Origin of the sequence: Janthinobacterium saanense, from assembly GCF_014200675.1 — a bacterium.
Lineage (GTDB): Bacteria > Pseudomonadota > Gammaproteobacteria > Burkholderiales > Burkholderiaceae_D > Janthinobacterium.
On record NZ_JACHCI010000006.1, the window covers coordinates 1 to 57,671 of the forward strand.

Here is a 57,671-nt window from a genome sequence, read left to right on the forward strand (position 1 = left end):
CCCGCAGTTGCGCTTCACTTCGCTCACTGTGGTCAGCTCGCGGCGGGACTTGCACCCGCAGGAGTGCGCCCATGCTGGGCGCACCAAAAAAACGGGGCCGGCATCACTGCCGGCCCCGCTTGCTCCATTACTGGCTGTCTGCTTTTACTTCTTCGCTGCGCCCGCCGAAGGACCGCCCTTGAAGTACTTGAAGAATTCCGAGCTTGGATCCATGACCATGATGTCGTTCGGCCCCTTGAACGTGGCGCGGTAAGCTTCCAGGCTACGGTAAAACTTGTAGAACTCCGGATTCCTGCCAAACGCTTCGGCATAGACCTGCGATGCCTTGGCGTCGCCTTCACCGCGGATATTCTCGGCCTTGCTATACGCTTCGGCCAGGATCACGGTGCGCTGCTTGTCGGCGTCGGCGCGGATTTTTTCCGAATCAGCCGAACCGGTCGAACGCAGCTCATTGGCCACGCGCACACGCTCGGACTTCATGCGTTCATACACCGAGTTATTGATCTGCTCGACGTAATCGACGCGTTTCAGGCGCACGTCGACGATGCCCACGCCGATGGCCTCGGCCTCGGCCGCCACCTTGACCTTGATCGCCTGCATCACCTTGCCGCGCTCGCCAGAGATCACTTCGCGCACGGTGCGCTTGGTGATTTCATCGTTCAGGGCGGCCTTGACGATTTGCGACATGCGGTTGCGGGCACGGCTTTCATCGCCGCCGAAGCTGCGGAAATATGTCCTCGGATTGACGATGCGCCACTTCACATACGCGTCGACGAGGATATTCTTCTTCTCGGCCGTGATGAAGCGTTCCGGCTCCGGCGTGTCAAGCGTCAGGACCCGCCTGTCCAGGTAGATGACGTTCTGGAACGGCGGCGGCAGCTTGAAGTACAAGCCTGGCTCGCTAATGACGTCCTTGAGCTCGCCGAGGGCGAAGACCACGGCGTACTTGCGCTGATCGACGACGAACACGGTCGAAGACAACAGCATGATCGCGATAAAGCCCGCGATCAGGGCGGCGACGATACGGTTCATTAGCGGCTCTCCCGTTCACGCGAAGAACGGCCGTCACGGCGCGAATTGACTTCGACTGTCTGCATGGTTTCCTGTGGCAAAACGGTGGTGGTGGCAGGCGAGGCAGCTGCGCGCGCCACCGCAGCGGTGGCGTCCGACGCTGCCGTCTGGGCAATCAGCTTGTCCAGTGGCAGGTACAGCAGATTGCTGCCCGTCTTCGCGTCGACCATGACCTTGCTGGTACTGGAGAACACTTGCTGCATCGTTTCCAGATACATGCGGTCACGCGTCACGGCAGGCGCCTTCTGGTACTCGACCAGCACCTGCTTGAAGCGCGAGGCGTTACCGGTGGCGTTTTCCGTCACCATGGCGCGGTAGGCTTCGGCCTCCTGGATCAGACGGAAGGCCGCGCCGTGCGCTTTTGGAATCACGTCGTTGGCATAGGCTTCGCCTTCATTCTTCTGGCGTTCGCGGTCTTGCCCTGCTTTCACGGCATCGTCGAAAGCGGCTTGCACCTGCTCCGGCGGCTGCACGGCCTGCATCGTGACATTGTTGATCAACACGCCGACCTTGTAATCATCAAGAATCTGCTGCATCAATTTCTGCGTGTCAAAGGCCACTTTTTCGCGGCCTTCATACAGCACGAAGTCCATCTTGCTGCGGCCGACCACTTCGCGGATCGCCGTTTCGGCGACCTGGCGCAAGGTGTCTTCCTGGTCGCGCACGTTGAACAGCCATTCGACGGGATCTTTCAGGGTGTACTGCACCGCAAACTGAATGTCGATGATGTTTTCATCGTCGGTCAGCATCAGCGATTCGCTGGCCTGCTTGTTGTTCAGCGAAGTGCGGTAACCGACTTCCACGGTACGCACCTGCGACACATTGACGGTTTCGTCGGTCTGGAACGGGTACGGCCAGCGCCAGTTGAAACCGGCCGGCGTGGTGCGCGTGACGTGGCCAAAGGTCAGCACGACGCCGCTCTGACCCTCTTGCACGATGAAGGCGCCGCTGGCAAGCCAGATTAGCACCGCGATCACGCCGACCACGCCGGCAGTGATGCCTGCGCCCTTCATGTCCGGGCGAGGGCCATTGCCGCCGCCACCATTGCCGCCATTATCGGGACGGTTATTCTTTTGTCCGAAAAAGGCGTTCAGGCGCTGATTGAAATCACGCCACAATTGATCCAGGTCCGGCGGACCTTCACCGGGCTTTTTGCCTTCTTGGGCTTTCTTGCCGTCGTCCTTGCGATTGCCCCAGCGGGGATCATTCAGGGATAACTTCAAGCCTGTTTTTTTGAGTAGGGAGACAAGCATAACTATCGTGTTCCGACTTGAGAGTGGGTGGAAAACCTATCATCCTGGTCTGGCTCTTCGGCCTGATCCGGGGCGGCGCCATCGTGCTGCTGGTCGTGCTCGTGCTGACTGTGCTGGTCTTGCTGTTCCGCTTCGCCATCCCGATAGCGATGGGCCGAAGCTGGCGCATTCTTTGCCATCTCGACGATCGCCTCGCGCAGCAGGTCAAGACCGCTACCTTTTTGCGCACTGACGAAGACGCGACTGATCGTAGCATATTCATCACGCTCTATCGACGGTTCCAGTCCGGCCGCATCGATCTTGTTCCACACGAGGATTTGCGGAATATGATCGGCGCCGATCTCTTTCAAGACCAGGTTGACCTGTTCGATCTGCTCCATGCGCACCGGCGACGAAGCGTCGACGACGTGCAGCAGCAAATCGGCATGGATGGTTTCTTCGAGCGTGGCGCGGAAAGCGGCCACCAGCTGATGCGGCAATTCGCGCACGAAGCCGACCGTGTCGGAGATCACCACATTGCCCACTTCCTGGCCCAGGTAAACCCGGCGCGAAGTAGTGTCCAGGGTGGCGAACAACTGGTCGGCGACATACACGCCAGCCTTGGTCACGGCGTTGAACAGGGTCGACTTGCCGGCATTGGTATAGCCGACCAGGGACACCGAAAACGTGTGATTGCGGCCGCGCGCACGGCGCTGGGTTTCGCGCTGCTTGTGCAGCTTTTCCAGGCGAGCCCGGAGTGCCTTGACACGGTCGCCGATCAGCCGGCGGTCGGTCTCGAGCTGCGTCTCGCCGGGACCGCGCAAGCCGATACCGCCCTTTTGCCGCTCAAGGTGAGTCCAGCCGCGTATCAGACGTGTGGCCAGATGCTGCAACTGGGCCAGCTCGACCTGCAGCTTGCCCTCGTGGCTCTTGGCGCGCTGCGCAAAGATATCGAGGATCAGGCTGGTACGGTCGAGCACCCGCACATTCAGGCGCTTTTCCAGATTGCGCTGCTGTGCCGGCGAGAGGGCGTGATTGAAGATGACGATTTCCAGCTGGTCATTGACGACCACGTCGCCTATCTCGTCGGCCTTGCCGCTACCGACAAAATAGGCGGAATCGGGACTGGAACGCTTGGCCGTCATGGTGGAAATCGGATCCGCACCAGCTGAACGCGACAACAGCATCAATTCCTCCATGCTGGCGGCAAAGTCGCTGTGACCGAAGTCAACCCCGACTAGTGCCGCGCGCATGATGGAAACGAATAAGTTGCAGCGAACAGTGACGCCGATGCAAATGCATCAGCGCCGCTGGCGCGGACGATGGCGTGGGAGGGTGAAAGGCGCTGGGCCGTCAAGCTCAACGCTTTACTCCGCTTCAGATTCAATATTGAGATTGACGGCACGGGCCGGCACCACTGTCGAGATGGCATGCTTGTACACCATCTGCGTGACCGTATTGCGCAGCAATACGACATATTGATCAAACGATTCGATATGACCTTGCAATTTAATACCATTGACCAGGTAAATCGAGACAGGAACATGCTCTTTGCGTAATGCATTGAGGAATGGGTCTTGTAACAGTTGCCCTTTGTTGCTCATAACAGCTCCGTTGTTTATGTTGTTGTGTAGAAATTGGAGGCGACTCGCTTGATTTCAAGTGCTCACTCAGCATTCTCTTGCGGAGAATAATGCATCGCAGCTACTGTAACCTGTTTTCGCGATCGCTGTCGCGCATGCACATGGCCCAGGAAATATTACCGTCACCACGTCCAGTTTATTTAAAATCGGCACCGCATTTTCCATGCGGCGCCTTAATGTAAACTTAATTACTAACCATTTAAGCAATCAACCGTATTTTTACAATTTCAATACAGTTTATTTCGGCGTTCTGGCAAACGGATTTTTACCGGTCCGCAATTCAATCCGCAATGGCGTACCGACCAACGAGAAAGTATCGCGGAAATGTTTTTCCAAATAACGCTTATACGGATCGCCCACGGCATCGAGTGCATTACCGTGAATGACGATCACCGGCGGGTTCATGCCGCCCTGGTGAGCATAACGCAATTTCGGACGGATCGAGCCCTTGCGGCGCGGTTCCTGCTTCTCTACCGCCTCGATCAGGGCGCGCGTCAGCTTCGGCGTCGACAGGTCGCACATGGCGGCCGCATACGCAGCGTTGAGCGACTTCATCAATGGACCGATGCCGCTGCCTTTCAGCGCCGAAATAAAGTGCATATTGGCAAAAGACAGGAAATCGAGCTTGCGGTCGAGATCGATCTTGATTTCATCGCGTTCGTGCGATTGCAAGCCATCCCATTTATTCACGGCCACCACCAGCGCGCGGCCCGATTCCAGAATAAAGCCGGCGATATGCGCGTCTTGTTCGGAAATATCTTGCTGCGCGTCGAGCAGCAGCACCACCACGTTGGCCTCGGAAATCGATTGCAGCGTCTTGACGACCGAGAATTTCTCGATCGCTTCAAACACCTTGCCACGGCGGCGGATACCGGCCGTGTCGATCAGCGTGTATTGCTGGCCATCGCGCTCGAACGGAATCTCGATCGAATCGCGGGTCGTGCCCGGCATGTCGAAGGCGATTACGCGCTCTTCGCCCAGCAGGGTGTTGACCAGGGTGGACTTGCCCACGTTCGGGCGGCCGACCAGGGCGATCTTGATGCCACGGTCAGTCTTTTCCAGCTCTTCAGGCTCTTCCGGACGCTGCGCAAAGGCCGTGTCGAGCATGACTTCGACCAGGTCGTTGACGCCGTCGCCGTGCGCGGACGAGATCGCATACGGATCGCCCATGCCCAGTTCGTAGAACTCGGACACGACGGCCGTATAGCGCATGCCCTCGCTCTTGTTGACCACCAGCAAGACCGGACGGCCGCTCTTGCGCAGGAAGTCAACGATGGTCTTGTCATGCGGCGTCAGGCCTTGACGGCCGTCCACGATGAACACCACCACGTCGGCCTCGGCCACGGCCTGCTTGGTCTGCAGTGCCATCTGGTGCATGATGCCTTCCTTGGCGACGGGTTCGAAACCACCCGTATCGATGACCAGGAAGGGACGTTCGCCGACACGGCCTTCGCCATAGTGACGATCGCGCGTCAACCCAGGCAAATCCGCCACCAGCGCATCGCGCGAGCGGGTCAGACGATTGAATAAAGTCGATTTCCCAACATTGGGTCGACCTACTAGTGCTATTACCGGCTTCATTGTATTACTCGACCGCGAGAGCGGTCACTGTCCCTGATTGGGTTTGAAAAATCAAATTCGAACCGGCGATGACGGGAGCCGAAACAATCGGGCTGCCGTCGGTGCTGACCCGACCTATAAATGCGCCATCTTCCCGTGACAGGAAGTGGATGTAACCTTGATAATCACCAACAGCTACGCTGCGGCCAAACGAGGCCGGCGTCGACACGCGGCGGCGTGCCAGCCCGTCATTCTTCCAGGCGCTCTGCCCTGCCTCACGGCTGAACGCCGTGACGGCGCCCTGCTCATCGACAGCAAACACGAAACGCTGGTCGACCGCCACGCCCACGTCGGACGAGTACGGCTTGGTCCAGCGCGGCACGCCGGTGGCTGCATCGAAGCAGCCGGCCTTGCCCTGGTAAGTCACGGTGCACACTTCGCTTTCAAACACCACCGGCGTACCGGCGATGTCTGACACACGTTCAAGTTCGGTGGCGCCGCGTGGTTCGCTGACGACGTTTTCCCAGCGTACCACACCGGTCGCCGCCGTCAGCGCCATCAGTTTGCCGCCCGGCTGGGCCACGTAGAGATTGGCGCCGCCCAGCACCATGCCCGGCGCATTGCGCAAGGTCAATGCTGGCGTGGCGCGCTGCACCACCCATTTGCGCTCACCCGTCTTGGCGTCGAGGCCGACGATGCGGTTATCCACGCTGCGTATCGCGACGATACCCTGGCTGACGACAGGCGCCGTCAACACTTCGCTCGAGGCCTGATACGTCCACAATGGCTTGCCATCGGCATCAAAAGCCAGCACAGTGCCCTTGGCGGCGCCCACCGCCACGATGCTGCCGTCGGTGCCGGCGCTGGAGGTAATGTCGCTACCGGCCTTGACGCGCCAGGTTTCACGGCCGGTGGCGGCATCGAGACGCGCCAGGGCGCCATCGGCACTGACCACATACAGGCTGCTGCCGGACAAGGCAGGCGTGAAGGCATACACGCCCGACTTGCCGATGGAATACTTCCATGCATCGCGCACGGCGAGGCTAGACTTTAACTCGACCAATGGAGCTGGCTCGACTTTCGGATCTTTTTTGGCAAACGGATTCAAGGACGAGCAACCCGCCACCAGGACCAAGAGGCTTGCAGCTACCAGCTTTTCAGTGACACGCATAAGTGTTATCCAACCTTCTTCTTGTACTTGTAAGGGTCGAGCCGCCGGCGTGAGTGCCGCGCAGCAGAACCGCTAGTTTTCTTATCAAGCAGCAACTCAGGCAGCAGCTTGATCTGCCTTGGCCGTGTCTTCCGGCACCGTTCCGCCGATGGCTTCCAGTTTGATCTGGATCAACTGACGGCCTGGATTATCCTTGGCAGTCGCGGCCAGCGCCGCCAGGTAAGCGGTACGGGCATCGGCCAGCTTGTTTTGCGCCACCAGGATATCGCCCTTGCGGTCGGCCACGGCGCCGGCAAATTGCGGCACGTTGGCGGACGCCAGCACTTTCAGCGCTTCGTCATACGACTTTTCATCCATCAGCACGCCAGCCAGGCGCAGCTGCGCGATGACCTTGTATTCTTCGGCGCCATGGTCCGCTACCCATTGCAGCTGGGTCTTGGCGGCTTTCAGGTCATTGGCATCGAAAGCCGTCTTGGCCGCTGCCAGCGAGGCCATCTGCGCGTAAGCCGTACGGCTGAAACGCGACTGCATGTCGGACGCCGCGCGCTGCACCTTGGCATTGTCCTTGGCGACGATGGCGTTTTGCAATTCATCGTACAACTGGCCCGCTTGCGCCGCCTGGGTGCGCTGGTAGTACTGCCAGCCCGCCCAGCCACTGTAGGCGGCCAGCGCCACGATCAAGACCCAGGAGGTCAGGTTGCCGTTGCGCTGCCACCAGGCTTTGAGGGTTGCCAGTTGTTCTTGTTCTTCGTGATCGTATGCCATGAGTCGTCAGTTTTAATGAATAGTTAATCGAAGTTAGCGAAGGGTAGAACGGTATTTTTCAGCTTAATGATGGTGATGCACGTGGCCATCCGCACCATGGTCGTGGCCGCAATCGTGGCCGCCGATGATCTGGTCCACCAGGTAATCGACGACGTCGTCAAACGGCACCGTGTTTTGCTGCGATCCGGCTTCCGCTTCACGCATGGCTTTCACCGTGGCGACATGGTTGGCGATTTCATCGTCGCCCAGGATCACGGCAAACGCCGCACCGCTGGCGTCGGCCTTTTTCATCTGGTTCTTGAACGCGCCGCCGCCATTGCTCGCTGCGCAATGTAGCACAACGTCCAGGCCCGCATCGCGTATCCGCTCTGCCAGCACGAAGGCCTGCAAGCCCGCTGCTTCGCCCTGATGCACCAGATAGACGTCGCACAGGGCTGGCTGTTCCGGCTCGGCAGCGTCTTTCATCAGCAACACCAGGCGCTCGACACCCATGCCGAAACCGACCGCTGGCGTCGATTTGCCGCCAAACATTTCCACCATGCCGTCGTAGCGGCCACCGGCGCAGACCGTGCCTTGTGCGCCCAGCTTGTCGCTGACCCACTCGAACACGGTGCGGTTGTAATAGTCCAGGCCGCGCACCAGGCGTGGATTGATGGTGAAGGGAATATTGTTGTGGTTCAGAATCTTTTGCACGCCGGCAAAGTGCGCCAGCGATTCTTCGCCCAGATAATCCAGCAGCTTGGGCGCGCCGTTGACCAGGTCCTGCATGGCAGGGTTCTTGGTATCGAGGATGCGCAGCGGATTGCTGTGCAGGCGGCGCTTGGCTTCTTCGTCGAGCAGCTCGCTGTGGCCTTCCAGGTAGGCGATCAGATCAAAGCGGTGGCGCAGGCGCTCCGCCGCATCGCCAATCGAATTGAGTTCCAGGCGGATGCCGTCCAGGCCCAGGTCATCCCACAGGCGGCGGGTCATCATGATCAGCTCGGCATCGATATCGGGACCGGTAAAGCCGATCGCTTCCGCGCCAAACTGGTGGAACTGGCGATAACGGCCTTTTTGCGGACGCTCGTGGCGGAACATCTGGCCCTTGTACCACAGGCGTTTCGGGCCTTCGTAGACCAGGTTGTGCTCGACCACCGCGCGCACCACGCCCGCCGTGCCTTCAGGGCGCAGGGTCAGGTTGTCGCCGTTCATCGAATCGATGAACGAGTACATTTCCTTTTCCACAATATCGGTCACGGCGCCGATGGCGCGCGCGAACAACTTGGTTTCTTCGACGATAGGCGTGCGGATTTGCTGGAAGCCATAGCTTTGCAGCACGGACTGCGCCGTGTTTTCAAACAATTCCCACAGGGCGGCATCGGCTGGCAGCACATCGTTCATGCCCTTCACCGCGGTGATTTTATCGAATTTTTTATTATCAGACATAGTGTTCTTCTTTACTGTTTTTACCGGTATATGCTCAGGCAGCTACTTTGCCGTAGTGGCTCTTCACATAATTCAAGACGATGTCCTGGAATTCTTCCACGATGCGTTCGCCGCGCAGGGTGACGAACTTTTCGCCATCGACAAACACCGGCGCGGCTGGCGATTCGCCGGTGCCGGGCAAGCTGATGCCGATGTTGGCGTGTTTCGATTCGCCTGGACCGTTGACGATGCAGCCCATCACGGCCACATTCATCGCTTCCACGCCCGGATAGGCTTTTTTCCACTCCGGCATCTGCTCGCGCAGATAGGTCTGGATATTGTCCGCCAGTTCCTGGAAGGTGGTCGAGGTGGTGCGGCCGCAACCCGGGCAGGCAATCACCATCGGCGCGAACTTGCGCAGTCCCATGGTTTGCAAGATTTCCTGGCCGACGATCACTTCACGCGTACGGTCGCCGCCCGGTTCAGGCGTGAGCGAAATGCGGATGGTGTCGCCGATGCCTTCTTGCAGCAGCACCGACAGCGCCGCCGTCGAGGCCACGATACCCTTGCTGCCCATGCCCGCTTCCGTCAGGCCCAGGTGCAGCGGATAATCGCAGCGTCTGGACAATTCGCGGTAGACGGCGATCAGATCCTGCACGCCAGAAACCTTGCACGACAGAATGATCTTGTCGCGGCCCAGGCCCAGTTCTTCGGCGCGCACGGCGTTTTCTATCGCCGACGTCACCAGCGCTTCATACATGACTGCTTGTGCCGGCCATGGTTCGGCGCGGCCCGCGTTTTCATCCATGATGCGTGCGAGCAAGGCTTGATCCAGGCTGCCCCAGTTCACGCCGATACGCACCGGCTTGTCATACTTGCAGGCCGCTTCGATCATTTGCGCAAATTGCGTATCGCGCTTGGCGCCCTTGCCCACGTTGCCGGGGTTGATGCGGTATTTCGACAGCGCGCGCGCGCAATCGGGGTAATCGTTCAGCAAGGTATGGCCGTTGTAATGGAAATCGCCCACCAGCGGCACGTCGATGCCCATCTTGTCGAGCTGATCGCGGATGTAGGGCACGGCCGCGGCCGATTCCGGCCGGTCCACCGTCAGGCGCACCAGTTCGGAGCCGGCACGCGCCAGTTCCTTGATCTGGATCGCCGTGCCGATCGCATCGGCCGTATCCGTATTGGTCATCGACTGCACCACCACAGGGGCGTCGCCGCCCACCCAGATCTGGCGCTGGCCGTGCGCGACCAGCACTTTGCGGCTGTCGCGGCGGCCTGAAGGACCGGAAGCTATCGCTGTATTCGAGGTAGCCATATGTTTCGTCTTGTGAGTTATTTATTGCAATTGTGACTATTTATTCGATGTTGACACGTGCAATCGTACCACCCTGCACGGTCGGCAAGTCCAGTTTGCTGCCGCGCAGGGTCGCTTGCACGGCGCCTGGCTTGCCGACCACCAGGGTTGCCGGGCCGGTGAGATTGAACGTTTCCGTGCTGCCAGCACGCATCATGCGCGAGACCAGCGGCGTCGTGCCACGGCGGCGAATTTCTACCCAGGAATCTTGCTCCAGCTTCAGCACCAGCACATTCGCGCCTGCAGCGGCAGCAGCCGGCGGCGTGACAGCGGCCGCTTCAGCGACAGGGGCAGGCACTGGCGCAGCAGGCACGGCGACAGCCGGCGCCGGCGTTGGCGTCGCGGCTGCAGCCGAGGCAGCCGTTCCCGTCTGCGTATCATTTGCCGGCGGCGGCACGGAGATCAAGGGCACGGACGGCGTTTGCACGGGCGTCAAATCCTGGCCTGGCTTGATCAGGGTAGTTTCCACCGGACCGGACATGGCCGGATGATCGGCTTCCTTTTCCTTGGTATCCACATGGGCCAGCAAGGCAGCCGGCACATAGCCAAGCTTGTAAGCGCCAAAAGCGGCAACCGCCACCACGACCACGGCGCCAACGATCCAGACCACCGGCGAACTGGACGAACGCTGCGTCATCGATGGAAAACGCGACTCTGAAAACGTGGCGGAAATTTCACGCCGCACCGGGGCGACCGGATCTTGCGTCGGCGCTGCCGCCACTTCGATCAGGGCCACCAGCGGCGCCGCATCGAGCCTGACCACCTTGGCGTAGGCGCGCACGAAACCGCGCACCACGGCCACGTTCGGCAAAGCCGCCGTATCGCCCGCTTCCAGTGCGATCACCTGGCGCGGCGCCAGCTTGAGCTGGTCCGCCACCTGCTCCACCGGCCAGCCCAAAGCCTCGCGCTGCGCCTTCAATTGCGCGCCTGCCGAGGCCAGACCGCCACCGCGGGGCTGCTGCTGAGGCGTTTCTGCCTGCTCTGAATTCATTGGTATCCCTGTCTCACTCATCAAACGCCCCATTTTGATAAGCAGCATATTCGGGGGAGGCGGAATGGTGGTGACGCAATTGCGCCGCCAGGCCAGCCTCCGCGCTCACATCCCCGAGCTGATGCTGCACCTTGATCCCGAGCCACAGCACATCGGCTGTTTGACTCTCCATAGTCGCTACTGTACCGAGCCGCGCAAGATAATACGCGGCTTGCCGGTAGTCTTGCTGTTCGTAATATACGCGCACCAGACCGGCGTTGGTCTCTGCCACGTCCGGCGCAATCTGCAGCGCCCGCAGCCAATACGCCCCGGCGCGCTGATATTGTTTCAGACTCGCACTGCAGACGCCCGCATTATGCAGCGCCTTGCCGGGCGAAACATAGCTGGCATCCTGCAGTGCAGCGTCAAAATAAGCCAGCGATTGCGCCGCGCGTCCTGTCTGGCATAAAAACAGGCCGTAATTATTGCTCAACTCAGGATTGTGGGGCGCAAGGCGCAAGGCGTAAAGGAAATCTTTCTCAGCAGGCAAAATTTGCTGCCGGCCCGCCTGTATCAGTGCGCGCATGCCATAGGCCTGGGCGTCGTTCGGCGCCAGCGACAAAGCCTGCGTCACCTCTTCCAAAGCCACGTCCAGCTGGCCCTGGCCATAATAGGCGCTGGCCAGTTGCAAACGCAGGCTGGCGCGCTGCTGGGCCGAACTGGCGGCAGTGGCGGCCATCGCCTTGTCATCGTGCGCAGCGGAAGCACAGCCGACCAGCAGCACAGCCAGGCTGACAAAGGCCACAGCGAGCGAGCGATGGTAAGCCATGCTTTCCCCCATCAGGAGCGGATCTCCACGATTTTTCCGAAATTGGCGCCAAACTTCTGCTGGTATTCCGTCATCTTTTCCATGCGCTCCTGCACCCGCGTGCGGTCCTTGACTTCGCCGGCCAGCTGGCCGCAGGCAGCATCGATATCATCGCCGCGCGTCTTGCGCACGGTGGTGATGATGCCGCCATCCATCAGCACCTGGGCAAACGCCTTGATGCGCGGATTTTTCGAACGGAACAGGCCCGATTCCGGGAAGGGGTTGAACGGGATCAGGTTGAACTTGCAGTTCACGCCGAACTCGCGGTCTTGCACCAGCGCCAGCAGTTCGCGCGCGTGCTCGTCGCTGTCGTTGACGCCGTCCAGCATGCAGTACTCAAAGGTAATGAAATCGCGTGGGGCGAATTCCAGGTAGCGCTTGCAGGCCGCCATCAATTCCTTCAGCGGATATTTCTTGTTCAGTGGAATCAGCCCGTCGCGCAGCTTGTCGTTCGAGGCGTGCAGCGAGACGGCCATGGCCACCGGCACTTCCTGCGACAATTTATCCATCATCGGCACCACGCCCGAGGTCGACAAGGTCACGCGGCGGCGCGACAGGCCGTAGGCGTTATCGTCGAGCATCAATTTGAGAGCGGTGACGGTCGGCTCAAAGTTCAGCAGGGGCTCGCCCATGCCCATCATCACCACGTTGGTGATCTGGCGCTCGCCTTTCGGGCCCGGTTCGATACCCTTGGTGCGGCGCAATTCAAATTCTGCCATCCACAACTGGCCGATGATTTCACCGACGGTCAGGTTGCGGTTGAAGCCTTGCTTGCCGGTCGAGCAGAAACGGCAATTGACGGCACAGCCGGCCTGGGTCGAGATGCACAGGGTACCGCGGTTTTCTTCCGGAATGAACACGGTTTCCACGGCATTGCCATTGCCCACGTCGACCAGCCATTTGCGCGTGCCGTCCGTCGAGGTATGGTCGCTGATGATGGCCGGGGCGCGCACTTCGGCGCGCGTGGCCAGCTTGTCGCGCAGCGACTTGGCCAGGTCCGTCATGGCGTCGAAGTCGGAGGCGCCAAACTGGTGTATCCAGCGTTGCAATTGTTTCGCACGAAACGGTTTCTCTCCCAACTCGGCGCAGTAGGCGATGAGTTGCGCGGGATCGAGGTCCAGCAAGTTGGTGAGTGTCGTCGTATTCATGATCATGTCTATTCTAAAAATCCGTCCCCGCGCGCGCAGAAAAAAAACAGGCGCAGCGGGAACAGGGGGTGATAAAGTTATTTCACAGATAACGCCAGGAAATAACGTTATCTAAGGCAATTAAGCCTTCAGTTCTGGGAAGAAGTAAGCGATTTCTACTTGGCCAGCTTCGACAGCGTCGGAACCGTGTACTGCGTTAGCGTCGATCGAATCAGCGAAATCGGCGCGGATCGTGCCTTTTTCTGCTTTCTTCGGATCGGTTGCGCCCATCAGGTCGCGGTGGGCCAGAACGGCGTTTTCGCCTTCCAGAGCCTGGATCATGACTGGGCCGGAAACCATGAAGTCCACCAGGTCTTTGAAGAAGCCGCGCTCTTTGTGCGCTGCGTAGAAGCCTTCAGCTTGTTCGCGCGACAGTTGGGTCATGCGGGCTGCAACGATTTTCAAGCCAGCGTTTTCGAAACGGCTGTAGATTTGGCCGATTACATTTTTTGCAACTGCGTCTGGTTTGATGATCGACAGGGTGCGTTCGATTGCCATGTGTGAAAACTCCAATAAAAAGAAAGGTTTAAAACGTAAATTGAGAACTCAATCAACCTTTGATTTTACCATACTACGCCCCATATCTCCCAGACAAGCAGGCCACATCTTCCAGCCCCAGCTGACTTTAATGCAATCTTAAGCTGTTTTTTTTGCAAAAAGCGGGGTCCATGCTATCCTTGGCCGCAGTAGCAATTTGAATCGATCACACGGAGGCACTATGAATCAGAACATGCAACGCACTTTTGACCTGTCGGGAGGCATGCAGCAAGTACGCCACCAGGTCTTGCGCAACACTTACTGGCTGCTGGCGCTGTCCATGATACCGACCGTGATGGGCGCTTTCGTCGGCGTACAACTGCATCTGCCGATGCTGCATGGCGGCATGGGCTTCATCATCTTCATGGCAGTCGCCTTCGGCTTCATGTTTGCGATTGAAAAAACCAAGAACTCGGGCCTGGGCGTCGCCGTCCTGCTGGGCTTCACCTTCTTCATGGGCCTGATGCTCACGCCTATCCTGACCCGCACGCTCGGCTATTCGAACGGCGGCACCCTGATCATGACGGCGTTTGGCGGCACGGCCACCATCCTGGCCGTGATGGCAACCATCGCCACGGTCTCGAAACGCGATTTCTCGGCCATGGGCAAATGGCTGTTCGCCGGCGTGATCGTGCTGATCCTGGCATCGGTAGCGAACATCTTCCTGGGCCTGTCGGCACTGTCGATCGTGATCTCGCTGGTCGCCATCGCCATCTTCTCGGCTTACATCCTGTATGACGTGCAGCAAATCATCAACGGCGGCGAGACCAACTACATCTCGGCCACCCTGCGCATCTACCTGGACGTGTACAACATCTTCACCAGCCTGCTCTCTTTGCTGGGCCTCGCAGGCGGCAGCCGCGACTAAGGTTTAAGGCTGGAAAATCAAAAGCCGACCTGCGGGTCGGCTTTTTTACGTCTGCAGCATCCACTTTTACATCGTTTTCCACCGCTCGGCCACCGCGCGCAAACAGGCACGGGCGCGGTCCAGGGTGGGATTGTCGCGCTGGGCCGCATACACGGCGTAGGCCGAATGCGAGAATTCGGGTGCGCCATGCACGCGGAACAGCTGGCCCGCATCAAGATACGGGCGCGCCATGCCGACCCGAAAATAACTGGCGCCGCCCACTTCGCGCAAATACATCAGCGCCAGCGGCCCCAGCGAAATCGAGACGGGCGGGCTGCTCAGCTCGGGAAACGCAGCCTGGTGATTGGCGGCAAAGCTGGGCCCCCAGTCGACATACACATAGGCATCGGCATGCATCTGCCCATCGGGGCGGGTGGTCAGCATCACCAGTTTTTCCTCGGCCAGCAATTCACTGACGAGCCCCGGGCGCTGCGGCGGGTTGTACAGCACGGCCAGGTCCAGCGAGCCGTCATGCACCGCGTCGAGCAGGCGCGCCGGGCTATCGACCTCTGCCCGCAAGGCGATCCTGGGGCAATCGCGGTTCATGCCGATCAGCCATTCGCCCAGCATGGGCTGCCACAGGCTCAGTTCGCAGCCGATGCTGATGCCATCTTCACGCCCCGGCGGCAAGGCCACCTGATGGCGCGCCCGCTCCCACACTTGCACCATGGTCGCCGCGTGGCGCATGAAACGCTCGCCGGCGGGCGTCAGGCGCGCGCCAGCCTTGTTGCGCACGAAGAGCTGGCGGCCCAGCTGCTGCTCCAGGGTGCGGATGCGGGCGCTGACCGCCGTTTGCGTGACATGCATGCGCTCGGCCGCCATGATGAAACTGCCGCAGGAAGCCACTTCCAGAAAGGTACGCGCTTGATTGATATCCATCAGAAGATGATAGCAGTTACGCCCTGTTTGATTGTGGCCATCAGCTGACCCGCTGGTAGCCGCCCAGCACACCCTGCTTGGACAGCACCCACTGCCACAATTGCAGGTCGCGCGCGCGGAAGGCGCCGGCGCAGGACAGCAGATAATACGACCACATGCGGCGGAAGCGTTCTCCCAGTTGATCGGCGAAACGGGGCCAGGCTTGCTCGAAGTTGGCATGCCAGGCCATCAGGGTCTTGTCGTAGTCGGCGCCAAAGTTATGCATGTCTTCGGCCACGAACAAATCATCCATGGCGTCGCCGATCTGGCCTACCGATGGCAAGTCGCCATTCGGGAAAATGTATTTGTCTATCCACGGATCGCTGGTCGACTGGCGCTTGTTCTTGCCGATGGTATGCAGCAGGAACAGGCCATCGTCCTCCAGGCAGCGGTGCGCCACCTCCATATAGGTGCGGTGGTTCTTGTGGCCCACGTGCTCGAACATGCCGATGCTGACGATGCGGTCGAAACGTTCGTGCATGTCGCGGTAATCCTGCAGGCGGAAATCGAGGTTTTCACCACCCGGCAAGCCGCGTGCATAGTCGGCCTGCTCTGTCGAAATCGTCACGCCCACGCATTGCACGCCGTATTTTTCTGCCGCATACCGCATGAAACTGCCCCAGCCGCAGCCGATGTCGAGCACGCGCATGCCCGGCTCCAGGCGCAGCTTGCGGCAGACCAGGTCCAGCTTGGCTTCCTGCGCCTCGGCCAGGCTGCTGGCGTCTTTCCAGTAGCCACAGGTGTAGGTCATGCGCGGATCGAGCATGGCGGCATAAAATTCATTGCCCAGGTCGTAGTGCTCCTTGCCCACCATCCAGGCGCGGCGCTCGCTTTGCAGATTGAACAATCGCGCCGTCAGCGCATGAAACGCCAGGCGCACCGGCTTGACTTCATCGCCCAGGCGCGCGCGCAGCAAGTGGGCAAAAAATTCGTCGAGCTGGCCCGCATCCCAGTCGCCATCCATATACGCTTCACCCAGGCCCAGGTTGCCGCTGGCGAAAGCCCGCTCGGGCACGCCCGGTTTGCGCAGCTGCATGTCCCAGGCAGCGTCGCCATTCAAATGGATGTCGGCCCTGGCCAGCAAGTCGGCCGCCGCGCGGTACAGCCGCGAGTCCGTGTTGACTGCCGGCTGTAACTGTTGTGTCGTGTGTTGCATATTCATGCCCTACTGCCTCCACTAGTCATGCCTGCGCCCGCCGGCAAGTTGGGACAAGGTGCCTGGCAGCGCAAGAGCAACAAAATTATCCGCCCGCCATCGTCATCTGGATAATGAAAGATGATGGCGATTCACAGCAAAATAATTGCACTGAAATGACTTGAATCCATCATTTAAGACTCGCACCGGCAGCATGAAGCGTGCTGAAGAATAAAAAAGCCGCCTGTTCGGCGGCTGTTGTCAGCGTGTTCGCGTCATGGACGGCAATAATCAAAAGTCGTGATTCTTGGGATACTTGCTGTAAAAATCGTTTTCCCATTTGAAGTTGGTGAAGGCAACCGTCAGCGAGATATCGAGCGCCTCGACAAAATGCCAGCAGCCGACCGGCAAAAACAGGATCTCGCCCGGTTCCAATATGCATTCGCGTACCTGCACGTCGCCCATCAGGGGATGGCGCTGCAGATCGATGTCGCGCCCGTCGACCGGCGTAAAACAGTGGCGCTGGTTGTACACGCGCGCCACTTCGCAGGCCGCCATGAGGCGCACGCGCTTGCGCCCCGCTACCTGGGCCATGAAATTATTCGTCAGATCGTGATGGAAGGGCGTGACGGTGCCGGCCGGGCCAAACCACAGAAAGCCCGTGCGCTCGCCCTGCACCAGATATTCGGGCAACTGGCCGATATCGTCCCACAACTCGCGCAGGGCTTGCCGGTTTTGCGAACTGTTATTGGCCGTCATGTAGAAATCGTTGGTCTGGCCGCTGTTTTCCACCAGGCTGGCGTACTCGCCAAAGGCCATCTTGCGCTTGTGGGCCAGGCTATTCATTTCATACTGCGCATCGGCTTCGCGGCCAAACTGCACCTCTACTACACGCTCGGCATAACGCTCGCGAAAATAGGCGGGACTCCATTTGCTGCGCGCCGGCCAGCCATCCATCATGCCGGTGATGATCACAGGCTGGTTCAGGCTATAAAACTCATCGAGGAAGGCTTGCGCCGACAGCTGGTGGCGACGCGGAATCTCAGGCGCGCGCAGCTGGTTCAGCCGGCGCTGGATATCGATCACCCAGTCGCGCTTGGCCAGCCGGTTCGACAGGCGCACGGCGCCCGCCAGATACGGGCTTTGCAGCGCCAGCTCCACTTCGCGGCGCGCCAGGTTTTCAGCGATGCCCGCCTGCTGCAGCACCGGCATCAGGCTGGAGGGATGGCTGCCCAGCATGAGGTTTTCCGCGATCCAGCTGCGCCACTCGCGGCTCAGCTCCTCGATACCCTGACCACCGTGCTGCCCAGCCATTGTCGCTACCGCCGCCATCTCCGCCTCCCGTTTATCTTGTACCAGTATTAGCGGCCGGGCAGCATATGCTGGCCGGCCGCGTTCTACATTATCACCGTCTTAGCGCACTTTCCACACCTCGTTCGCCAGCACGCCATTCGCGTCGCCATCGAGCGACCATGAGAAGGCGCCGCGCAGGTTCTGGTCCTTGACGTATTGCATCTTGGTGGCGATCACGGTCGGATCGTCATAGCTCCACCACTGTCCGCCAGCACCCGTGTACAGATACAGCTGCTTGGTGATCGGATGGTAGTAGCGCGTACCGGACTTGGCGACCAGCAGCTTGTAGTCCTCGATCCCTGCTTCATAAGAGCCAGGCGCCGCGCCCGTCGCCGTCTGATACAGGCCGTTGCCATTCGGTCCTGGCGCCACGCCGGTCCAGCCACGGCCATAGAACGGAATACCCAGCAACAGTTTGCTGCGCGGCACGCCGGCATTGATCATGTACTGGATCGCCCTGTCTGCCGTGTATTCGCGGATCACGCCGACCGATGGATCGGCCGGATCGGCAAACAGATGGGCATTGAAGTTGGTATTGTTTTCCCAACCACCATGGAAGTCGTAGGTCATCAGATTGATCCAGTCCAGCGACTGCGCATACTGGGCAGGCTCCGTATTGTCGATCTTGTCCTTGCCGGCGCCGACTGCCGCCGTCAACAAGTAGCGCTTGCCGGTGGTGGCGCCCAGCGCATCGAGCTGGCGGCGGAATTCCGCCAGCAGCAAGGTGAAGTTCTGCTTGTCGGCCGGGCTGGCCGTGTTGTATGGCTGGCCGCCACCCATCGGGTATTCCCAATCGATGTCGATGCCGTCAAACACGTTGACTGCCGCTGCTGCTCCACCACGGCCGCCCTGCACTGGCAGGTTGCCCTTGATGTAGATGTCGATGCAGGAGCTGACCATCTGCTTGCGCAGCGCATCGGTGGCCGAACCGGCCGAGAAGAACTTCGACCAGCTCCAGCCGCCCAGGGAAATGAAGACCTTGAGGTTGGGATTGGCCGCCTTCAGCTTTTTGAGCTGCAGGAAGTTGCCCGACAACGGCGCATCCCACGGTATGGCCTGGCCATCGACGGTGCGTACCGGCGTGCGGATGTAGTCGGCCTCGGCATCGCCGCCCGTGCCTGCATCCGATGCATTCGGATTCGTCGCGCCCGGCTCGGCCTTGGTGATCATGTCGCACACATAGCCGCCGTTCTTGGCGTAGATATTACCGAAGGCGTAGTTAATGAAGGTCAGCTTGCTGGCCGTGCCGCTGCTCTGGATATTGGCCACTTCATAACCGCGCTGATACACGCCCCACTGCGCAAAATAGGCGCCGACTTCGCGGCCATTTGGCGTCGGTGTCGGGGTTGGTGTTGGAGTCGGTGTTGGAGTCGGCGTCGGTGTCGGCGTAGGAGTTGGGGTAGGCGTCGGGGTGGGAGTTGGCGTCGGCGTGGTGCTGCAGTTGTCGACGATGGTCCATTGCTTGCCGGTGCCAGGGCCGCCATTATTGGTGGCCGGATTATCGCCTTGCGTCCAGTAGTTGGCGCGGTAATTGACGCCGTTATAGCTGACGGTGGCGCCGCCGCTGTAGGCCGTGGTGGCAACCCAGGCCAGGGCGCAGGCGCTGGCGGCCGCCGCGTCAGCCGTGGGCCCAGGCGCGGCGGCCTGGGCAGGCGCTGGCGTCGGGGCAGGCGTGGGTGCCGGCGACTGCGTGGGCGTCGGGGTCGTGTCGGCGCCGCAAATGCCGCCGGAGCTCCACAGGCTAGGCGAGGCAACCGGATTCCAGCCGGAACCGGCGTAATCGGTCTGCGCTACCAGCGCAGTGTAGGTGCCGCCCTGGTAAGTGACCACTGCGCCAGCCGCATACGTGCCACCCTCTTGCCAGGCGGTGCAGGCGACCGTGCTGGCTGCCAGCATCTTCGACGCGGCTGGCGAGCTGGCCTCGCCGCTGCCACCGCATGCCGCCAGCACACCGCCGCTGGCGACACATAACATCATATTCCTGATCGTTTTTCTGAGTATTAAATTTTCCACGCTATCTCCTGTCTGGGTTTGCGGAAGACGACTCTTTGTTTTAGATAAATAATGACCCTGTGGATTGTTACAGTTGCGTGACGAGCATGCTGCTGAAGAAATAGGTAGTCAAGTGGTTTTGCAGTGGCATCAAACAGGTCAATACCACTTAGCTCAAAATTCAACTGAGCTTAGAAAAATGGCGTGTTGTCCTACTGGAGGAAACACAAAATGCAGGGGGAAGGAGGAAAAAAGCGATATTGCCTTGGAGGAACATACCAATTTTGACAATATTGAAAGTGGTATTGCACTGGCTTTATGAGGACAGGACGGGCGCCTGCCAGGCCGCCCGCCAGTGCTACAAGAATTACTGCGCCAGATCAAACACCGCCATCGATTCGACGTGCGACGTATGCGGGAACATATTGACCACGCCAGCCTTGCTCAAGGTGTAGCCCGCTTCCAAGGCCAGGATGCCCGCATCGCGCGCCAGGGTAGACGGGCTGCACGAGACGTAGACGATACGCTTGGGCAGCAGGTCCGGGCGCGTTTGCGCCAGACCCACCAAGGCCTGGCACAGGGCCATGGCGCCATCGCGCGGCGGGTCGACCAGGATGCGGTCAAACTTGCCCAGGGCGATCAGGTCATCTGTCGTCACTTCAAACAGGTTGCGCGTGAAGAAAGAAGTCTTCGCCGACAAGCCATTGGCTAACGCGTTTTCCAGCGCGCGCTCGGTCAAAGTGGTACTGCCTTCGATGCCAACCACTTCACTGCCTTGCGTCGCCAGCGGCAGGGTGAAGTTGCCCAGGCCGCAGAACAGGTCGGCCACGCGGTCTTGCGGCTGCACTTCGAGCAGGCGCAAGGCTTTCGATACCAGCACGCGGTTGATGTGGTGGTTCACCTGGGTAAAGTCGACCGGCTTGAACGGCATCTTGACGCCAAATTCGGGCAGCAAATAATGCAGCTGCTTGTCCAGCGGATAGAACGGCACGGCCGTTTCCGGGCCCTTTACCTGCAACCACCATTGCACGCCATATTCGTCGGCAAACGCCTTGAGCTTGCTTTCATCTTCGCCCGTCAATGGCGCCATGATGCGCAAGACCATGGCGGTCACGTCTTCGCCCACGGCCAGTTCGATCTGCGGCATCTGGTCGAAGATCGACAGCGAAGCGACCAGCGCGCGCAGCGGCAGCAGCATGGCGGAAATATGCGGCGGCAGGATCTCGCAGCTGTCCATGTCGGCCACGAAAGCCGATTTCTTTTCATGGAAACCGACCAGCACGGCATCTTTTTTCTTGACGTGGCGCACCGACAGGCGGGCGCGGTAGCGGTAGCCCCAGGTCGGGCCGTACATCGGACGCATGATGTTGAGCGGACGCACCTTGCCGATATGCCACAGATTATCTTCCAGCACGCGCTGCTTGATGGCGACCTGGGCCGATGGCTCCAGATGCTGCATGGAACAGCCGCCGCAGTTATCGAAATGCTTGCACTTGGGCGTGATGCGCATCGCCGATTCGCGGTGCAGCACCGTCATGCGGGCCATTTCCCAGTTTTTCTTTTTCTTGTAGGTGACAAAACTGACCCGCTCGCCCGGCAAAGCGCCTTCGACAAACACGACTTTGCCCGGCGTGCCGTCTTCGTTTTCAATATGGCCGACGCCGCGGGCGTCCATGTCGAGCGATTTGATTTCGATGATATTTTCTTGCATAGCGATCAATAGATAAGAGTGGGCCGGGGCGCAGGGCCGCGCTGGAACTTGTAGGAATGGGGAAAGGTCAGGCGCCGCGAGCGGGGCGTATGATAGCAGATGCCGACCTGCTTAAGTCCGCAGCGTAGCTGCGCCAATCAGCATGAATTGAAAAATAAGCATGACAGCGCCGCCATGCGCCTTGCAACAGACCTGCTAAAGCAAGGAATCCCTGACGACGCCGCGAGCTGCCATCGCGCGTTTGAGTTTGATCAGCGCTTCCTGCTGGATCTGGCGCACGCGTTCGCGCGTCACGCCCATTTCTTCGGCCAGGGTTTCCAGCGTGGCCGGATCGTCGTTGTCCAGGCCGAAGCGGCGCATGATGACGATACGCTGCTTGTCGGGCAGCTTGGTCAGCCAGTCGCGCACCAGCACCGTCATTTCATGGTGTTCGGCGCGCGCATCGGGGCTGTCTTCGGCGGCGCCGGGCAGCATGTCCATCAGGGACGACTGGGGATCGTTGTCGAGCGGGGCGTCGAGCGAGGTGGCGTGTTCGGACAGGGCCAGGATATCCTGCACTTCTTCCACCGGGCGGCCGACCAGGTGGGCGATGTCTTCGGCGGTGGCGTCCTTGCCGTCGTGGTGCTGCGCTTCGAGATGGTATTTGCCGCGCAGAATCTGGTTCAGTTCGCGCACCATGTGCACCGGCAGGCGCACGGTGCGGGCCTGGTTCATGATGGCGCGCTCGATGCTCTGGCGTATCCACCAGGTGGCGTAGGTAGAGAAACGGAAACCGCGCTCGGGCTCGAACTTGTCGATGGCCCGCATCAGGCCGATATTGCCCTCTTCTATCATGTCGAGCAAGACCACGCCGCGGTTGATGTAATGCTTGGCAATCGACACGACCAGGCGCAGGTTGTGCTCGATCATGATTTGCCGGGCTTCAAAATTGCCCTGCTTGGCGAGGGTGGCGTAATGCACCTCTTGCGGCGCCGTCAGCAAGGGCCGCGTGCCGATCTGGTTCAGATAGTGCTGGGTGGTATCGGTCGAGAGCTCGGCCGCCAGCACTTTTTTCAATTCATCGACACTTTCAACCAGCACGCTGACGCTGGCAGCTTCACTGCCCTCGCCAGCCTCGACGGCATCGATACCGTCTTCGCCTACATCTTCCGTCACGATGTCGTCCGCGCCCTCTTCCGGCGGATCCGTTTCATCGTCCAGCTGGTCATGCGGCGCGTGTGTCATTGCTTTACCTAACGGTTAGGCAGGAATTTCGAAGGATCGACAGGTTTACCTTGTTGCCGGATTTCAAAGTGCAGCTTCACGCGGTCCGCATCGGAATCGCCCATTTCAGCGATCGTCTGGCCCTTGGTGACATTCTGCCCTTCCTTCACCAGGATGCTGCGGTTATGCGCATAAGCCGACAATAAACTATTACTGTGCTTCACGATAACAAGATTACCATAACCACGGATTCCACTCCCGGCATACATGACTTTTCCTGCACCCGCTGCCACCACCGGCTGGCCGGCCTTGCCGGCGATGTCGACGCCCTTGTTCTTGCCTTCGTCAAAAGTAGCGATGACCTTGCCTTCGGTAGGCCAGATCCAGCCTATCTTGTCGTCGCCAGCGGACTGCGCCGCAGACGCCGCTGCGGCTGGCACTGGCGCGGCGGCCACGACGGCCGGTGCCGGCGTGGTGGCCGCCGCCGAGGCCGGCTTGGCGGCAGGCGCATCGCCATCGGCGCGCAGCTCAGCCAGGGTAGCATCGGAATAGGGACGCTTCTCGCCGCGCGGACCGGTTTTCTTTTGCACCGCCGGCGTCGCCGGGCGCGTTTCTATCGGTGGCGCCATCACGACAGCCGAGGTCTGGGCGCCGCCCGTGTCGCCATTTGGCGGCAGCACGCGCAGCACCTGGTCCACCTTGATGTCGTTCGGATTGCTCAAATCATTCCACGTCACCAGATCGCGGTAATTCTGTCCATGCTCGAGGGCGATGCGCAACAGGGTATCGCCGCGCTTGACCGTGTAGAAGGCGGGGTCGCGATCCCGGCCATCGTTGGCCGCCGCAGTATTGGTCGTTGTCGGCTGACGCTCCACCACCGGCGCCTGGACACCGGTGGTGCCGCAGCCGCTGAGGATGGCAGCCAAGGTGATGCTGCCTATGAGTAGCTTACTTTTCTTAATCATTCGCATGTAATTGTATGTCCTGCTTGCTATCCGATCCGGGGATCATATGGTGCCCGGGCGCAAAGGCACGAAATGGCAATCTTCCAGGGTCTGGCTGGTCCATTCCATCTTCGCCACCCGGGTAATCAATTGTAAATGCTGCAATTTGGCGCCTACCGGCGCGACCAGACGCCCGCCTATCGTCAGCTGTTCCAACAAGGCATGCGGCACTTCCAGGCCGGCTGCGGCAAGGATGATCCCGTCAAAGGGCGCCGCCTGCGGCAGGCCTAGCATACCATCTCCGTACTGCAAACGCAGATTCGACACGCGCAGCGGCCGCAGATTGGACTTCGCCAGCTCATGCAGCGGCTTGATGCGCTCGATCGAAAACACGTCTTTTGCCACCTGCGACAGCACGGCCGCCTGGTAGCCGCAGCCGGTGCCGATCTCCAGCACCCGCAGCAGCGGCTTCCCCTGGCGCATGGCTTCGATCATGCGGGCAACGATGTAGGGCTGGGAAATCGTCTGGTGATGGCCGATCGGCAGCGAGGCGTCGATATACGCTTGCGAAGCCAGCGCCTCATCCATGAACAGATGGCGCGGCACGGCCAGCATGGCGTCCAGCACGACATGATCGTGCACGCCCTGCTTTTCGATGCGGGCCACCATGGCGCGCCGCACGGCTTCGGAGACCAGCGGGTTTTGCCGCGACGGCGCTAACGCTGATGCCGGCGCCCGCTCATGCCCCGGTCCCTGCACACTGCGGCCCGCGCTTTGCGCCGCATTCTGCGTCGCCGTCTGTGGCGTGGCCACGCGCGATTGCGCCAGCGACTGCGCCCCGCCCTGCCGGGCAGGCTTGCCGGCCAGCGAGTCCAGGGTCAGGGGAAAGTTGCGCGGCTTGTCGCTCATGCCAGCCCTTTTGCCAAGGCATCGAGTTCGCTGTGGTGTGTCAAGTCGATCTGTAGCGGCGTGATCGATACCTGCCCTTGTGACACGGCGTGAAAATCCGTGCCGGGTCCGCTTTCCCTGACCACGCCGACGGGACCGATCCAGAAGATTTCGCGTCCGCGCGGGTCGAGCGCGCGTATCACCGGTTCGGCCGAATGGCGCCGGCCCAGGCGGGTGGCGACCGTGCCACGCAATTGTTCGTAGGGGATGGCGGGAATGTTGACGTTCAGCAAATATGGCTGCTGCAAGTCGTCAAAGCGGCGCTCGACGATCTCCCTGGCCACGCGCGCGGCGGCGTCCAGATTGGCCCAGCCATACTCGGCTTGCGAAAAAGCGATGGCCGGGATGCCGAACAGATAGCCTTCCGTGGCGGCCGCCACGGTGCCCGAATACAGGGTGTCATCGCCCATATTGGGGCCGTTGTTGATGCCGGACACCACCAGGTCGGGCCGCTCCTGCAGCAAGCCCGTCAGCGCCACGTGCACGCAATCGGTGGGCGTGCCATTCACATAATAAAAGCCATTGGCTGCCTTGTGCAGCGACAAAGGCCGGTCCAGCGACAGCGAGTTCGAAGCGCCGGAGCGGTTGCTGTCGGGCGCAACCACCACCACTTCGGCGATAGCCGCCAGTGCATCGGCCAGGGCTTGCAAGCCGGGTGCGAGGTAGCCATCGTCGTTACTGATAAGAATTCTCATAACGAGATTTTACCTGAAGCAATGCCCCCGCTGCGCGTACGGAACAGCCTTATTTGATATTGTTGACACTGCTTAGCGCTGTTCTATGCGCGCCTCCGACAGCGCCCCCTCCAGCGCCAGCACCTCGTCTTCCTGCAAGGCCAGCAAGGCCGGCAGGTCGCCCTGCAGTTTGTACATTCTTTTCAGCTGGGCCATGCCGCGCTTGCGCAGCCTGCCCGGCACGCCGGGACGCAGCAAACAAGACTTCAAATGCTCGACCAGCTCACCGGCCTGATGGTATTGCTCGCGCTCTATCATGCCCTGCAACATGCCTATCATGCCTTCGAGCGTATCGGGTTCCGTGGCGCGCGCGGCCAGGATGGTTTCCTGCAGCCGACGCGCGCCATTGAGCATGCTTTCTTCCTGCGCGCGGGGCGCGCCGCCGCTGCGGCCGTTCAGCAACCGGTCACTGCCGCTGAGCACGGCGTCTTCCAGCAGGCGTGCCGCCTCGCTCTCGCCCTGCTGCTGCAAGGTGCCGGCCAGTTGTTTTTTACTGTGCAAGGTATCCAGGTGGTCCTCGCCCAGCAGGCGCGCATGCACTTCCAGCACTTGCTCCTGCACGCTGCGGGCGGCATTGAGGTCGCCACGGCGCAGCAGGGCCTCGGCCAGCTTGCGTTGGCTCAGCAAGGTTTCCGGATGATCGAGGCCCAGGGTGCGCTCGCGCGCCGCCACCTGGTTTTCATGCAGCAGGCGCGCGCCTGCCCAGTCGCCCTGGCCTGCCAGCACTTCGGCCAGGCGGTCGCGCGTGGCCAGAGTGGCCGCATGGTCCGGCCCCAGGCGCCGCTCCTGCACCTGCAAGACCGCATCCAGCAATTGCCGCGCGCCCTCGAAGTCAGCCTGGCGCAGCAGGATTTGCGCCAGCGTCAGCTTGCTGTGCAGGGTATCGCCATGCTCGGCGCCGAACAGGCGCGCGCGCGCCGTCACTACCATATCGAGCACGGCCTGCGCTTGCGGCAAGCAGTCCATCTGCAGCAAGGTCAGCGCACGGCTATCCATGGCACCCAGGGTCAAGGGATGTTCGGTGCCCAGCAACTGGAGGTAGCTGGCCAGCACCACATCCTGCAAGTGCAGCGCCCCGGCATGGTCGTGCTGCAACACCAGCGTTTGCGCCAGGCAAGCCTTGGCAGCCAGGGTATCGGGATGCTCGCTGCCTTGCAGGCGGGCGCGCGTGCTGACCACATCTTCATCGAGGAAGCGCGCCTCGTCGAGCTTGCCCAGCTGGCGCAGCAAGCGCGCCATGCCGCTCTTGGCGGCCAGGGTATCAACATGTTCCTCGCCCAGTATGCGCACGCGGATCTCGACGCTTTGCCGCATTGCATCGAGCGCCTGCGCCATGCGGCCATCTTTCCGGTACAGCTCGCCCAAACGCCCCAGGTCGCGCGCCAGCGGCAAGGCCACGGCCCGCCCGGGCTCGAGCAGCAAGGCATTGTGCGCTTCATTGATGGCGGCCAGCAAATGGATTTCACGGCTCGATTGCCATGGAAAGTAGCCACCCGTCAGCCAGTGCAAAAACGCTTCGAAGGTACGCGTCAGCGAGAAACGGTCGCCGCCCTGGTCTATGCGCACGGCCAGTTGCTCGCCATAGGCAAAGGTCTTGGTCTGCTGCAATTGCACTTCATCAAAATAACTGTCGAGCGAGATCTGCGGCAAGCCATAGGAAACGCGCAGCAGGCGCTCGAACATGGGCTGGAAGCCGGCGATGCTCTTTTGCGCATCGCCACGGCGCCACTCGGCCCGCTGGGCGCCATCGCCCATTTCGATGCGCGACGGCAGCGGGTACACCAGCAGCGGCCGCTGCTCATCTTCATGGCTGCGGCGGTATTCGATGGCCCGCGTGACCAGCGCGTCGACGCCTTCCAGGCTTTGCCGGTTCGGCGTGAACACCACTACCAGTTTTTTTGGCAGCAAGGTGGTGCAGATGCCGGCGCTGTCGGTGCGCCCCGTGCGCGAATCGACCAGCACGTAGCGGAAATGCGCGGCCAGGGTATCGGCAAAGCAGCGGAACAGGGCCGGGCAGGCATCGAATAACTGATCCCAGCGCATCTGCGCCAGGCGCTCGCTGTAGCTGGCGTCGAAACGCCCCGCCCGCATCAGGTACAAGGGACTGCCCTCATCCACCCGCACCACGTATTGCTGCCAGTCGATGGCGTCGAGCACGCGCTGGGCCAGCGCCTCGTCGTCGGCATGCCGGCTTGCCGGCTCAAGGCGGAAACGTTCCAGTTGCTGGCGGCAGGCTTCGAAAAACTCCAGCACGCCGGGCCGTTCTTCGTGCTGCTCGAAATAATGGTGCAAGCCGGGCGCTTCCATGTCCCAGTCCAGCATCAGTACCGGCACGCTGGCGTTTTCACGGCGCGCCAGCAGCACGGCGATATTCGACAGCGCCATGGTGCGGCCGGTACCCCCTTTGTAGGAATAAAAGGTGACCACTTCGCCAGGCGCGGTCAGTGGCGGCAGAGAAAGACGTTGGCATTCCATGACAGTTCCCTTTTGCGTGGATTAACGTGGAAAGTGCGGCGGCGGAACGGTGCGCCATACCGGCGGCATATCGGGCATCACGAAACGGCTGCAATCGTGGCCAGGGGGAGTCGAACGCTTGAGCAAGTGGTAGTGCGTGGCAATACGCTGCACGATCCGTTCGATATCGGGCAGGTATTGGGGATTCGATTTCAGGTCGCCGCTGGCCAGGGTGTAGCCGGAGAAATCGACATACAGGCCAGGACCGGTAATTTGCGCGGGCAGCCCGTCGGGATGACGCGTCATGATGATGGGAATGATCAAATGACTGGGCAGCTCATACCAGACGCGGCGTTCCTGTTCGATCAGCTGCATGGCGGCGAACTCGCGCCGCGTGTAGCCATGCGCCTCGTATTTGGGCGTGTACAGCACGATCATGCACACGCTTTCACACATGGCGCGCGCCACGCGCCGGTCCAGGTCGTCGCCGCCGCCCAGTTGTTCACTATCGATGAACAGGGCGTCTTCGCGGTCCAGGTGTGGTTCCAGATAGCAAGCCAGCGCCTCGATCAAGTCATTCTTGAACTTGTTCATGTAAGCATACTGTCCATGCGCATAGCTCAAGAAACAGCCGTAGCGGATATCCATGGCATCCCCTCCTGTTTCCCGTGCCACTCTCGCCATTGCCACATGCTGATATGGCAAGACATGAATCCACTCTAAACCGCTGAGCACGCGCCCATTTGCGCTGGCGCAAAGATGCCTCTGGCGTCGCAGACACCAGCACCATGCTGTCTTATGGAGTCAGGAAAAGAAAAATGGCTGGCGCAACTACGCCAGCCATTTTGATCAGCCCGCCTTGGGCGGCAGGTTGCGGAAGAACTCCACCACTTCGGCCGTATCGCGCGTGCGCTTGAACGGCGGCAGGCTTTGCCAGATGCGTTTGCCGTAAGGCTTGGAAATAATGCGCGGGTCGCAAATCATCAGCACGCCACGGTCGCCCTCGTCGCGTATCAAACGGCCGGCGCCCTGCTTCAGGTTAATGATCGCTTCCGGCAAAGAATGATGCATGAAGCCATTCTTGCCCTGCTTTTCCATCACTTCGATGCGTGCCGCCAGCACCGGATCGTCGGGCGGCGCGAACGGCAGCTTGTCGATGATCACCAGCGACAGCGCGTCGCCGCGCACATCGACGCCTTCCCAGAAGCTCTGGCTGCCGATCAGCACGCCATTGCCGGCTGCGCGGAACTGGTCCAGCAATTCGGTGCGGCCCCGGTCGCCCTGCACGAACAGCGGAAAATTCAGGCCGCGCTGCTTGAATTCTTCCGTCAGGCGCTCGGCGGCCCGCTTGACGGCGCGCAAGGTGGTGCACAGGAAAAAGGTGCGTCCACCGGCCGCCTCGATAATCGGCAAGGCGCAATCGATGACGGCGTCCGTGTAGCCCATGGAATTGGGCTGCGGTAAATTCTGCGGCACGAACAGCAAGCCTTGCTCGGCATAGTCGAATGGCGATGGCCAGGTGTGCGACGGTTCGCCCTCCAGGCCCATCTGTTCCGAAAAATGCTTGAAGTCGTTTTTGACGGCCAGCGTGGCGGACGTGAAAATCCAGCTGCGCGGCGAGCCTTCGCGCTGATTGTTGAAGATCGGTGCGATCGACAGCGGGGTCTTGTGCAATTGCAAGGAACTGGAAAACGCTTCCACCCAGAACACGGCTTCTTCGCCGACGGCCACCTTGGCCTTGGGGTCGAATTTCCAGCTGCTCAGCTGCTGCGCCAGCTCCACGCCACGCACCCGAACCTGTTCCAGCGTTTCGGCCCGTTCCGCCTGGCTTTCCAGCACGGCCACCATGCCGTCGAGCTCATCCTTGAGCGTTTCCAGCGCGGGGAAGAAGTCGCTCGAGGCAGCGATTTGCGGCAGCGACAGGCGCACGATATCTTGCGGGAAGGTCAAACGCAGGTCGCGCGCGGCTTTTTCCACCACCGTCACGGTCTTGGCCCAGTCGATGCCGCGCGCATGCGCCAGGCCTTCGGCCAGCACGTCGCGGCATAGTTCCAGGATTTGCGAGGTCGAGACTGTATTGCCAAAGAACAGGGTCGCCGTATCGGGCAGCTGGTGCGCCTCATCGAAGATGATGGTGTTGGCCGACGGCAGCAACTCGGCCACGCCCGTGTCTTTCAGGGCCACGTCGGCAAAGAACAGATGGTGGTTGACCACCACCACGTCCGCCTGCTGGGCTTCCTTGCGGGCCTTCATGACGAAACAGTCCTGGTAGTACTGGCACTCGGCGCCCATGCAGGTGTCGCGCGTGGACGTCACCAGATTCCAGATCATGGCGTTCTCTGGCACCTTGGCCAGTTCGGCCTTGTCGCCCGTATTGGTCATTTTCAGGAAACGCGAAATCTCGCGCAAATGGCCCACGTCGTCGCGCGAGGTCATGCGGCCGTTTTGCAAAGTGCGTTCCAGATGGTAATGGCACAGATAGTTCGAACGGCCCTTCAGCAGGGCTACCGAGACGGGCGCCTGCAAGGCGGCGCGCACGGTCGGTATGTCACGCAGGAACAATTGATCCTGCAAGTTCTTGGTTCCCGTCGAGACGATGGTCTTGCCGCCCCACATCAGGGCCGGCACCAGATAAGCAAAAGTCTTGCCCGTGCCCGTGCCCGCCTCGGCCATCAAGGTGGTCTGGCCATCGATGGCGTTGGCAATCGCCTTGGCCATTTCAGTCTGCGAACGGCGTGGCTTGTAGCTGCCCACGGCAGGACCCAGCGGGCCGCCGGCGCCGAACAGGCGCTCGATATCGGCATCGTGCTTGCCCGGCACCGCCATGGCCTCGGCGGGTACGTCGGCAGCGATGCTGTCTTGGTTAGCAGGCAATAAATTGTGATCGGTCAAAATATACTTTATTAAATTACTGAAGCTGGGCGCTGCTGGCGCCCTTCAGGCTGGAACATCGGGCACCAATTGCATTTTAAGCAAGGTGATATGGTCTTTCAATTGCAATTTGCGCTTTTTCAGGCGCCGCAATTGCAGCTCATCATGATGGCCATCGAGTATCAGCAGCTCGATCACCGCATCGAGGTCACGGTGTTCAACGTCGAGTTCAATCAGGCGCCGCTGTATATGCTGTGCATCACTCATGTATTGCGTTCCAGACAGTGTTTGGGGGAACCGGCACGCAGATACAAGTGCGCGCGCGGTGATGGCATAGTTTAACCCGCCACGCGAACGAGGGCACGCCATTTCAGGCCTGCCCTGGTCCAGACGAAGGTTCGTTTACTGGCCGGAAGGATCAAAAGGTATCGGTGTGGCCGGTGGCGCGCTGCTGCTGGCGGCCGCAGCGGCAGCCGCCTTGGCCGCTTCCGCCTGGCGCTCGGCCAGACGCTGGGCCACGCGCTTCTGGCGCTCGATGGCTTCAGCTTGCTTTCGGGCAAAATCAGCCTCGCGCGCTGCGCGCAGCGGTGCGTCTGCCGCTTCCTGGGCGGCCTGCTTTTTCACCTTCGCATCATGCTCGGCCTGGCGTTGTTCCAGGCTCATGCCGGCCGGCTTGGGCGGCGCAGGCTCGGGCGCCACCACTTTCACCGCCTTGGGCGTGGCAGCGTTGCGCTTCTCTGCATCGATCCGTGCATCTTCCTGTGTCCTGGCCAGCTCCACGTCGCGCAGGCGCACGGACTCGGCGCGCTTGAAGTGATTGGCTTCGGCTTCGACGGCGCGCAGCCGCACCAGGATCAAGCGGCGCTTTTCCTTGGCCTGGTCCAGGCAGTCGGAGACGAAAAACCTGGCGTAGCAGACTTGCTCGCGATCCAGGAATTCTTTCTCTGCCGCCGCACGCTCGTTGCTTGCCGCCAGCAGCTTGGCGTCCGCCTCTACCACGCTATGCGTGGCGGCCACTTGCGGCGCGCCCACCACATCGAGCGCAGCTACGCCCTGGTGCGCGCAGGCAGACAAGGCCAGGACCAGCCCCAGCTTGGATATCGACTTTGCCATTATCTTCATTATGCCTGCCTCAAACGATCGCATCGGCCGCGCCGCGCTGTTCTTTTTCCATGTATTCGCGCGATTGCATTTCCACGATGCGCGATACGGTACGGTGAAACTCATTGGCCAGCATGCCATTGGTGTATAGCTCTTCTGGCGCCACTTCGGCTGACATGATCAGCTTAACCTTTTGATCATAGAATACATCGATCAGCCAGGTAAAGCGGCGCGCCTCGGAAGATTGTGCAGCCGACATCGCCGGTATCCCGGACAATATCACTGTATGGAAGCGGCTGGCGATTTCCAGGTAATCATTTTGCGAACGGGGGCCGCCGCACAGGGTGGCGAAATCAAACCAGATGATACCGCCGGCGCGGCGCAGGCAGTGGATTTCACGCGCCTCGATGCGGATGCGCCCCTCGTCGTCGGCCGTCTCGGCAATGCGCGCGTACGCGTCGCGCAAGGCCTTGTCGGTGGCGGCGCCCAGCGGGGTGTAGTAACTGTCGACCTGTTCCAGCGCGCGGCCACGGTAATCGACGCCGGCGTCGACATTCATCACATCGAGCTTATCTTTCAGCAGGGCGATGGTCGGCAGCATGCGGTCACGGTGCAAGCCGTCTGGATACAGCAGGTCGGGATCATAATTGGAGGTCATGATGAAGGACACGCCATTGTCGAACAGGGCCGACAGCAGGTTGTACAGGATCATCGCATCGGCGATGTCCGAGACGTGGAATTCATCGAAACAAATCAAACGGTATTTCTTGGCGATGCGCCTGGCCACGTCATCGAGCGGATTGGCCACGCCCTTCAATTCATCGAGCTGCTGGTGCACGCCGCGCATGAATTCATGGAAGTGCAATCGCGTCTTGCGCACCACGGGCACCACGGAATAAAAACTGTCCATCAGGAACGACTTGCCGCGCCCTACCCCACCCCACATATACACGCCCTTGGGCACGGCGGGACGGCTGATCAGACGGCGCAAGGTGCTCGAACGCTGGCTTTTATAGGCCACCCATTCGTCGTAGCACAGTTGCAGGCGGTCGACGGCGCGGCGCTGCGCGGCATCGGCCTTGAAATCGCGCTGCTGCAACGCGTTCTGGTAAAACTCTTCTACATTCATGGGCTTCGCTTCAACGCACAGGGGCGCTGGCGGCAAAAACCGCGAGCGCCCCTGCAGGACTAACTACAATTAAAAGTTCAAGGTACGCTTGTCAACGGCCAGTGCCGCTTCCTTGGTCGCTTCCGACAGGGATGGGTGAGCATGGCAGATGCGCGCGATGTCTTCCGCCGACGCCTTGAATTCCATCGCCACCACGGCTTCGGAAATCAGCTCGGAAGCCATCGGGCCCACGATATGCACGCCCAGGATTTCATCGGTGACCGCATCGGCCAGGAATTTCACCATGCCCGAGGTATCGCCCAGTGCACGCGCACGGCCATTGGCCAGGAACGGGAAGGAGCCTGCCTTGTAAGCGATGCCTTCCGCTTTCAGGGTTTGCTCGGTCTTGCCGACCCACGCGATTTCCGGGGAAGTATAAATTACCCAGGGAATCGTGTTGAAGTTGGTGTGACCATGCTGGCCAGCGATACGCTCGGCCACGGCAACGCCTTCTTCTTCCGCCTTGTGCGCCAGCATCGGGCCGCGCACCACGTCGCCCACTGCCCAGACGTTCGGCAGGTTGGTCTTGCAATCGCCGTCGACGGCGATGAAGCCGCGCTCGTCCAGTTGCAGGCCGACCTTGTCCGCACCCAGGCCATTCGTGTTCGGCGTACGCCCGATCGAAATGATCAGTTTGTCGAACACGGCTTTTTGCGCTTCGCCCTTGGCATCGACGAATTCAACGCTGACGTCGTTTTTGCCTGGGGTGATGGCGCCGATCTTGCAACCGAGGTTGATCTTCAAGCCTTGCTTGGTGAACAATTTCGACGCTTCCTTGGCGATCTGCTCATCGACCGCGCCCAGGAAGACCGGCAGGCCTTCGAGCACGGTGACGTCGGAACCCAGGCGGCGCCATACACTGCCCATTTCCAGGCCGATCACGCCAGCACCGATCACGCCCAGCTTGGCTGGTACGGCGTCGATCGCCAGTGCGCCGGTGTTCGACAGGATCAGTTTCTCGTCGAATGGTGCGCCTGGCAGTTCGCGTGCGTTCGAACCGGTCGCGATGATGACGTGCTTGGACGTCAGCGTTTCGCTGGCGGCGCCCGTCACGCTGATTTCATAGGTGCCGGCAGCGGCAGCAGCGAAAGCGGCGCGGCCGTGGAAGAAGGCGATCTTGTTTTTCTTGAACAGGTACAGGATACCGTCGTTGTTTTGCTTGACGACCGTATCTTTACGCTTGAGCATCTGGCCCAGGTTCAGTTTCAGGCCGGCGACATCGATGCCGTGCTCGGCGAAGCTGTGGCCTGCGTGTTCGAAATGCTCGGACGATTGCAGCAGCGCTTTCGATGGGATGCAACCCACGTTGGTGCAGGTACCGCCAGGCGCGGCGCCGCCCTTGGCGTTCGACCATTCGTCGACGCAAGCGACGGAGAAGCCCAGCTGTGCTGCGCGGATGGCGGCGATGTAGCCGCCAGGGCCCGCACCGATGACAACGACGTCAAATTGTTTAGTACTCATTTTTTGTTATTCCAATCTCTTCGTCCGGGACGAAAATCCACAATAGAAGGTAAATCACCACGCCGAAGCCGAAGGTCAGTGTAAACAGGACGAAGACCAGGCGCCAGATCCACGCTTCCATGCCGGAAGCGCGGCCCAGGCCACCGCACACGCCGCCTAGCCAGCGGTCGTTGCGCGAACGGCGCAGGCGGTTAAATTCCTGCACCAGATCATTCGTCGGGCTGGACGCCGCATCGGCGTCCGGGCTGGTGCCCGGCTTGTCCAGGTTGATGCCGCCCAGGAGCTTGGCCTTGGCTTGCGCAAATTCAGCATCGCTTAATGCGCCAGCCAGGTGCAAGTCGTGCAGTCGCTTGATTTCTTCAGAGACGTTCATGGGAATCCTCTTGTGTGATGAGATCAGCCAGCTGCGTCTTCTGGCACGGGGTACAACGGTACTGCCTACACTGCCCCGGCGGCTAGGCCGGGGCGTTCGCTATTACAGGTCCAGCAACAGACGTGCCGGATCTTCCAGCGCTTCTTTCATTGCGACCAGGCCCAGTACGGCTTCGCGGCCGTCGATGATGCGGTGATCGTAGGACATCGCCAGGTAGTTCATCGGACGCACCACGATCTGGCCGTTCTCAACGACTGCACGGTCCTTGGTCGCATGCACGCCCAGGATAGCCGATTGCGGCGGGTTGATGATCGGGGTCGACAGCATGGAGCCGAAGGTGCCGCCGTTCGAGATCGAGAAGGTGCCGCCGGTCAGGTCGTCCAGGGTCAGCTTGCCGTCCTTGGCTTTCGCGCCGAATTCACCGATTTTTTTCTCGATGTCGGCGATCGACAGCTGGTCGGCGTTGCGGATGATAGGCACCACCAGGCCGCGTGGCGAACCGACAGCGATACCGATGTCGAAGTAGCCATGGTACACGATGTCATTGCCGTCAACCGAGGCGTTGATGATCGGGTATTTTTTCAGGGCAGCGACAGCAGCCTTGACGAAGAAGGACATGAAGCCCAGCTTGACGCCGTGCTCTTTTTCGAACTTGTCTTTGTATTTGTTGCGCAGATCGATGACCGGCTGCATGTTCACTTCATTGAACGTGGTCAGGATGGCGTTGGTCGATTGCGATTGCAGCAGACGCTCGGCGATACGGGCGCGCAGGCGGCTCATCGGCACGCGCTCTTCCGGACGGTCGCCCAGGCTGGCAGCGGCTGGGGTAGCGACTTGTTGCAGTGCTGGCTTGGCAGCAACTGGCGCCAAAGGAGCAACAGCAGGCTTGGCGGAAGCGGCCAGGGCGTCGCCCTTGGTCACGCGGCCATCTTTGCCCGAACCGGCGACGTCGCCAGCGGACAGGCCTTTTTCGGACAGGATCTTGGCGGCAGCAGGCATCGCCACGTCGCCTTTGGTCGCGGCAGCTGGCGCCGATGCGGTAGCGGTGTCTTGTGCAGCAGCGGCCAGGGCTGGCGCAGGAACAGCCGATACTTCCATCGGGCTGACTTTGGCCGTGCCGTCGGTATCGATGATGGCGATGACTTCGCCGGCAACCACGGTAGCGCCGTCAGCCTTGATGATCTGGACGATCACGCCAGCAACTGGCGCCGGCAGTTCCAGGACCACTTTGTCGGTTTCGATATCGATCATGTTTTCGTCGCGCGCCACTGGCTCGCCGACTTTTTTATGCCATGCCAGCAGGGTTGCTTCTGCAACCGATTCCGACAACTGGGGAACTTTGACTTCGATTTGTGCCATGTAAAACTCCGTTTATTTTGTTATTGCGGCGCCGCCTCTGCGTAGCAGTGGCAGCGCTCCGTGCATGGTGGTCAAAAGCCGCGCAGTGAGCGCGGCCTCTTTGATTCTTACTTATTTCGTCAGAATAAAGCCTTTCAGCTTCGAGAATGCTGTTTCCAGCAGATCTTTTTGCTGAGCGTAGTGCTTGTCATAGTAACCGACAGCAGGCGACGCCGAAGCAGGACGGCCGGCATACGCCAGACGTTGACCCGCTTCCAGGCCTTCAAAGATGTTGTGCTGGATCTGGAACCATGCGCCCTGGTTTTGCGGCTCATCCTGGGCCCATACCACTTCAACCAGATTCGGGAACTTCTTCAGTTCCGCAGCGAACGATTTATGCGGGAACGGATACAGCTGTTCCAGGCGCACGATGGCCGTGTCGGTCTGGCCGCGGGTCTTGCGTGCATTGACCAGGTCGTAATAGACCTTGCCCGAGCAGGCGATAACGCGTTTGACTTTCTTGGCGTCGATTTTCTCGTCGACTTCGCCGATCACGGTCTGGAAACCGCCCTTGGCCAGGTCGGTCAGCGGCGAACCGGCATCCTTGTTGCGCAACAGCGATTTCGGCGTCAGGATAACCAGCGGTTTGCGGAACTGGCGCACCATTTGACGGCGCAGCAAATGGAAGATCTGCGACGCCGTGGTCGGCTGCACAACTTGCATATTGTTGTCTGCGCACAGCTGCAGGAAACGCTCAGGACGTGCGGACGAGTGCTCAGGACCCTGGCCTTCGTAACCGTGCGGCAGCATCATGACCAGGCCAGAAGCGCGGCCCCATTTCACTTCGCCGGAGCTGATGAATTGGTCGATCACCACTTGCGCGCCGTTGGCGAAGTCGCCGAACTGGGCTTCCCAGATCGTCAGCGTGTTCGGTTCAGCGGTCGAGTAGCCGTATTCGAAGGCCAGTACGGCTTCTTCGGACAAGACCGAGTCGATCACGGTGAACGGCGCCTGGTTGTCGGACACGTTTTGCAGCGGAATGTAAGTACCTGCATCCCAACGCTCGCGGTTTTGATCATGCAGCACGGCGTGGCGGTGCACGAAGGTGCCGCGGCCTGCATCCTGGCCGGTCAGGCGGATGGCGTAGCCGGACGATACCAGCGATGCATAGGCCAGGTGTTCGCCCATGCCCCAGTCCAGGTTCAATTCGCCGCGGCCCATGGTGGCGCGGTCGCCCAGGACTTTCTCGACCAGCGAGTGGACTTTGAACTGTTCCGGCACGGTGGTGATGCGCGATGCCAGGCGTTTCAGTTCGGTCATCGGCACGGCCGTATCGGCCGAGTCGGTCCATTTCTTGTTCAGGAACGGCAGCCAGTCGACGGCGTACTTGTTCTTGAAGTTCGAGATGACTGGATCGACGGTGTGCTTGCCGGCGTCCATGGCGTCGCGGAAGGCGGCAACCATTTTATCGCCGCCATCGGCAGGGATCACGCCCTGGGCAACCAGTTTGTCCGCGTACAGCTTGCGGGTGCCTGGATGCTGGCCGATTTTCTTGTACATCAAAGGCTGCGTCAGTGCAGGCGTATCTTGCTCGTTGTGGCCCAGTTTGCGGTAGCAAATGATGTCGAGCACGATATCCTTCTTGAATTCCATGCGATAGTCGAGCGCGATTTGCGTCGCCAGCACCACGGCTTCAGGATCATCGGCGTTGATGTGCAGTACCGGCGCTTCGATCATCTTGACGACGTCCGAGCAGTACAAGGTCGAACGCGCATCGCGCGGGTCGGAAGTGGTGAAACCGATCTGGTTGTTGATCACGATATGCACCGTGCCGCCGGTATGGTAGCCGCGGGTTTGCGCCAGATTCAGCGTTTCCATGACCACGCCCTGGCCGGCGAAAGCAGCATCGCCGTGCACCAGGATAGGCAGCACTTGCGCGCCGTGCACGTCGTCGCGGCGGTCCATGCGGGCCTTGACCGAACCTTCCACCACCGGGTTGACGATTTCCAGGTGCGACGGGTTGAACGCCAGCGACAGGTGGACCGGGCCGCCTGCGGTGGAGATGTCCGACGAGAAGCCTTGATGGTATTTCACGTCGCCGGCCGGCAGGTCGTCGCCATGCTTGCCTTCGAATTCTTCGAACAGTTCCTGTGGCGCCTTGCCCAGGGTGTTCACCAGCACGTTCAGGCGGCCGCGGTGGGCCATGCCGATGACGATTTCCTGCACGCCTTTTTCGCCGGCGCGCTGGATGGTTTCATCCATCGAGGCGATGAAGGTTTCGCCACCTTCCAGCGAGAAGCGCTTCTGGCCCACGTAACGGGTGTGCAGATAGCGTTCCAGGCCTTCAGCCGCGGTCAGGCGGTCGAGGATGTGGATTTTTTTCTCTGGGGTGAAATTCGGGGTGGAGCGGATCGCTTCCAGTTTCTCTTGCAGCCAGCGCTTTTCTGCCGGGTCGGAGATGTACATGAATTCGGCGCCGATCGAACGCGTATAGGTATCGCGCAGATAGTTCAGCAGATCGCGCAGGGTGGCGGTCTCGGGGCCAAAATAGGTATTGCTGATGTTGAACACGGTGTCCAGGTCTGCATCGGTAAAACCGTAGAAGCCCAGTTCCAGTTCTGGCAGCGCAGGACGTTCCTGGCGTTGCAGCGGGTCCAGATTGGCCCAGTGCGAACCGAGGTAGCGGTAAGCGGCGATCAGCTGGGTAACGGCGACGCGCTTGCGGCCCATTTCAGCATCGAAGGAAGCGGTCACTGTACGGATCGGACCTGCTTTTGCGCGCTCGGCGAACGAGGCGATGACGGAGGCGTGCGCCACGTCAGGCTTGTTGCTGCCATCGACTGCAGGCACATGCTGCATAGCGTCGAAATAGGCGCGCCAGTTATCCGGCACCGAACCTGGATTATTGAGATACGCTTCGTACAAATCTTCCACGTACGGAGCATTCCCACCAAACAGGTAGGAGTTGGACGTATTTTGTTGCATCATATTGCTCACCTTTCTTCGCGCTTCGCGAGATTAGCGGGTTAATCTAACCTTCCGCGACACGGCCTGACCGGTTAGCGGATTGCACATCAAGTTGTGGGGAAGGGCTTTTGTTGCTCCAGCATTCTTCATACCGTGATTCAGAATACCACGCGGTATTGTAACGCAACAACGACTCCTTGAATTTTATTTGGCAAGCAAATGTAAGCATTGCGGGGCATGCCGCCATGCTTATGTTGTTCCGCTGCCAAGCTTGCTTGTATGCTTGCGTGAAACTGGTCTTATAGGCAACGTTACGCCACCCGTCAGTGCCAGCCAGCGCGGGTCCCGCCCAAACCATTCCAGCAGAAAATCAAGCATGGTGCGCAGCAAGGGCGACATATGCTGGCGCGAGGTATAAATGCCATAAATACCCATCGACTGCGGCTGCCAGGCGGGCAGCAATTCCACCAGTTGTCCGCTGGCGATCAGCGGCGCGGCCGAAAAACGCGGCTGCAGCGAAATGCCCGCCCCTTCCACCGTCGCCAGCAGCAAGACCAGCGATTCATTGGCCGACAAACGCCCGCTGACGGGGACAGTGAGCGCTTCCCCTTCATACGTGAACTGCCACAAACTCTTGCCGAAATAGGTGTAGGTCAGACAGTTGTGCACGGCCAGGTCTTCTGCCCGGCGCGGCGTGCCGTGCCCCGCCAGGTAGGCGGGCGCGGCCACCACCACCGAGTCGCAACTGGCCAGCTGGCGCGCGATCAGGTTCGGCTCCAGCGCATTGGTGATGCGGATCGCCAGGTCGATGCGCTGCTCGACCAGGTTGACGGCACGGTTTTCCATCTGCAAATCGACGGCCGCGCGCGGGTAGCGCTGCAGGTAAGTGGCCACTGCGCTGGCCAGCGCCGTCTGCGCCAGCGACTGCGAGCAGGTAATGCGCAGCAAACCATGCGGCGTATCGGCCCCCTCCAGCGTAGTGACGGCCATGGCGCCGGCCACTTCCAGCATCTGGCGGCAGCGGAGCAGGGTCGCGTCACCCGCATCCGTCAAGCTCAATCGCCGCGTGGTGCGATGCAGGAGCCGCGCGCCCGCCCACTGCTCCATCTCGGCCAGGTAACGCGTGACCATCGCGCGCGACATGTCGAGCGCCTCGCTGGCCGCCACCATGCTGCCACGCTCGGCGATGGCGACAAACACTTGCGCGGCGGTGATGCGGTCCATGCGGTACTTTCTACGTTGTAAGTACCGCAATTTACCTTATTTGCCGCCGCGCTGCGCCTGGCAGCGTTACAGCGCCGACAGGAAGCGCGCATACTCCACCGCGCTTTGCCCCACACGCTCGGCATACGCCGGCTCTGCATCGCCATATTCGGCGCCATAAAAGGCAAACAGCTGGCGCCCTTCGGCCTGCACATAGTTGAACGTCACGTCAAATGGCGCCAGCAGCTGCGCCAGTGTGTGCCCCCACTTGCCTTCCGGCGTGAAGTCCGGTTCGTTGATGCCTGCCGTCACGCCCAGCGCCACCTTGCGGCCCTTGAAAGCCTCGCCACCGGTGCCGTAGGCCCAGCCGTAGGCGAGCACCTCATCGAGCCACTTCTTCATCAGCGGCGGGCAGTTGAACCAGTACATGGGGAACTGCAGCACCACATTGCCGTGCGCCTCCACCAGCGCCTGCTCTTTCGCCACATCGATATTCCCATCGGGATAAGCCTGGTGCACATTATGGAGGGTGAATTGCTCGGGATACAGGCTCAGTTCCTGCAGCCAGCGCTGGTTGACGACCGAGTTTTCAATAGCGGGATGAACGACGATGACGAGTGTTTTTTTCACAATGCTTCTTTCACGAGGATGAGATCGATGGAAGGGGCCGCGTGCATGAAAAAACAGGCAAGCGGGCGCCCTGCCTGCAAGTGCGTACTCGCACTGATCAGGTGGAAACAGCATAGCTTTAGTGAGTATCTTTAACAAGTACGCACATTTTCTATGCATACCATAATAAAAGTAAGTAATAGGATGGAATGCGGCCAGGGGCAGCGCTCATTCACAGCTTCAGGATGGCTGATGCGCCTCACCCCACTCGCACAGGGTATTGAGCACGGGGATCAGCGATGCCCCCTTGTCGGATAGAAAATATTCGACCTTGGGCGGCACTTGCGGGTATTCCTTGCGGATGATCAGACCATCGGCTTCCAGCTCCTTGAGCACCACGCTGAGGGTCTTGAACGCGATGCCGCCCAGATAGCGCTTGAGTTCATTGTGGCGCAGCAGCTTGTGTTCGGCCAGCACATACAGGATCAGCATCTTGTACTTGCCGCCGATCAGCGACAAGGTGTAGCCGAATCCGGTATCGATGAGGGCCACGCCGCTGGGGACGCAGAGATCGTCGTTCATGACTGTTTTTCTTAGCGAGGATGGAAGCTGGCAGCGTAGCAGCTTTGCCAGCGATAGACCATGCAAAACGCATATAAAAAAAGCGAGCCATCAGGCTCGCTTTCTTGTGCCAGGCTAGCAAGCCCGGCAAGATCAACGCAACTTAAGCGCGTTTATCCAGAGGCAATACGTCGCGGGTGGTCGAACCGACGAACAGCTGACGTGGACGGCCGATTTTTTGCTCTGGATCGGCGATCATTTCGTTCCATTGGGCGATCCAGCCGATGGTGCGGGCCATGGCGAAGATACCGGTGAACAACGATACCGGGATGCCCAGTGCCGATTGCACGATGCCCGAGTAGAAGTCGACGTTTGGATACAGCTTGCGCGAAACGAAGTAGTCGTCGTTCAGTGCAATTTTTTCCAGTTCCATCGCCAGTTTGAACAGCGGGTCGTCTTGCAGGCCCAGTTCAGCCAGCACTTCGTAGCAGGTTTCACGCATCAGCTTGGCGCGTGGGTCGAAGTTCTTGTACACGCGGTGACCAAAGCCCATCAGCTTGACGCCGGAGTTCTTGTCTTTGACTTGCTCGATGAACGCTGGAATGTTTTCAACCGTGCCGATTTCTTTCAGCATGTTCAATGCAGCTTCGTTCGCGCCGCCGTGGGCAGGGCCCCACAGGCAAGCGATACCGGCAGCGATACAGGCGAACGGGTTGGCGCCCGACGAACCGGCCAGGCGGACGGTCGAGGTCGAAGCGTTTTGCTCGTGGTCTGCGTGCAGGATCAGGATACGGTCCAGGGCGCGCACCAGCACGTCATTGACTTTGTATTCTTCGCATGGATTGCCGAACATCATGTGCATGAAGTTGGCGCTGTACGACAGGTCGTTGCGCGGGTACACGAACGGCTGGCCGATCGAGTATTTATACGCCATCGCCACCAGGGTAGGCATCTTGGCGATCAGGCGGATAGCCGACACTTCACGGTGCGTGGCGTTGTTGATGTCCAGCGAATCATGGTAGAACGACGCCAGCGCGCCGACGGTGCCCACCAGGACCGACATCGGATGCGCGTCGCGGCGGAAGCCACGGAAGAAAAATTGCATTTGCTCGTGCACCATGGTGTGCTTGGTCACGGTTTCAACGAATTCTTCTTTTTGCGCTGCGTTCGGCAGTTCGCCGTTCAGCAGCAGGTAGCACGATTCCATGAAGTCGGCGTTCACGGCCAACTGTTCGATCGGGTAACCGCGGTACAGCAATTCGCCCTTGTCACCGTCGATGTAGGTGATCGACGAATTACAAGCAGCGGTCGACATAAAGCCTGGGTCGTAGGTGAACTTGCCGCTACCGGCGTACAGTTTGCGGATGTCGATGACGTCCGGACCTACCGTGCCTTTGTAGATGGGAAATTCAAGCGATGGGCTGCCATCGGAGAACGACAGGGTAGCTTTTGTGTCAGAGGTATTCATGGGCTCTTCCTTCTCGGGAGTGAGTCGAAATTAAAATCAAAAAATTCTGGCTGCAATTCGCACCGCACTTCGGCCGTGCTACAGCGCGCCACTCGCACCGTTTGCAATATATCGCCCAGGCGTCTAGGCAATGCGCAGTCGTTGCAGCAGTGCGTGCACATGCGGCAGATCGACTTCGCCTTCCGGCTCTTTACGGGCCAGTACCAGATCCATCAACGCATTGTCCGACAAATCGAGCAAACGCGTCAGCGCGTCAACTTCCTCGTCGGTCAATTCGGTTTCATACGCATCGAGAAAACGAGTGAGAATGATATCGTTTTCCAGCAGGCCACGCCGTGAGCGCCAGCGCAGGCGGGCGCGGTTGGCCGGGTCGGCCTGATGCGAGGACAAAATTGGGTCTGTCATCTTGTTCAACACTTTCGTGTGCCTTGACGGCACGGTACTACTTTGCAGGCGCCGCCTGCAGGGAAAGCCTGTTGCCCTGCCCTGCTGGCGGCGCCCGGCGGACGCGATACTGAAAAATCAGATTGCGCGGCGTACCATCAATTCCTTGATCTTGCCGATTGCCTTGTTCGGGTTCAAACCTTTAGGGCAGACATCGACACAGTTCATGATCGAATGGCAGCGGAACAGACGGTATGGATCTTCCAGGTTGTCCAGACGCGCGCCGGTGGCTTCATCGCGCGAATCGGCGATGAAACGGTAGGCTTGCAGCAGGCCGGCCGGGCCGACGAATTTGTCAGGATTCCACCAGAACGACGGGCACGACGTGGAGCAGCATGCGCACAGGATGCACTCGTACAGGCCATCGAGTTCTTCGCGCTGTTCCGGCGATTGCAGACGTTCTTTTTCAGGCGGGATCGATTCGTTGATCAGGAACGGCTTGATCGAATCGTACTGCTTGAAGAATTGCGTCATGTCGACGATCAGGTCGCGGATGACTGGCAAACCTGGCAAAGGACGCAGCACGATAGGCTCGGACAGCTCGTTCAGGTTGGTGGTGCAAGCCAGGCCATTCTTGCCGTTGATGTTCATCGCGTCCGAACCGCACACGCCTTCGCGGCACGAGCGGCGCAGGGCCAGCGAGTCATCGACGTCCGCCTTGATGCGCTGCAGTGCGTCGAGCAGCATCTTGTCGGTGTCTTTCAGTTCGACCGTCAGGTCTTGCATGTACGGCTTGGCATCCTGGTCAGGATCGTAGCGGTAGATTTTGAATTTGAGAGTGCGTGCCATGGTATAGCCTTAGAAAGTACGTGGTTTCGGTTTGAAGGTATCTACCGTCAGTGGCTTGGTCACGACTGGCTTGTATTCCAGTCGGTTGCCTTCCGAATACCACAGCGTGTGCTTCATCCAGTTGTCGTCGTCGCGGTGCGGGTAGTCGTCCTGGGCGTGGGCGCCGCGCGATTCCTTGCGGGCTGCTGCCGAAACGATGGTTGCTTTCGCCGTTTCGATCAGGTTGTCCAGTTCCAGCGCTTCCACGCGGGCCGTGTTGAAGACCTTCGATTTATCCTTGAAGGCGACGTGCTTGCGGCGCTCGTCAAGCTTCATGATTTCTTCGACGCCCTTGTTCAGCATCTCGTCGGTACGGAACACGCCACAGTATTTCTGCATGGTGGCGCGAATGTCGTTGGCCACGCCCTGCACGGTTTCCGTGCCGGTCGAGCTTTCCAGGCGTTGCAGACGGTTCATCGCGAACTCGGCAGCATCGGCTGGCAAAGGTTTGTTTTCCTTGGCTTTCAGACCGCTGTTGACGATGTGGTTACCGGCCGCGCGGCCGAAGACCACCAGGTCGAGCAGCGAGTTGGTGCCCAGACGGTTGGCGCCGTGCACCGATACGCAGGCGCATTCGCCAATCGCGTACAGGCCGTTGACCACCTTGGCCGAATTATCCGGGCCGGTCGGCGTGACGACCTGGCCGTGGATATTGGTTGGAATGCCGCCCATCTGATAGTGAATCGTCGGCACGACAGGAATCGGTTCCTTGGTCGCGTCGACGTTGGCAAACTTGTGGCCGATTTCCAGAATCGAAGGCAGACGCTTGGCGATGGTGTCGGCGCCGATATGGCGCAGGTCCAGCATCACATGGTCCTTGTTCGGACCGCAGCCGCGGCCTTCCTTGATTTCCTGGTCCATCGAACGCGACACGAAGTCGCGCGGCGCCAGATCCTTCAGGGTAGGCGCATAGCGCTCCATGAAGCGTTCGCCTTCGCTATTGATCAGGATGCCGCCTTCGCCGCGCACGCCTTCGGTGATCAATACGCCCGCGCCGGCCACGCCGGTCGGATGGAACTGCCAGAATTCCATGTCTTGCAGTGGCAGGCCGGCGCGTGCCGCCATGCCCATGCCGTCGCCGGTGTTAATGAAGGCATTGGTCGAGGCAGCGAAGATACGGCCTGCGCCGCCGGTTGCCATGATCGTGGTTTTTGCTTCCAGGATCATGCATTCGCCGGTTTCCATTTCCAGTGCAACCACACCGATCACGTCGCCTTCGGCGTCGCGGATCAGGTCCAGCGCCATCCATTCAACGAAGAAGTGGGTACGGGCACGCACGTTGCGCTGGTACAAGGTATGCAGCAGGGCGTGGCCGGTACGGTCGGCTGCCGCGCAAGCGCGTTGCACCGGCTTTTCGCCGAAATGGGCCGTGTGGCCGCCGAATGGACGCTGATAAATGGTGCCGTCAGGGTTGCGGTCGAATGGCATGCCGAAGTGTTCCAGTTCGTACACGACCTTCGGTGCTTCACGGCACATGAATTCGATGGCGTCCTGGTCGCCCAGATAGTCGCCACCCTTGACGGTGTCGAACATATGCCAGAACCAGTTGTCTTCGGCCATATTGCCGAGCGACGCGCCGATACCGCCCTGCGCCGCAACAGTGTGCGAACGGGTCGGGAAGACTTTGGACAAGACAGCGACGTTCAGACCGGCTTCAGCCAGCTGCAAGGACGCGCGCATGCCGGAACCGCCGGCGCCAACGATTACCGCATCAAAGCGGCGGGTAGGGATTGCAGATTTATATGCTGCCACGATTACACACTCCAGAGTATCTGTACCGTCCAGCCGGCACAAGCGATCAACCACAGCATGGTGGCAATTTGCAGGGTCAAACGGAGGCCAGCGCTTTTCACGTAGTCCATCCAGATGTCGCGTACGCCGACCCATGCGTGGTAGAACAGCGCCAGGAAAGTCACCAGGCTGAATAATTTAAACCATTGCTGTGCGAACAGACCAGCCCAGCCTTCATAAGTGAAGTTGTTGCCGGTCAAGAAAGAGATGAGCAGGATGGCAACGTATGCCACCATGACGATGGCGGTGACGCGTTGCGCCAGCCAGTCGCGCAAGCCGTAATGGGCACCGACGACGAGGCGTTTCGGTCCGATGTTATTGTCTGCCATGTTTAAAATACTCCAAACAGTTTCAAAGCGACCAGGGCGGTCAGCACCAGGCTCACGACCAGCACCGAGGAAGCGGTCTTGCGTGCCGACTGCTTTTCGATGGCGACGTGCACATCCATGAACAGATGGCGGATACCGGCGCAGAAGTGATGCAGGAAGGCCCAGACCAGACCCAGGGTGATCAATTTGACCAGCCAGTGCGAGGCGATGCCGTGGAAGTAGGCGTAGGACATTTCGGAACGCAAGCTCAGTTCCAGCATGTACAGGATGCAAGGCAGCAGGGCGAACATGATAAAGCCACTGATACGGTGCAGGATCGAGACGATGGCGCCAACGGCCATGCGGTAGTTAGACAATTCGGTAACATGAATGTTACGGAATTGCGGCCGTTCTTTTTTTGGTACTTCTCTTACGGCTTCAGACATGACAAAAACCTCCCCTTTGAATTTCAACTAAATATTGAAGCCGCGATTTTCGCCGATTTTCGCAACCCACACCAATATCTATTGTTACATATAACCAAAATGGTTTTTTACTACACAACTTCGCGCTACTTTCCGTAGTTCACGTAATTTAATTACAGAAATGCCTGCACTGCTGTCGCCCGCCAAGGGCTGGCAACGCCTTGCCTGCATCCTGCTGTCTCCCATGCCCGCCTCGCGACTGGCACGTCACAAGCGATGACCGTCAACCTTGCCGCTTTTTCGGGCCCTGACAAGCGCCCCGCAGCTTCAGCTGAGTTCATTCTGGTAATGATGATGGCTGGTCAGGTACAAGCCCCGACGCAGTTCGACCGGCTTGTCGCCATAGGTAAACGACACACGCTCCGAGCTGAGCAGCGGCGTGCCGGCCTGAATATTTAACAATTGCGCGGCGTCGGCGTCGGCGCACACGGCGCGGATCTGCTCGGACGCCCGTATCATGCGTGTACCAAATTCTGTTTCAAACAGGCCATACATCGGCCCCTTGTATTCCACCAGGCGCTCGGCCGTCAGACCCTTGAAGATCAGGCCCGGCAACCATAGCTCTTCGACAATGGTCGGCACGCCGTCGAAATACTGCACGCGCTTGATGAAAATGACGGCATCGCCCGATTTCAATTCCATCAGGCGCGCCACGTCGGCCGGCGCGCGCACCCGGCGGACTTCTAAAAACTTGCTTTCGGGATAATGCGGCACACCTTCGTCCGGCACCAGGCGCAGGAAGCGGAAATGCGCGCGCGCCTCATGGTGGGTGGACACGAACGTGCCCTTGCCCTGGCGGCGCATGACGAGATTCTCGGCCGCCAGCTCATCGATGGCCTTGCGCACCGTGCCCTGGCTGACCTTGAAACGGCCGGCCAGTTCGACTTCACTAGGGATCAGCTCGCCCGGCTTCCACTCGCCCGATTGCAGGCTCTGCGTGATGAGCGCCTTGATTTGCTGATACAAAGGACTGAAGGTGGGCGAGGCGCTGGCGACCGGTGCGGTCGCCAGCGGATTGGCCGGATTGGCCGGTGCAGCAGGGGGAGTGACGCTGGCCGGGCTGCCCGCGGTCGGACTGACCGCCCCGCTTGCAGCAGTGGCATTGGTGGTCAGATTGGACGAGGCGGAATTCATAGTCCGACATTTCAACACAAATCACTGCACACGTCCAGTAAAACACTAGAACTTTGCTGTCTTATATAAGACATAAGATATGATTGACAGATGGGAATCGGAGGCCTAAACTGCCCTCGACAAAACTTGTGAGCCAGCGTTTTATGCTGCCGGCCAGCCACTCTGGCATTGTGCAGCACAGCCGTTACGGCAGCGTACACCGGCAATTCGGTGGCGTCGGCCGGTTTTGGTATCATTACAGTTTTTCCGGACAAGCGTAGGCCCAGCCTCAAGCCCGTTTTCTTATCCCATTTTTGGAGATTCATCATGGCTAAAACCCCAATGCGTGTTGCAGTGACCGGCGCCGCCGGCCAGATCGGCTACGCCCTGTTGTTCCGCATCGCCAACGGCGACATGCTCGGTAAAGACCAGCCTGTCATCCTGCAATTGCTTGAAATCGCGGACGAAAAAGCCCAGAAGGCGCTCAAGGGCGTGATGATGGAAATCGACGACTGCGCGTTCCCGCTGCTGACCGAGATGACCGCTCACGCCGATCCGCTGACCGCATTCAAGGATGTCGACGTTGCCGTACTGGTGGGCGCACGTCCACGCGGCCCAGGCATGGAACGCAAGGACCTGCTGGAAGCGAATGCACAAATCTTCACCGTACAAGGCAAGGCACTGGACGCCGTCGCTTCGCGCAATGTCAAAGTCCTGGTAGTCGGCAACCCAGCCAACACCAATGCTTACATCGCCATGAAATCGGCGCCATCGCTGCCAGCGAAAAACTTCACCGCCATGCTGCGCCTGGACCACAACCGCGCGCTGTCGCAAGTCGCTGCCAAGACCGGCACCGCCGTGAAAGACATCGAGAAGCTGACCGTCTGGGGCAACCACTCGCCGACGATGTACGCCGACTACCGCTTCGCCACCGTCAACGGCAAGGCTGTCAAAGACCTGATCAACGATCAGGAATGGAACGCCAACACCTTCCTGCCGACCGTCGGCAAGCGCGGCGCGGCCATCATCGATGCACGCGGCCTGTCGTCGGCAGCGTCGGCAGCGAACGCCGCCATCGACCATATCCATGACTGGATCCTGGGCACCGCCGGCAAATGGACCACCATGGGCGTACCTTCGGATGGCTCGTATGGCATCCCTGAAGGCACCGTGTTCGGCTTCCCGGTCACCACCGAAAACGGTGAATACACCATCGTTCAAGGTCTGGAAATCGATGCATTCTCGCAAGAGCGCATCAACCTGACCCTGAAAGAGCTGACCGAAGAGCGCGAAGGCGTGAAACACCTGCTGGCTTAAGTCCAGTGTAGTGGCGGCGCGGCCTGAGCGCCGCCTGCCATGCAGCCGCTCCGCGAAAATCGCGGTGCGGCTGTTCTATCCAGTTATTTTCACCTGCAGATTGCCTTAAGCATGCACCCTTCCGAGGTTTTATTCCAAGGTAAACGCCAGCCGCTGCTGCTCGCCGCTTGCGACCACTACGCCGGCTCTGAAAAGCTGATGCGTAAATCGATTGCCTTGCAACAAGAGCTTGGCCCGCTGTTCGACATCACCTTCGATTGCGAAGACGGCGCCAGCGCCGGCAATGAAGAAGCCCACGCGCAGCTGGTGGCCGCCCTGATCGCCAGCGACGATAACCAGTTCAATCGCATCGGCGTGCGCGTGCACGACGTCGACAGCCCATTTTTTGCGCGCGACGTGGAAATCGTCTGCACCGCCGCCCGCCGCCTGGCCTATATCGCCGTCCCCAAAGTGGGCGGCCTGCAAGACGCCATGCTGGCGATCGACCTGATCAACCTGCACGCGCGCCGTGCCGGCCGCGATGATTTGCCCGTGCATATATTGATCGAAACACACGGCGCGCTGCATGACGCCTACGCCATTGCCGCCCTGCCCCAGGTCGAATGCCTGTCGTTTGGCATCATGGATTTCGTCTCGGCCCATTACGGCGCCATACCGGCCGCCGCCATGCGCACGCCGGGCCAGTTTACGCATCCGCTGGTGGTGCGCGCCAAGCTGGAAGTGGCGGCCGCCTGCCACGCCCACGGCAAGGTAGCGTCGCACAATGTGACAACCGACGTGCGCGATTCGGCCGTGGTGGCCAACGACGCCCAGCGCGCTACAGCCGAGTTCGGCTACACGCGCATGTGGAGCATCCATCCGGACCAGATCAAGCCGATTATCAAGGCCTTTACGCCGCGCCTGTCCGAGGTTAATGAGGCCAGCACGATACTCAATGAGGCGCTGCGCGCCAACTGGGGCCCGATTGCGCAGAATGGCCGCTTGCACGACCGTGCCAGCTACCGATATTATTGGACCGTTTTACAGCGCGCCAAACTGGCAGGCCTCGGCCTGCCCGAGGCGGCTGCTGCATTACTGAACACGCAAACGACCAGCCCTACTGAAAACTGACAGGAATTACACGATGTCCATCTCCAAATTAGCCATAGCCTGCAGCGTCGCGCTGGGCGCCATGACCCTCGCGCTGGCTCCGGCCAGCTACGCCGCTACCGATACCACGACGCCGGCGAAAAAGACGGCCAAGGCCAAGCACAGCAAAGCCAAGGCAGCCCCCAAGCCAGCGGCCAAGCCGGCTGAACCGAATCCAGAAGCTGATGAGCCGGACACCACGGGCGACACCACCACCGAATTCAATTGCGAACTCGGTGACAAAATCACTATCTACACCAACGCCAACGATGACAAATACATCGCGCTGCGCTGGAAGAAACGCTTGCATCGCCTGAGCCGCGTTGGCACCACCACTGGCGCCAACCGCTTTGAAAACCGCCTGTATGGCTTGATCTGGATCGGCATCCCGGCCAAAGGCATGCTGCTGGACTCCAAGCAGAACCGCCAACTGGCCAATGAATGCAAGGATGCAGAGCAGTTGAAACCGGCAGTGGCAGCGGAAACGCCGCCATCGCTGGGCATGCACCAGGCAACCGGCAGCTGATGTGAGTAGCAAGGGCCTCCCCGGAGGCTCAGTCATATTTTGTAATTTGAATAATCAATAAAGACGATACCCAACAAGGAGAGGTCATGTCCCGCAACACTCTGAACACGCTCAAGGACTTTAATATTTCAGACAGCAAGAAGGGCAAGCTGTATTCCCTGCCTGCGCTGGAAAAAAGCCTGGGCATCAACGTTTCCCGCCTGCCGGTGTCGATCCGCATCGTACTGGAATCGGTACTGCGCAACTGCGACGGCAAAAAAGTCACCGAAGAACACGTCAAGCAATTGGCGAACTGGGGCCCGACCGCCGAACGCACCGACGAGATCCCGTTCGTAGTGGCGCGCGTCGTGCTGCAAGACTTCACCGGCGTACCGCTGCTGGCCGACCTGGCCGCCATGCGTAACGTGGCTGCAAAAATGGGCATCAACGCCAAGAAGATCGAACCACTGGTGCCGGTCGACCTGGTCGTCGACCACTCGGTCACCATCGATCACTACCGCGAAAAGAAAGCGCTGGACCTGAACATGAAACTGGAATTCTCGCGTAACAACGAGCGTTACCAGTTCATGAAATGGGGCATGCAGGCATTTGACACCTTCGGCGTGGTGCCACCAGGCTTCGGCATCGTCCACCAGGTCAACCTGGAATACCTGGCGCGCGGCGTGCACAACACCGGCAAGAAAGCCGGCGATATTTACTACCCTGACACCCTGGTCGGTACCGACTCGCACACCACCATGATCAACGGCATCGGCGTAGTCGGCTGGGGCGTGGGCGGCATCGAGGCGGAAGCCGGCATGCTGGGCCAGCCAGTCTACTTCCTGACCCCTGACGTGATCGGCGTGAACCTGACCGGCGCGCTGCGCGAAGGCTGCACCGCAACCGATCTGGTACTGACCATCACCGAATTGCTGCGCAAAGAAAAAGTCGTCGGCAAGTTCGTCGAGTTCTTCGGTGAAGGTACCGAGTCGCTGACCCTGACCGACCGCGCAACCATCGCCAACATGGCGCCGGAATACGGCGCAACCATGGGCTTCTTCCCGGTCGACGAAGCCACCATCGATTACTTCAAGGGCACCGGCCGCAGCAAAGCTGAAATCGCTGCATTCGAAGGCTACTTCAAGGCGCAAAACCTGTTCGGCGTGCCAAAAGCTGGCGAGATCGACTACACCCGCGTGGTAGCGCTGGACCTGGCGTCGGTTGCGCCGTCGCTGGCCGGCCCGAAACGCCCGCAAGACCGTATCGAAATCGGCAACGTCAAGGCCAACTTCGCAGAACTGTTCGCCAAGCCGACCAGCGAAAACGGTTTCAACAAGAACCCGGCCGACCTGAACGCCGTGTACGAAACCACCAACAACGTCAAAGTATCGAACGGCGACGTGCTGATCGCTGCGATCACGTCGTGCACCAACACCTCGAACCCGAGCGTGATGCTGGCTGCCGGCCTGCTGGCCAAGAAAGCCGTTGAAGCTGGCCTGAAGGTCGCTCCGCACATCAAGACTTCGCTCGCTCCTGGCTCGCGCGTCGTGACCGAGTACCTGACCGCTGCCGGCCTGCTGCCTTACCTGGAAAAACTGGGCTTCGGCGTGACCGCTTACGGTTGCACCACCTGCATCGGCAACGCTGGCGACCTGACCCCGGAATTGAACGCAGCCATCACTACCCACGACATCGTCGCGTCGGCTGTGCTGTCGGGCAACCGCAACTTCGAAGCACGTATACACCCGAACATCCGTTCGAACTTCCTGGCTTCGCCACCGCTGGTGGTCGCTTACGCCATCGCCGGCAACATGACGCGCGACCTGATGACCGAGCCGGTTGGCAAGGGCAAGGGCGGCAAGGATATCTATCTGGGCGACATCTGGCCTTCCTCGGCTGAAGTGTCGGCCATGATGAAATTCGCCATGAACGCCAAAGTGTTCAAGGATAACTACGCTGACGTCAAGGGCGCACCAGGCAAGCTGTGGGAAAAAGTCACCACCGTGTCCGGTCAAGTCTACAACTGGCCTAAATCGACCTATATCGCTGAACCACCGTTCTTCGATAACTTCTCGATGACGCCAGCAGCTGTCGCCACCGGCATCGAAGGCGCGCGCGCACTGGGCGTGTTCGGCGACTCGATCACCACCGACCACATCTCGCCAGCTGGTTCGATCCAGGAAAACGGCCCTGCAGGCAAGTGGCTGAAGGAAAACGGCGTCCTGAAAGCGGACTTCAATTCCTACGGCTCGCGTCGCGGTAACCATGAAATCATGATGCGCGGCACCTTCGCCAACGTGCGTATCAAAAACCGCATGATCCCTGCCAAGGCAGACGGTTCGGCAGTCGAAGGCGGCATCACGATCCACCAGCCTTCCGGCGAACAGATGTCGATCTACGACGCAGCGATGAAGTATGTTGCTGAAGGCACGCCTACCATGGTGTTCGGCGGCGAAGAGTACGGCACCGGCTCGTCGCGCGACTGGGCGGCCAAAGGTACGCAACTGCTGGGCGTGAAAGCCGTGATCACCCGTTCCTTCGAGCGTATTCACCGTTCGAACCTGGTGGGCATGGGCGTGTTGCCGCTGCAATTCATCGGCGACGACAGCGTGCAAACCCTGGGCATCACCGGCAATGAAACCTTCGACCTGAAAGGCCTCGAAGGCGAAATCAAGCCACAGCAACTCGCTACCCTGGTGATCCACCGCGCCGACGGCAGCAGCGTTGAAGTCAAAGTGCTGCTGCGCATCGATACGCCTATCGAAGTTGATTACTACAAGCACGGCGGTATTCTGCCATTCGTGCTGCGTCAGCTGCTGGCCGAGTAATTAGATAGCACCACATGAAAACGCCGGTCGCTGACCGGCGTTTTTTTTCGTCCATACTGCTGGCAGAGCTTGAAATTTTCATATTCGCCATGATCTGGTGCTCAGCTTGCGCTGCATGCGTGGCCGAATCCTCTACAATAGGGCTCATAAGGGTTTATCATTTATTTGACTGATCCATTTTTTTTTACTTTACGAGACTCTTATCCCGCTATGCGTCGTCCTTCCAAAGATTCATCCCATAAACTGACTGCCGACAGCCAGCGCCTGGTCACCTTTGCCCAGGCGATCGTACAGGCAGCCAGCCGCCTCGAAGAGCGGTCCTGGGAACACAGCCTCGATACGCAGCTCCAGAAATTGCTCAAGACGGGTCACCAGGACACCATCGACAACACCCTCGGCAGCCTGTTCAAGGAAGACTTGAACGCCTACGACGTCCTGATGGACAGCGTGGAAGCTGGCAGCGAATCGACCGTCATCGTTCACGAAGACGTGCGCTACGACGCCCTGCTGGTGGCCGTGCCCATCCTGGCCTGGACGCGTTTTTCCATCGCCTCGGGCCCCATGGCCAGCGACGCGCACGGCGTGCTGTCGGCGCACTTTGCCGCGCACCTGCTGGCCGACGGCACCAAAATGGCCATGGCGCCTACCCTGTATTCCATCGACCAGTTGCCGCGCAGCCATGTCGAAACCTATGCCAAGACGCAGAAACTGGCGCTGGCCGCCCTGAAGGGCACGGCCGCCAAGCCGTCAGCCAAAGAAGCGGAAACGGCACCCTTCCTGGCCGACACGCGCTATCTGCTGGTGGCCGTGGTCGCGCCCACCGGCGCGCCGCTGTTCCGCTGGCAAACGCCGGCCACGCAGCTCGACTTCATCGCCGAGCGCAGCGCAGCATTGGCCCAATGGCGCGCGCAGGCCACGCCGACGATCGCCCGCATGCTGCCTGGCTGCGGCCTGGAATTGCTGCTGCCGGAAGCGTATTACGTGGCCTGCCGCGAAGCAGACAAGCTGATACGCCCGGTCTCCGTGCGGGCTGCCGTGCACTATCTGACGCACACGCTGGCCATCGAAGCGTCGGAACTGCGCGCCGTGATCGCCGGCTTTGGCGAAGAATCGGCCGACGGCCAGGTGGACGAATACCGCATCGCATTCACCCTGCGCCAGGCGCCGGAGGTCATTTACGGCATCGTCTGGCCCTTGTATGGCCAGGAAGATGAAGACGGCACGCCTATCGAAGGCTTGATACAGGTCGGCATCGCCGCGCTCGACAAGCAAAAGACGCCTATCGATGAAATCATCGAACACCTGAACGCCGCCGGCGTGACGCAGATCAAGCGCCACACCGAACGTTATGTGGGCGAGTACTGCGACGATTGCGGCGCCCCGCTGTTTGCCGACCCGGTCGGCGAATTGGCGCATGCGGAAATGCCGGAAGATACCCCTCAGGGCGACCAGCATTTCCATTGATATTGGTGGCGCTTCAAAAGCAAAAAAAGGCAGAACCGGGGTTCTGCCTTTTTTATGGCTGCCAGTATTAATTTACCACTGTGAATACGGGTGGCGGATCAGATTGGCGTTGTAATAGCGCGTGTCGTCGGACACTTCGGCGCCGATCCAGTCCGGCTTTTCAAACGGCTGGTCGACCGAATGCAGCTCGATCTCGGCCACCACCAGGCCAAAATTGGCGCCCAGGAATTCATCGACTTCCCACACCATGCCCGCATACATGATGCGGCGCCGGTATTTTTCGATCAGCGGCTGTTCGCACAGGCCGTCGAGCAATTCATTGGCGTCGACCAGCGGTATCGGATATTCCCATTCACCGCGGCGGGTACCCACGTTCGCGCCCTTGATGGTCAGCATCGCGTGCTGGCCTTCGATGCGCACGCGCACCACGCGTTCGCGCTGCGACGACAGATAACCCTGGCGCAGCAATACCGGTTCGGCCAGGGTGCGCCAGCCATCGCCCTGTAACAGGTATTTGCGTTCGATCTCGACGCCCATGATCACGCCTCTCAGTCCAGCGACAGCAAGATAGGCTGCAGCATGGCCGCGCCCAGCGCCGCACTGCGCGCGCCATTCCAGCCCACCGATGGATCTGGCAAGTCGGCGTTTTCCTTGAACGGCATTTCCAGGGTCAGCGCCAGGCACTGGAAGTGGTGGCCGATGTATTTCGACGCCAGGGTCAGCATGTCCGATTTGTACTTGCTGGCGGCATAGCCGAACTTGTCCTGGAAGTCAGGGCTGGCTTGCTTGTAGCGCTCGATGAAAGCCTTCTGGTGCGCAGCCTGGGCCGGCGTGAAGTTTTCCAGCATTTCATTGCCGGCCACGAAGTTGTAGGGCAGCGCTTCATCGCCATGGATGTCGAAGAACATGTCGACGCCGGTGGCGTGGATCTTTTCTTTCACGCACAGCACTTCCGGGCTGGAGGCCAGGGATGGGGTCATCCATTCGCGGTTCAGGTTGGCGCCGGCCGCGTTGGTGCGCAGGTTGCCGCGGATAGCACCATCCGGATTCATGTTCGGCACGATGTGGAACACGGCGCGCTGCAAGAGCTTGCGCGCGATAGGATTCGCATCGTCCAGCAGGGAATCGATCAAGCCTTCGACAAACCATTCCGCCATCGACTCGCCCGGATGCTGGCGCGCGATGATCCAGATTTTCTTTTCAGCCAGCGGATCGCCGATGGTCACCAGATTCATGTCGCGGCCATCGACCGTGTTGCCCAAGTCGGAGACACGCACCAAAGGGTGTTCCGCCACTTCGCCCAGCAGGCGCAGATGGCGTTCCCACGAATAGGGCTCGAAATAGGCGTAATACACGCTATCGAGTTCCGGCGTATGCGAAATCGTCATGACCTGGCCATCAAAGCTGGTCGGCACGCGGAACCAGTTTTCGCTGTCGTAGCTGGCGACCGCCTGGTAGCCCTCGTAGCCTGCCGGGTAGGTTGCCTGGCCTGCGTTCAAAAAGCGCATGCTGCAGTGCTGTCCGCGCGCGCCTTGCAGGCGGAAGTGGAACCATTGATGGATGTCGGCGTGCGAGTCCTTGCGCAATTTCAGGTCGATGGCGCCGGCGCTGGCGGCGCTGACTACCTCGATGGCGCCCGAGTCGAAATTCTGGCTGATTTTAATGGTCATGTACTGATCCTATCCCATAAAGTAAATGTTACGACGGGCCGCGTGGAGCGCCGCCGCAACCATAAAAGAGCAGTGTAAGCTATCCCTCTATTTTCCGCGCTTTGGCCCCATTCGCAAAGCCTGCCACACCGTTTACGCACCAATACGGGGCAAAAACTGGAAAAGTTCACAGCAAAGCCATAAAAAGTCGGCCTGCCAGCGTCTCGACCAGACAAAAAACTGCTTTGTAACAAGCCCGGAAACATTGCCTCCATGTACCGCACCTATAATTCCATTTTTTGACTTAGTCGCCAGGAAAGTGTCGTGGACAAGAAGTTAACTAATATCCAGGAAAGAAAGCTGCGCGAAGCCCAGGCACGGCGCGAGCACATCATTGAAGTCGTCAAGGACCTGATCAAGAAAGGCGGCGCGCGGGCCGTATCCATCCGCAAAGTGGCCGAAGCGGCCGGTTTTTCCACCACGGTCGTGTATGCCCTGTTCCGCGACAAGGCCACGCTGATCGGCCAGGCCATGGACAAGGACTTGCTGGAACTGGTGCGCTTGATGCGCGCCGCCAGTACCACCTCCAGCGATCACTGGGAACGCATCTGCCAGGTGGGCCGC

The 57,671-nt window shown here is 60.0% G+C and carries 52 protein-coding genes (1 of these 52 running past the window's edge); 8 read left to right on the plus strand and 44 right to left on the minus strand.

Going from position 1 to position 57,671, the window contains the following annotated elements; translation table 11 throughout:
• Window positions 1-144: 144 nt before the first annotated feature.
• From hflC to ndk, 13 genes are all read right to left on the minus strand, one after another.
• Window positions 145-1,032: a protease modulator HflC gene (gene hflC / locus HDE72_RS10635; protein WP_183740223.1), complete on the minus strand. Its 888-nt coding sequence runs from the start codon at window positions 1,030-1,032 to the stop codon at window positions 145-147.
• Window positions 1,032-2,324, minus strand: coding sequence for an FtsH protease activity modulator HflK (hflK, locus tag HDE72_RS10640; RefSeq protein WP_183740226.1), 1,293 nt, complete (start codon window positions 2,322-2,324; stop codon window positions 1,032-1,034). The genes hflC and hflK overlap by 1 nt, the downstream gene beginning before the upstream one ends.
• A gap of 2 nt (window positions 2,325-2,326) precedes the next feature.
• Complete coding sequence (gene hflX / locus HDE72_RS10645) at window positions 2,327-3,556, minus strand: GTPase HflX (protein ID WP_183740230.1); 1,230 nt, start codon at window positions 3,554-3,556, stop codon at window positions 2,327-2,329.
• A 114-nt stretch (window positions 3,557-3,670) separates the two neighbouring features.
• Window positions 3,671-3,907 carry an RNA chaperone Hfq gene (hfq, locus tag HDE72_RS10650; protein WP_008450615.1) on the minus strand — a complete coding sequence of 79 codons (237 nt, stop codon included), beginning with the start codon at window positions 3,905-3,907 and terminating at the stop codon, window positions 3,671-3,673.
• A 276-nt stretch (window positions 3,908-4,183) separates the two neighbouring features.
• The gene (gene der / locus HDE72_RS10655; protein ID WP_183740234.1) at window positions 4,184-5,527 is read right to left on the minus strand and encodes a ribosome biogenesis GTPase Der; all 1,344 of its coding nucleotides are present in this window, start codon (window positions 5,525-5,527) and stop codon (window positions 4,184-4,186) included.
• Window positions 5,528-5,531: 4 nt separating this feature from the next.
• Window positions 5,532-6,677 carry an outer membrane protein assembly factor BamB gene (bamB, locus tag HDE72_RS10660; protein ID WP_183740237.1) on the minus strand — a complete coding sequence of 382 codons (1,146 nt, stop codon included), beginning with the start codon at window positions 6,675-6,677 and terminating at the stop codon, window positions 5,532-5,534.
• Window positions 6,678-6,773: 96 nt separating this feature from the next.
• Window positions 6,774-7,442, minus strand: a complete 669-nt coding sequence (locus HDE72_RS10665; RefSeq protein WP_183740240.1) for a YfgM family protein — start codon at window positions 7,440-7,442, stop codon at window positions 6,774-6,776.
• Window positions 7,443-7,505: 63 nt separating this feature from the next.
• The gene (gene hisS, locus HDE72_RS10670) at window positions 7,506-8,867 is read right to left on the minus strand and encodes a histidine--tRNA ligase (protein ID WP_183740243.1); all 1,362 of its coding nucleotides are present in this window, start codon (window positions 8,865-8,867) and stop codon (window positions 7,506-7,508) included.
• 34 nt (window positions 8,868-8,901) lie between these two features.
• A complete protein-coding gene (gene ispG / locus HDE72_RS10675; RefSeq protein ID WP_183740246.1) occupies window positions 8,902-10,167 on the minus strand; it encodes a flavodoxin-dependent (E)-4-hydroxy-3-methylbut-2-enyl-diphosphate synthase in 1,266 nt (421 codons plus the stop codon).
• Between the two features lie 40 nt (window positions 10,168-10,207).
• The gene (locus tag HDE72_RS10680; RefSeq protein ID WP_183740249.1) at window positions 10,208-11,197 is read right to left on the minus strand and encodes a RodZ domain-containing protein; all 990 of its coding nucleotides are present in this window, start codon (window positions 11,195-11,197) and stop codon (window positions 10,208-10,210) included.
• 13 nt (window positions 11,198-11,210) lie between these two features.
• Window positions 11,211-12,005: a type IV pilus biogenesis/stability protein PilW gene (gene pilW, locus HDE72_RS10685; protein WP_183740252.1), complete on the minus strand. Its 795-nt coding sequence runs from the start codon at window positions 12,003-12,005 to the stop codon at window positions 11,211-11,213.
• Window positions 12,006-12,016: 11 nt separating this feature from the next.
• A complete protein-coding gene (gene rlmN / locus HDE72_RS10690) occupies window positions 12,017-13,192 on the minus strand; it encodes a dual-specificity RNA methyltransferase RlmN (RefSeq protein WP_183740255.1) in 1,176 nt (391 codons plus the stop codon).
• A 120-nt stretch (window positions 13,193-13,312) separates the two neighbouring features.
• A complete protein-coding gene (gene ndk / locus HDE72_RS10695) occupies window positions 13,313-13,729 on the minus strand; it encodes a nucleoside-diphosphate kinase (RefSeq protein WP_183740258.1) in 417 nt (138 codons plus the stop codon).
• A gap of 220 nt (window positions 13,730-13,949) precedes the next feature.
• On the opposite strand from ndk, the gene HDE72_RS10700 reads away from it, so the two are divergent.
• A complete protein-coding gene (locus HDE72_RS10700) occupies window positions 13,950-14,636 on the plus strand; it encodes a Bax inhibitor-1/YccA family protein (RefSeq protein ID WP_183740261.1) in 687 nt (228 codons plus the stop codon).
• A gap of 66 nt (window positions 14,637-14,702) precedes the next feature.
• Here HDE72_RS10700 and HDE72_RS10705 read toward each other — a convergent pair whose 3' ends face one another.
• From HDE72_RS10705 to HDE72_RS27970, 4 genes are all read right to left on the minus strand, one after another.
• Window positions 14,703-15,554: a LysR family transcriptional regulator gene (locus HDE72_RS10705; protein WP_183740266.1), complete on the minus strand. Its 852-nt coding sequence runs from the start codon at window positions 15,552-15,554 to the stop codon at window positions 14,703-14,705.
• A gap of 40 nt (window positions 15,555-15,594) precedes the next feature.
• Entirely contained in the window at window positions 15,595-16,755 is a 1,161-nt protein-coding gene (gene cfa / locus HDE72_RS10710; protein ID WP_183740269.1) for a cyclopropane fatty acyl phospholipid synthase, read from the minus strand.
• A 264-nt stretch (window positions 16,756-17,019) separates the two neighbouring features.
• Window positions 17,020-18,042: a cupin-like domain-containing protein gene (locus tag HDE72_RS10715; protein WP_260176617.1), complete on the minus strand. Its 1,023-nt coding sequence runs from the start codon at window positions 18,040-18,042 to the stop codon at window positions 17,020-17,022.
• 99 nt (window positions 18,043-18,141) lie between these two features.
• Window positions 18,142-20,058: a glycosyl hydrolase family 18 protein gene (locus HDE72_RS27970; RefSeq protein WP_311735230.1), complete on the minus strand. Its 1,917-nt coding sequence runs from the start codon at window positions 20,056-20,058 to the stop codon at window positions 18,142-18,144.
• A 109-nt stretch (window positions 20,059-20,167) separates the two neighbouring features.
• Here HDE72_RS27970 and HDE72_RS10725 point away from each other — a divergent pair, with 109 nt between their 5' ends.
• Window positions 20,168-20,395 (plus strand): hypothetical protein, encoded by a 228-nt coding sequence (locus HDE72_RS10725; RefSeq protein WP_183740275.1) that lies wholly within the window; start codon window positions 20,168-20,170, stop codon window positions 20,393-20,395.
• 45 nt (window positions 20,396-20,440) lie between these two features.
• Here the strand turns inward: HDE72_RS10725 and rlmD are convergent, their stop codons facing one another.
• From rlmD to HDE72_RS10850, 25 genes are all read right to left on the minus strand, one after another.
• The gene (gene rlmD, locus HDE72_RS10730; protein ID WP_183740289.1) at window positions 20,441-21,784 is read right to left on the minus strand and encodes a 23S rRNA (uracil(1939)-C(5))-methyltransferase RlmD; all 1,344 of its coding nucleotides are present in this window, start codon (window positions 21,782-21,784) and stop codon (window positions 20,441-20,443) included.
• Window positions 21,785-21,979: 195 nt separating this feature from the next.
• A complete protein-coding gene (rpoS, locus tag HDE72_RS10735; protein ID WP_183740292.1) occupies window positions 21,980-23,008 on the minus strand; it encodes an RNA polymerase sigma factor RpoS in 1,029 nt (342 codons plus the stop codon).
• A gap of 8 nt (window positions 23,009-23,016) precedes the next feature.
• Window positions 23,017-23,952: a peptidoglycan DD-metalloendopeptidase family protein gene (locus tag HDE72_RS10740; RefSeq protein ID WP_183740295.1), complete on the minus strand. Its 936-nt coding sequence runs from the start codon at window positions 23,950-23,952 to the stop codon at window positions 23,017-23,019.
• Window positions 23,953-23,994: 42 nt separating this feature from the next.
• Window positions 23,995-24,840, minus strand: a complete 846-nt coding sequence (locus HDE72_RS10745; RefSeq protein WP_183740298.1) for a protein-L-isoaspartate(D-aspartate) O-methyltransferase — start codon at window positions 24,838-24,840, stop codon at window positions 23,995-23,997.
• Window positions 24,837-25,574 carry a 5'/3'-nucleotidase SurE gene (gene surE / locus HDE72_RS10750; RefSeq protein ID WP_183740301.1) on the minus strand — a complete coding sequence of 246 codons (738 nt, stop codon included), beginning with the start codon at window positions 25,572-25,574 and terminating at the stop codon, window positions 24,837-24,839. The genes HDE72_RS10745 and surE overlap by 4 nt, the downstream gene beginning before the upstream one ends.
• Before the next feature lie 72 nt (window positions 25,575-25,646).
• Window positions 25,647-28,088: a tetratricopeptide repeat protein gene (locus HDE72_RS10755; protein WP_183740304.1), complete on the minus strand. Its 2,442-nt coding sequence runs from the start codon at window positions 28,086-28,088 to the stop codon at window positions 25,647-25,649.
• Between the two features lie 21 nt (window positions 28,089-28,109).
• Window positions 28,110-28,715: a toll/interleukin-1 receptor domain-containing protein gene (locus HDE72_RS10760; RefSeq protein WP_183740307.1), complete on the minus strand. Its 606-nt coding sequence runs from the start codon at window positions 28,713-28,715 to the stop codon at window positions 28,110-28,112.
• 201 nt (window positions 28,716-28,916) lie between these two features.
• On the minus strand, window positions 28,917-30,959 hold the full coding sequence (locus HDE72_RS10765; protein WP_183740310.1) for an ATP-dependent DNA helicase: 2,043 nt from the start codon (window positions 30,957-30,959) through the stop codon (window positions 28,917-28,919).
• A gap of 45 nt (window positions 30,960-31,004) precedes the next feature.
• A complete protein-coding gene (locus HDE72_RS10770; RefSeq protein WP_183675966.1) occupies window positions 31,005-31,205 on the minus strand; it encodes a YdcH family protein in 201 nt (66 codons plus the stop codon).
• Window positions 31,206-31,340: 135 nt separating this feature from the next.
• On the minus strand, window positions 31,341-32,051 hold the full coding sequence (locus HDE72_RS10775) for a hypothetical protein (RefSeq protein ID WP_183740313.1): 711 nt from the start codon (window positions 32,049-32,051) through the stop codon (window positions 31,341-31,343).
• A gap of 19 nt (window positions 32,052-32,070) precedes the next feature.
• Window positions 32,071-33,168: a cell division protein ZapE gene (gene zapE / locus HDE72_RS10780; RefSeq protein ID WP_183740316.1), complete on the minus strand. Its 1,098-nt coding sequence runs from the start codon at window positions 33,166-33,168 to the stop codon at window positions 32,071-32,073.
• Between the two features lie 69 nt (window positions 33,169-33,237).
• Window positions 33,238-34,668: a dihydrolipoyl dehydrogenase gene (gene lpdA, locus HDE72_RS10785; protein ID WP_183740319.1), complete on the minus strand. Its 1,431-nt coding sequence runs from the start codon at window positions 34,666-34,668 to the stop codon at window positions 33,238-33,240.
• Window positions 34,658-35,041 (minus strand): PspC domain-containing protein, encoded by a 384-nt coding sequence (locus tag HDE72_RS10790; RefSeq protein ID WP_183740322.1) that lies wholly within the window; start codon window positions 35,039-35,041, stop codon window positions 34,658-34,660. The genes lpdA and HDE72_RS10790 overlap by 11 nt, the downstream gene beginning before the upstream one ends.
• A 102-nt stretch (window positions 35,042-35,143) precedes the next feature.
• Window positions 35,144-36,400 (minus strand): 2-oxoglutarate dehydrogenase complex dihydrolipoyllysine-residue succinyltransferase, encoded by a 1,257-nt coding sequence (gene odhB, locus HDE72_RS10795; RefSeq protein WP_183740325.1) that lies wholly within the window; start codon window positions 36,398-36,400, stop codon window positions 35,144-35,146.
• Window positions 36,401-36,511: 111 nt separating this feature from the next.
• Entirely contained in the window at window positions 36,512-39,367 is a 2,856-nt protein-coding gene (locus tag HDE72_RS10800; RefSeq protein WP_183740329.1) for a 2-oxoglutarate dehydrogenase E1 component, read from the minus strand.
• 228 nt (window positions 39,368-39,595) lie between these two features.
• Entirely contained in the window at window positions 39,596-40,570 is a 975-nt protein-coding gene (locus tag HDE72_RS10805; RefSeq protein WP_183740332.1) for a LysR family transcriptional regulator, read from the minus strand.
• A 66-nt stretch (window positions 40,571-40,636) separates the two neighbouring features.
• Window positions 40,637-41,179 carry an NAD(P)H-dependent oxidoreductase gene (locus HDE72_RS10810; RefSeq protein ID WP_183740335.1) on the minus strand — a complete coding sequence of 181 codons (543 nt, stop codon included), beginning with the start codon at window positions 41,177-41,179 and terminating at the stop codon, window positions 40,637-40,639.
• 219 nt (window positions 41,180-41,398) lie between these two features.
• Entirely contained in the window at window positions 41,399-41,740 is a 342-nt protein-coding gene (locus tag HDE72_RS10815) for a winged helix-turn-helix transcriptional regulator (protein ID WP_183740338.1), read from the minus strand.
• 142 nt (window positions 41,741-41,882) lie between these two features.
• Entirely contained in the window at window positions 41,883-43,187 is a 1,305-nt protein-coding gene (gene gltA / locus HDE72_RS10820; RefSeq protein ID WP_183740341.1) for a citrate synthase, read from the minus strand.
• Window positions 43,188-43,310: 123 nt separating this feature from the next.
• Window positions 43,311-43,592, minus strand: coding sequence for an FAD assembly factor SdhE (locus tag HDE72_RS10825; protein WP_183740356.1), 282 nt, complete (start codon window positions 43,590-43,592; stop codon window positions 43,311-43,313).
• Between the two features lie 117 nt (window positions 43,593-43,709).
• Window positions 43,710-44,420: a succinate dehydrogenase iron-sulfur subunit gene (locus HDE72_RS10830; RefSeq protein WP_183740359.1), complete on the minus strand. Its 711-nt coding sequence runs from the start codon at window positions 44,418-44,420 to the stop codon at window positions 43,710-43,712.
• Window positions 44,421-44,429: 9 nt separating this feature from the next.
• The gene (gene sdhA / locus HDE72_RS10835; protein ID WP_183740362.1) at window positions 44,430-46,211 is read right to left on the minus strand and encodes a succinate dehydrogenase flavoprotein subunit; all 1,782 of its coding nucleotides are present in this window, start codon (window positions 46,209-46,211) and stop codon (window positions 44,430-44,432) included.
• A gap of 2 nt (window positions 46,212-46,213) precedes the next feature.
• Window positions 46,214-46,579, minus strand: a complete 366-nt coding sequence (gene sdhD / locus HDE72_RS10840) for a succinate dehydrogenase, hydrophobic membrane anchor protein (protein WP_183740365.1) — start codon at window positions 46,577-46,579, stop codon at window positions 46,214-46,216.
• Between the two features lie 2 nt (window positions 46,580-46,581).
• Complete coding sequence (gene sdhC, locus HDE72_RS10845; RefSeq protein ID WP_183675951.1) at window positions 46,582-47,004, minus strand: succinate dehydrogenase, cytochrome b556 subunit; 423 nt, start codon at window positions 47,002-47,004, stop codon at window positions 46,582-46,584.
• Between the two features lie 306 nt (window positions 47,005-47,310).
• Window positions 47,311-48,177, minus strand: coding sequence for a GntR family transcriptional regulator (locus HDE72_RS10850; protein ID WP_183740368.1), 867 nt, complete (start codon window positions 48,175-48,177; stop codon window positions 47,311-47,313).
• A 306-nt stretch (window positions 48,178-48,483) separates the two neighbouring features.
• Here HDE72_RS10850 and HDE72_RS10855 point away from each other — a divergent pair, with 306 nt between their 5' ends.
• The 5 genes from HDE72_RS10855 to HDE72_RS10875 all read left to right on the plus strand — a co-directional run bounded on the left by HDE72_RS10855 (window position 48,484) and on the right by HDE72_RS10875 (window position 55,398).
• Entirely contained in the window at window positions 48,484-49,473 is a 990-nt protein-coding gene (locus tag HDE72_RS10855) for a malate dehydrogenase (RefSeq protein WP_183740371.1), read from the plus strand.
• 111 nt (window positions 49,474-49,584) lie between these two features.
• A complete protein-coding gene (locus HDE72_RS10860; RefSeq protein ID WP_183740374.1) occupies window positions 49,585-50,583 on the plus strand; it encodes an HpcH/HpaI aldolase/citrate lyase family protein in 999 nt (332 codons plus the stop codon).
• Between the two features lie 13 nt (window positions 50,584-50,596).
• Window positions 50,597-51,127: a hypothetical protein gene (locus tag HDE72_RS10865; RefSeq protein ID WP_183740377.1), complete on the plus strand. Its 531-nt coding sequence runs from the start codon at window positions 50,597-50,599 to the stop codon at window positions 51,125-51,127.
• 86 nt (window positions 51,128-51,213) lie between these two features.
• Window positions 51,214-53,934, plus strand: a complete 2,721-nt coding sequence (acnA, locus tag HDE72_RS10870) for an aconitate hydratase AcnA (RefSeq protein WP_183740380.1) — start codon at window positions 51,214-51,216, stop codon at window positions 53,932-53,934.
• A 210-nt stretch (window positions 53,935-54,144) separates the two neighbouring features.
• Window positions 54,145-55,398, plus strand: coding sequence for a DUF2863 family protein (locus tag HDE72_RS10875; protein ID WP_183740383.1), 1,254 nt, complete (start codon window positions 54,145-54,147; stop codon window positions 55,396-55,398).
• Between the two features lie 72 nt (window positions 55,399-55,470).
• Here the strand turns inward: HDE72_RS10875 and HDE72_RS10880 are convergent, their stop codons facing one another.
• Window positions 55,471-55,935, minus strand: a complete 465-nt coding sequence (locus HDE72_RS10880; protein ID WP_183740386.1) for a CYTH domain-containing protein — start codon at window positions 55,933-55,935, stop codon at window positions 55,471-55,473.
• Window positions 55,936-55,946: 11 nt separating this feature from the next.
• On the minus strand, window positions 55,947-57,068 hold the full coding sequence (locus HDE72_RS10885; protein ID WP_183740389.1) for a M14 family metallopeptidase: 1,122 nt from the start codon (window positions 57,066-57,068) through the stop codon (window positions 55,947-55,949).
• Window positions 57,069-57,371: 303 nt separating this feature from the next.
• Here HDE72_RS10885 and HDE72_RS10890 point away from each other — a divergent pair, with 303 nt between their 5' ends.
• Window positions 57,372-57,671: the 5' portion of a TetR/AcrR family transcriptional regulator gene (locus HDE72_RS10890; RefSeq protein WP_183740392.1), read on the plus strand. 363 nt of this gene lie beyond the right edge of the window; the window shows 300 of its 663 coding nt (coding positions 1-300); it begins with the start codon at window positions 57,372-57,374; its stop codon lies beyond the right edge, outside the window.

Excerpts from the sequence above, each read along its gene's own strand:
- hflC (WP_183740223.1), bottom strand. The coding sequence starts at position 1,032 with ATGAACCGTATCGTCGCCGCCCTGATCGCGGGCTTTATCGCGATCATG.
- hflK (WP_183740226.1), bottom strand. The coding sequence starts at position 2,324 with ATGCTTGTCTCCCTACTCAAAAAAACAGGCTTGAAGTTATCCCTGAAT.
- hflX (WP_183740230.1), bottom strand. The coding sequence starts at position 3,556 with ATGCGCGCGGCACTAGTCGGGGTTGACTTCGGTCACAGCGACTTTGCC.
- hfq (WP_008450615.1), bottom strand. The coding sequence starts at position 3,907 with ATGAGCAACAAAGGGCAACTGTTACAAGACCCATTCCTCAATGCATTA.
- der (WP_183740234.1), bottom strand. The coding sequence starts at position 5,527 with ATGAAGCCGGTAATAGCACTAGTAGGTCGACCCAATGTTGGGAAATCG.
- bamB (WP_183740237.1), bottom strand. The coding sequence starts at position 6,677 with ATGCGTGTCACTGAAAAGCTGGTAGCTGCAAGCCTCTTGGTCCTGGTG.
- HDE72_RS10665 (WP_183740240.1), bottom strand. The coding sequence starts at position 7,442 with ATGGCATACGATCACGAAGAACAAGAACAACTGGCAACCCTCAAAGCC.
- hisS (WP_183740243.1), bottom strand. The coding sequence starts at position 8,867 with ATGTCTGATAATAAAAAATTCGATAAAATCACCGCGGTGAAGGGCATG.
- ispG (WP_183740246.1), bottom strand. The coding sequence starts at position 10,167 with ATGGCTACCTCGAATACAGCGATAGCTTCCGGTCCTTCAGGCCGCCGC.
- HDE72_RS10680 (WP_183740249.1), bottom strand. The coding sequence starts at position 11,197 with ATGAATTCAGAGCAGGCAGAAACGCCTCAGCAGCAGCCCCGCGGTGGC.
- pilW (WP_183740252.1), bottom strand. The coding sequence starts at position 12,005 with ATGGCTTACCATCGCTCGCTCGCTGTGGCCTTTGTCAGCCTGGCTGTG.
- rlmN (WP_183740255.1), bottom strand. The coding sequence starts at position 13,192 with ATGAATACGACGACACTCACCAACTTGCTGGACCTCGATCCCGCGCAA.
- ndk (WP_183740258.1), bottom strand. The coding sequence starts at position 13,729 with ATGGCAATCGAACGCACCCTGTCGATCATCAAACCAGACGCAGTTGCA.
- HDE72_RS10700 (WP_183740261.1), top strand. The coding sequence starts at position 13,950 with ATGAATCAGAACATGCAACGCACTTTTGACCTGTCGGGAGGCATGCAG.
- HDE72_RS10705 (WP_183740266.1), bottom strand. The coding sequence starts at position 15,554 with ATGGATATCAATCAAGCGCGTACCTTTCTGGAAGTGGCTTCCTGCGGC.
- cfa (WP_183740269.1), bottom strand. The coding sequence starts at position 16,755 with ATGAATATGCAACACACGACACAACAGTTACAGCCGGCAGTCAACACG.
- HDE72_RS10715 (WP_260176617.1), bottom strand. The coding sequence starts at position 18,042 with ATGGCTGGGCAGCACGGTGGTCAGGGTATCGAGGAGCTGAGCCGCGAG.
- HDE72_RS27970 (WP_311735230.1), bottom strand. The coding sequence starts at position 20,058 with ATGATGTTATGTGTCGCCAGCGGCGGTGTGCTGGCGGCATGCGGTGGC.
- rlmD (WP_183740289.1), bottom strand. The coding sequence starts at position 21,784 with ATGCAAGAAAATATCATCGAAATCAAATCGCTCGACATGGACGCCCGC.
- rpoS (WP_183740292.1), bottom strand. The coding sequence starts at position 23,008 with ATGACACACGCGCCGCATGACCAGCTGGACGATGAAACGGATCCGCCG.
- HDE72_RS10740 (WP_183740295.1), bottom strand. The coding sequence starts at position 23,952 with ATGATTAAGAAAAGTAAGCTACTCATAGGCAGCATCACCTTGGCTGCC.
- HDE72_RS10745 (WP_183740298.1), bottom strand. The coding sequence starts at position 24,840 with ATGAGCGACAAGCCGCGCAACTTTCCCCTGACCCTGGACTCGCTGGCC.
- surE (WP_183740301.1), bottom strand. The coding sequence starts at position 25,574 with ATGAGAATTCTTATCAGTAACGACGATGGCTACCTCGCACCCGGCTTG.
- HDE72_RS10755 (WP_183740304.1), bottom strand. The coding sequence starts at position 28,088 with ATGGAATGCCAACGTCTTTCTCTGCCGCCACTGACCGCGCCTGGCGAA.
- HDE72_RS10760 (WP_183740307.1), bottom strand. The coding sequence starts at position 28,715 with ATGGATATCCGCTACGGCTGTTTCTTGAGCTATGCGCATGGACAGTAT.
- HDE72_RS10770 (WP_183675966.1), bottom strand. The coding sequence starts at position 31,205 with ATGAGTGATGCACAGCATATACAGCGGCGCCTGATTGAACTCGACGTT.
- HDE72_RS10775 (WP_183740313.1), bottom strand. The coding sequence starts at position 32,051 with ATGGCAAAGTCGATATCCAAGCTGGGGCTGGTCCTGGCCTTGTCTGCC.
- zapE (WP_183740316.1), bottom strand. The coding sequence starts at position 33,168 with ATGAATGTAGAAGAGTTTTACCAGAACGCGTTGCAGCAGCGCGATTTC.
- lpdA (WP_183740319.1), bottom strand. The coding sequence starts at position 34,668 with ATGAGTACTAAACAATTTGACGTCGTTGTCATCGGTGCGGGCCCTGGC.
- HDE72_RS10790 (WP_183740322.1), bottom strand. The coding sequence starts at position 35,041 with ATGAACGTCTCTGAAGAAATCAAGCGACTGCACGACTTGCACCTGGCT.
- odhB (WP_183740325.1), bottom strand. The coding sequence starts at position 36,400 with ATGGCACAAATCGAAGTCAAAGTTCCCCAGTTGTCGGAATCGGTTGCA.
- HDE72_RS10800 (WP_183740329.1), bottom strand. The coding sequence starts at position 39,367 with ATGATGCAACAAAATACGTCCAACTCCTACCTGTTTGGTGGGAATGCT.
- HDE72_RS10805 (WP_183740332.1), bottom strand. The coding sequence starts at position 40,570 with ATGGACCGCATCACCGCCGCGCAAGTGTTTGTCGCCATCGCCGAGCGT.
- HDE72_RS10815 (WP_183740338.1), bottom strand. The coding sequence starts at position 41,740 with ATGAACGACGATCTCTGCGTCCCCAGCGGCGTGGCCCTCATCGATACC.
- gltA (WP_183740341.1), bottom strand. The coding sequence starts at position 43,187 with ATGAATACCTCTGACACAAAAGCTACCCTGTCGTTCTCCGATGGCAGC.
- HDE72_RS10825 (WP_183740356.1), bottom strand. The coding sequence starts at position 43,592 with ATGACAGACCCAATTTTGTCCTCGCATCAGGCCGACCCGGCCAACCGC.
- HDE72_RS10830 (WP_183740359.1), bottom strand. The coding sequence starts at position 44,420 with ATGGCACGCACTCTCAAATTCAAAATCTACCGCTACGATCCTGACCAG.
- sdhD (WP_183740365.1), bottom strand. The coding sequence starts at position 46,579 with ATGGCAGACAATAACATCGGACCGAAACGCCTCGTCGTCGGTGCCCAT.
- sdhC (WP_183675951.1), bottom strand. The coding sequence starts at position 47,004 with ATGTCTGAAGCCGTAAGAGAAGTACCAAAAAAAGAACGGCCGCAATTC.
- HDE72_RS10850 (WP_183740368.1), bottom strand. The coding sequence starts at position 48,177 with ATGAATTCCGCCTCGTCCAATCTGACCACCAATGCCACTGCTGCAAGC.
- HDE72_RS10855 (WP_183740371.1), top strand. The coding sequence starts at position 48,484 with ATGGCTAAAACCCCAATGCGTGTTGCAGTGACCGGCGCCGCCGGCCAG.
- HDE72_RS10860 (WP_183740374.1), top strand. The coding sequence starts at position 49,585 with ATGCACCCTTCCGAGGTTTTATTCCAAGGTAAACGCCAGCCGCTGCTG.
- HDE72_RS10865 (WP_183740377.1), top strand. The coding sequence starts at position 50,597 with ATGTCCATCTCCAAATTAGCCATAGCCTGCAGCGTCGCGCTGGGCGCC.
- acnA (WP_183740380.1), top strand. The coding sequence starts at position 51,214 with ATGTCCCGCAACACTCTGAACACGCTCAAGGACTTTAATATTTCAGAC.
- HDE72_RS10875 (WP_183740383.1), top strand. The coding sequence starts at position 54,145 with ATGCGTCGTCCTTCCAAAGATTCATCCCATAAACTGACTGCCGACAGC.
- HDE72_RS10880 (WP_183740386.1), bottom strand. The coding sequence starts at position 55,935 with ATGGGCGTCGAGATCGAACGCAAATACCTGTTACAGGGCGATGGCTGG.
- HDE72_RS10885 (WP_183740389.1), bottom strand. The coding sequence starts at position 57,068 with ATGACCATTAAAATCAGCCAGAATTTCGACTCGGGCGCCATCGAGGTA.